The sequence below is a fragment of the Anoxybacillus sp. FSL W8-1294 genome, assembly GCF_037965005.1.
Classification (GTDB): Bacteria; Bacillota; Bacilli; order Bacillales; family Anoxybacillaceae; genus Anoxybacillus; species Anoxybacillus flavithermus_G.
This window is the reverse complement of record NZ_CP150179.1, coordinates 32501-85000: the sequence shown is the minus strand read 5'-3', so window position 1 is coordinate 85000 and position 52500 is coordinate 32501. Positions and strand designations below refer to the sequence as shown.

The 52500-nt window shown below is 40.9% G+C and carries 51 protein-coding genes, 2 tRNA genes, 2 rRNA genes and 1 pseudogene (2 of these 56 only partly in view); 1 reads left to right on the top strand and 55 read right to left on the bottom strand.

From position 1 onward, the window contains the following. From lysS to metG, 45 genes and pseudogenes are all read right to left on the bottom strand, one after another. Positions 1-1039, bottom strand: partial view of a lysine--tRNA ligase gene (gene lysS, locus NSQ23_RS00435; protein ID WP_004888614.1) — the 5' portion only. It extends 446 nt beyond the left edge of the window; the window shows 1039 of its 1485 coding nt (coding positions 1-1039); its start codon is at positions 1037-1039; its stop codon lies beyond the left edge, outside the window. 66 nt (positions 1040-1105) lie between these two features. After that, complete coding sequence (gene dusB, locus NSQ23_RS00430; protein WP_004888612.1) at positions 1106-2107, bottom strand: tRNA dihydrouridine synthase DusB; 1002 nt, start codon at positions 2105-2107, stop codon at positions 1106-1108. Beyond that, on the bottom strand, positions 2107-2637 hold the full coding sequence (gene folK / locus NSQ23_RS00425; protein WP_004888610.1) for a 2-amino-4-hydroxy-6-hydroxymethyldihydropteridine diphosphokinase: 531 nt from the start codon (positions 2635-2637) through the stop codon (positions 2107-2109). The genes dusB and folK overlap by 1 nt, the downstream gene beginning before the upstream one ends. A 2-nt stretch (positions 2638-2639) precedes the next feature. Beyond that, positions 2640-3002 carry a dihydroneopterin aldolase gene (gene folB / locus NSQ23_RS00420; RefSeq protein ID WP_339172214.1) on the bottom strand — a complete coding sequence of 121 codons (363 nt, stop codon included), beginning with the start codon at positions 3000-3002 and terminating at the stop codon, positions 2640-2642. Next, a complete protein-coding gene (gene folP, locus NSQ23_RS00415) occupies positions 2992-3825 on the bottom strand; it encodes a dihydropteroate synthase (RefSeq protein WP_339172211.1) in 834 nt (277 codons plus the stop codon). The genes folB and folP overlap by 11 nt, the downstream gene beginning before the upstream one ends. Next, the gene (gene pabC / locus NSQ23_RS00410; protein ID WP_004888601.1) at positions 3825-4694 is read right to left on the bottom strand and encodes an aminodeoxychorismate lyase; all 870 of its coding nucleotides are present in this window, start codon (positions 4692-4694) and stop codon (positions 3825-3827) included. Before pabC ends, folP begins: the two co-directional genes overlap by 1 nt. Positions 4695-4700: 6 nt before the next feature. Continuing rightward, the gene (pabA, locus tag NSQ23_RS00405; protein ID WP_064214527.1) at positions 4701-5276 is read right to left on the bottom strand and encodes an aminodeoxychorismate/anthranilate synthase component II; all 576 of its coding nucleotides are present in this window, start codon (positions 5274-5276) and stop codon (positions 4701-4703) included. A 5-nt stretch (positions 5277-5281) separates the two neighbouring features. Then, positions 5282-6682: an anthranilate synthase component I gene (gene trpE, locus NSQ23_RS00400; RefSeq protein ID WP_339174200.1), complete on the bottom strand. Its 1401-nt coding sequence runs from the start codon at positions 6680-6682 to the stop codon at positions 5282-5284. Positions 6683-6802: 120 nt separating this feature from the next. Then, positions 6803-7729 (bottom strand): cysteine synthase A, encoded by a 927-nt coding sequence (gene cysK / locus NSQ23_RS00395; protein WP_339172207.1) that lies wholly within the window; start codon positions 7727-7729, stop codon positions 6803-6805. Between the two features lie 69 nt (positions 7730-7798). Next, entirely contained in the window at positions 7799-8689 is an 891-nt protein-coding gene (hslO, locus tag NSQ23_RS00390) for an Hsp33 family molecular chaperone HslO (RefSeq protein ID WP_004888596.1), read from the bottom strand. A gap of 60 nt (positions 8690-8749) precedes the next feature. Next, on the bottom strand, positions 8750-10030 hold the full coding sequence (gene iscB, locus NSQ23_RS00385) for an RNA-guided endonuclease IscB (protein ID WP_339174197.1): 1281 nt from the start codon (positions 10028-10030) through the stop codon (positions 8750-8752). A 221-nt stretch (positions 10031-10251) separates the two neighbouring features. Beyond that, positions 10252-11037 (bottom strand): type III pantothenate kinase, encoded by a 786-nt coding sequence (locus NSQ23_RS00380; RefSeq protein ID WP_004888593.1) that lies wholly within the window; start codon positions 11035-11037, stop codon positions 10252-10254. Positions 11038-11136: 99 nt separating this feature from the next. Continuing rightward, positions 11137-13020, bottom strand: coding sequence for an ATP-dependent zinc metalloprotease FtsH (gene ftsH, locus NSQ23_RS00375; RefSeq protein WP_064213884.1), 1884 nt, complete (start codon positions 13018-13020; stop codon positions 11137-11139). Positions 13021-13106: 86 nt separating this feature from the next. Beyond that, positions 13107-13652 carry a hypoxanthine phosphoribosyltransferase gene (gene hpt, locus NSQ23_RS00370; RefSeq protein WP_064213885.1) on the bottom strand — a complete coding sequence of 182 codons (546 nt, stop codon included), beginning with the start codon at positions 13650-13652 and terminating at the stop codon, positions 13107-13109. 21 nt (positions 13653-13673) lie between these two features. Next, a complete protein-coding gene (gene tilS, locus NSQ23_RS00365) occupies positions 13674-15056 on the bottom strand; it encodes a tRNA lysidine(34) synthetase TilS (protein WP_064220681.1) in 1383 nt (460 codons plus the stop codon). Between the two features lie 81 nt (positions 15057-15137). Continuing rightward, complete coding sequence (locus tag NSQ23_RS00360) at positions 15138-16091, bottom strand: protein kinase (RefSeq protein ID WP_064220683.1); 954 nt, start codon at positions 16089-16091, stop codon at positions 15138-15140. Continuing rightward, positions 16054-16809 (bottom strand): annotated as a pseudogene (locus NSQ23_RS00355) (VWA domain-containing protein); the annotation flags it as partial. The gene NSQ23_RS00360 and the pseudogene NSQ23_RS00355, both read right to left, overlap by 38 nt. Positions 16810-16863: 54 nt before the next feature. Further along, positions 16864-19329 carry a stage II sporulation protein E gene (gene spoIIE, locus NSQ23_RS00350; protein WP_004888574.1) on the bottom strand — a complete coding sequence of 822 codons (2466 nt, stop codon included), beginning with the start codon at positions 19327-19329 and terminating at the stop codon, positions 16864-16866. A gap of 179 nt (positions 19330-19508) precedes the next feature. Next, positions 19509-19580: transfer RNA gene (locus NSQ23_RS00345), tRNA-Glu, on the bottom strand. A gap of 11 nt (positions 19581-19591) precedes the next feature. Next, positions 19592-19668 (bottom strand) — tRNA-Met (locus tag NSQ23_RS00340). Positions 19669-19802: 134 nt separating this feature from the next. Further along, entirely contained in the window at positions 19803-20195 is a 393-nt protein-coding gene (locus NSQ23_RS00335; RefSeq protein ID WP_004888572.1) for a S1 domain-containing RNA-binding protein, read from the bottom strand. Positions 20196-20289: 94 nt separating this feature from the next. After that, positions 20290-20661, bottom strand: a complete 372-nt coding sequence (locus NSQ23_RS00330; protein ID WP_004888569.1) for a septum formation initiator family protein — start codon at positions 20659-20661, stop codon at positions 20290-20292. Positions 20662-20683: 22 nt separating this feature from the next. Beyond that, entirely contained in the window at positions 20684-21280 is a 597-nt protein-coding gene (gene yabQ / locus NSQ23_RS00325; RefSeq protein WP_339172197.1) for a spore cortex biosynthesis protein YabQ, read from the bottom strand. A gap of 8 nt (positions 21281-21288) precedes the next feature. After that, positions 21289-21582, bottom strand: coding sequence for a sporulation protein YabP (gene yabP, locus NSQ23_RS00320; protein WP_004888559.1), 294 nt, complete (start codon positions 21580-21582; stop codon positions 21289-21291). A gap of 65 nt (positions 21583-21647) precedes the next feature. Next, positions 21648-21905 carry an RNA-binding S4 domain-containing protein gene (locus NSQ23_RS00315; RefSeq protein WP_004888556.1) on the bottom strand — a complete coding sequence of 86 codons (258 nt, stop codon included), beginning with the start codon at positions 21903-21905 and terminating at the stop codon, positions 21648-21650. 1 nt (position 21906) lies between these two features. Then, positions 21907-23358: a nucleoside triphosphate pyrophosphohydrolase gene (gene mazG / locus NSQ23_RS00310; RefSeq protein ID WP_339172194.1), complete on the bottom strand. Its 1452-nt coding sequence runs from the start codon at positions 23356-23358 to the stop codon at positions 21907-21909. Positions 23359-23360: 2 nt separating this feature from the next. After that, on the bottom strand, positions 23361-24917 hold the full coding sequence (locus tag NSQ23_RS00305; protein ID WP_004888551.1) for a polysaccharide biosynthesis protein: 1557 nt from the start codon (positions 24915-24917) through the stop codon (positions 23361-23363). Between the two features lie 56 nt (positions 24918-24973). After that, positions 24974-25510, bottom strand: coding sequence for a stage V sporulation protein T (gene spoVT / locus NSQ23_RS00300; protein WP_192948713.1), 537 nt, complete (start codon positions 25508-25510; stop codon positions 24974-24976). Between the two features lie 194 nt (positions 25511-25704). Beyond that, the gene (gene mfd, locus NSQ23_RS00295; RefSeq protein WP_339172192.1) at positions 25705-29217 is read right to left on the bottom strand and encodes a transcription-repair coupling factor; all 3513 of its coding nucleotides are present in this window, start codon (positions 29215-29217) and stop codon (positions 25705-25707) included. A 57-nt stretch (positions 29218-29274) separates the two neighbouring features. Further along, positions 29275-29505, bottom strand: a complete 231-nt coding sequence (locus NSQ23_RS00290; RefSeq protein ID WP_004888543.1) for an anti-sigma-F factor Fin family protein — start codon at positions 29503-29505, stop codon at positions 29275-29277. 66 nt (positions 29506-29571) lie between these two features. Further along, positions 29572-30135 (bottom strand): aminoacyl-tRNA hydrolase, encoded by a 564-nt coding sequence (pth, locus tag NSQ23_RS00285; protein WP_192948711.1) that lies wholly within the window; start codon positions 30133-30135, stop codon positions 29572-29574. 56 nt (positions 30136-30191) lie between these two features. Next, positions 30192-30818 carry a 50S ribosomal protein L25/general stress protein Ctc gene (locus tag NSQ23_RS00280; protein ID WP_339172189.1) on the bottom strand — a complete coding sequence of 209 codons (627 nt, stop codon included), beginning with the start codon at positions 30816-30818 and terminating at the stop codon, positions 30192-30194. Between the two features lie 56 nt (positions 30819-30874). Continuing rightward, positions 30875-31825, bottom strand: a complete 951-nt coding sequence (locus tag NSQ23_RS00275) for a ribose-phosphate diphosphokinase (protein WP_004888535.1) — start codon at positions 31823-31825, stop codon at positions 30875-30877. A gap of 17 nt (positions 31826-31842) precedes the next feature. After that, on the bottom strand, positions 31843-33219 hold the full coding sequence (glmU, locus tag NSQ23_RS00270) for a bifunctional UDP-N-acetylglucosamine diphosphorylase/glucosamine-1-phosphate N-acetyltransferase GlmU (protein ID WP_004888534.1): 1377 nt from the start codon (positions 33217-33219) through the stop codon (positions 31843-31845). Positions 33220-33406: 187 nt separating this feature from the next. After that, positions 33407-33697 carry a septation regulator SpoVG gene (gene spoVG, locus NSQ23_RS00265; protein WP_003398210.1) on the bottom strand — a complete coding sequence of 97 codons (291 nt, stop codon included), beginning with the start codon at positions 33695-33697 and terminating at the stop codon, positions 33407-33409. An 89-nt stretch (positions 33698-33786) separates the two neighbouring features. Continuing rightward, positions 33787-34167: a RidA family protein gene (locus NSQ23_RS00260; RefSeq protein ID WP_004888532.1), complete on the bottom strand. Its 381-nt coding sequence runs from the start codon at positions 34165-34167 to the stop codon at positions 33787-33789. 435 nt (positions 34168-34602) lie between these two features. Continuing rightward, positions 34603-35427 carry a pur operon repressor gene (gene purR, locus NSQ23_RS00255; RefSeq protein WP_004888529.1) on the bottom strand — a complete coding sequence of 275 codons (825 nt, stop codon included), beginning with the start codon at positions 35425-35427 and terminating at the stop codon, positions 34603-34605. Positions 35428-35442: 15 nt separating this feature from the next. Continuing rightward, positions 35443-36309, bottom strand: a complete 867-nt coding sequence (gene ispE / locus NSQ23_RS00250; protein ID WP_064220568.1) for a 4-(cytidine 5'-diphospho)-2-C-methyl-D-erythritol kinase — start codon at positions 36307-36309, stop codon at positions 35443-35445. 127 nt (positions 36310-36436) lie between these two features. Beyond that, positions 36437-36706, bottom strand: a complete 270-nt coding sequence (locus NSQ23_RS00245) for a Veg family protein (RefSeq protein WP_004888526.1) — start codon at positions 36704-36706, stop codon at positions 36437-36439. A gap of 199 nt (positions 36707-36905) precedes the next feature. Then, positions 36906-37820 carry a sporulation peptidase YabG gene (gene yabG / locus NSQ23_RS00240; RefSeq protein ID WP_051035123.1) on the bottom strand — a complete coding sequence of 305 codons (915 nt, stop codon included), beginning with the start codon at positions 37818-37820 and terminating at the stop codon, positions 36906-36908. Positions 37821-37858: 38 nt separating this feature from the next. Continuing rightward, complete coding sequence (gene rsmA, locus NSQ23_RS00235) at positions 37859-38746, bottom strand: 16S rRNA (adenine(1518)-N(6)/adenine(1519)-N(6))-dimethyltransferase RsmA (protein WP_004888522.1); 888 nt, start codon at positions 38744-38746, stop codon at positions 37859-37861. Beyond that, on the bottom strand, positions 38739-39311 hold the full coding sequence (gene rnmV, locus NSQ23_RS00230) for a ribonuclease M5 (RefSeq protein WP_004888520.1): 573 nt from the start codon (positions 39309-39311) through the stop codon (positions 38739-38741). The genes rsmA and rnmV overlap by 8 nt, the downstream gene beginning before the upstream one ends. Positions 39312-39371: 60 nt before the next feature. Continuing rightward, positions 39372-40565, bottom strand: a complete 1194-nt coding sequence (locus NSQ23_RS00225) for a G5 and 3D domain-containing protein (RefSeq protein WP_128356685.1) — start codon at positions 40563-40565, stop codon at positions 39372-39374. A gap of 204 nt (positions 40566-40769) precedes the next feature. Further along, positions 40770-41537, bottom strand: coding sequence for a TatD family hydrolase (locus NSQ23_RS00220; RefSeq protein WP_128356687.1), 768 nt, complete (start codon positions 41535-41537; stop codon positions 40770-40772). A gap of 116 nt (positions 41538-41653) precedes the next feature. Continuing rightward, complete coding sequence (gene metG / locus NSQ23_RS00215) at positions 41654-43603, bottom strand: methionine--tRNA ligase (RefSeq protein ID WP_004888515.1); 1950 nt, start codon at positions 43601-43603, stop codon at positions 41654-41656. Between the two features lie 493 nt (positions 43604-44096). Between metG and NSQ23_RS00210 the strand changes: the two genes are divergently transcribed. After that, a complete protein-coding gene (locus NSQ23_RS00210; RefSeq protein ID WP_004888514.1) occupies positions 44097-44381 on the top strand; it encodes an AbrB/MazE/SpoVT family DNA-binding domain-containing protein in 285 nt (94 codons plus the stop codon). A gap of 36 nt (positions 44382-44417) precedes the next feature. On the opposite strand, the gene rsmI is transcribed toward NSQ23_RS00210, so the two are convergent. The 10 genes from rsmI to NSQ23_RS00160 form a co-directional block, all read right to left on the bottom strand. Beyond that, positions 44418-45284: a 16S rRNA (cytidine(1402)-2'-O)-methyltransferase gene (gene rsmI / locus NSQ23_RS00205; protein ID WP_004888513.1), complete on the bottom strand. Its 867-nt coding sequence runs from the start codon at positions 45282-45284 to the stop codon at positions 44418-44420. A gap of 6 nt (positions 45285-45290) precedes the next feature. Further along, positions 45291-46025: a tRNA1(Val) (adenine(37)-N6)-methyltransferase gene (locus NSQ23_RS00200; protein WP_004888511.1), complete on the bottom strand. Its 735-nt coding sequence runs from the start codon at positions 46023-46025 to the stop codon at positions 45291-45293. Positions 46026-46079: 54 nt separating this feature from the next. Further along, complete coding sequence (gene yabA / locus NSQ23_RS00195) at positions 46080-46427, bottom strand: DNA replication initiation control protein YabA (protein WP_004888509.1); 348 nt, start codon at positions 46425-46427, stop codon at positions 46080-46082. A gap of 15 nt (positions 46428-46442) precedes the next feature. Then, entirely contained in the window at positions 46443-47270 is an 828-nt protein-coding gene (locus tag NSQ23_RS00190; protein ID WP_004888508.1) for a stage 0 sporulation family protein, read from the bottom strand. Further along, positions 47263-48261, bottom strand: coding sequence for a DNA polymerase III subunit delta' (gene holB, locus NSQ23_RS00185; protein WP_004888505.1), 999 nt, complete (start codon positions 48259-48261; stop codon positions 47263-47265). The genes NSQ23_RS00190 and holB overlap by 8 nt, the downstream gene beginning before the upstream one ends. 10 nt (positions 48262-48271) lie before the next feature. Beyond that, entirely contained in the window at positions 48272-48901 is a 630-nt protein-coding gene (gene tmk / locus NSQ23_RS00180) for a dTMP kinase (RefSeq protein ID WP_004888504.1), read from the bottom strand. 1 nt (position 48902) lies between these two features. After that, complete coding sequence (locus NSQ23_RS00175; protein ID WP_192954181.1) at positions 48903-50327, bottom strand: aminotransferase class I/II-fold pyridoxal phosphate-dependent enzyme; 1425 nt, start codon at positions 50325-50327, stop codon at positions 48903-48905. An 82-nt stretch (positions 50328-50409) separates the two neighbouring features. Beyond that, the gene (locus tag NSQ23_RS00170) at positions 50410-50592 is read right to left on the bottom strand and encodes a sigma factor G inhibitor Gin (RefSeq protein WP_004888500.1); all 183 of its coding nucleotides are present in this window, start codon (positions 50590-50592) and stop codon (positions 50410-50412) included. Positions 50593-50709: 117 nt separating this feature from the next. Beyond that, positions 50710-50826 (bottom strand): 5S ribosomal RNA (gene rrf, locus NSQ23_RS00165). Positions 50827-51029: 203 nt separating this feature from the next. Beyond that, a 23S ribosomal RNA gene (locus NSQ23_RS00160) occupies positions 51030-52500 on the bottom strand (it continues 1455 nt past the right edge of the window).

Here is a 52500-nt window from a genome sequence, read left to right as displayed (position 1 = left end):
CTTTCGCCAATTGACGCGCTTCTTCGTCGCTCATGTGCTTCCAGAAGTCAACGCCCACATACTCTTTAATCGCATCAACCATATGAAGTCGTTTCCATGATGGCGTCAAATCTACTTCATGTTCTCCATATTGGATTTTTGTCGTTCCAAGCACTTCTTGAGCAATATGCGCAATCATATCTTCTGTTAATTTCATAATATCAGTGTAATCAGCATAAGCCTCGTAAAGCTCAAGCATCGTAAACTCTGGATTATGACGTGTTGAAATACCTTCGTTTCGGAATACACGACCGATTTCATATACTTTCTCTAATCCACCCACAATTAAACGTTTTAAATGTAATTCGATCGCAATACGCATATACAATGTCATATCTAAAGCGTTATGGTGCGTAATAAACGGACGGGCTGCAGCTCCTCCGGCAATTGAGTGCATCATCGGCGTCTCTACTTCTAAATACCCTTTTTGATCTAAATAGCGACGCATTGATTGAATAATTAAACTGCGTGTAATAAACGTTTTTTTACTTTCTGGATTCATAATTAAATCGAGATAACGTTGGCGGTAGCGTTGCTCGATATCTTTGAGCCCATGATATTTCTCAGGGAGCGGGCGCAACGATTTCGTCAACATTTCATACGAGTGTACCTTGATAGACAATTCTCCCACTTTTGTTTTGAATACTGTTCCTTGTACACCGACAATATCTCCTAAATCTGACGTATCAAAAATTTCATACTGCTCTTCACCAACATCATCTTTACGCACATAAATTTGAATTTGTCCCGTCAAATCTTGAATATGCGCAAATCCCGCTTTCCCTTTGCCTCGTTTCGTCATAATTCGACCGGCAATAGAAACTTGAACTTGTTTCTCTTCAAGTTCTTCTTTTGATAAATGACCGTATAACGCAAATAGTTCTTCTGCTTTATGTGTGCGTTCGAACCGTTTTCCAAATGGATCGATCCCTTTTTCACGCAACTTATGTAACTTTTCACGACGAACTAATAGCTGATCATTTAATTCCTCATGCGACATAACGAATTCACTCCAATAACCGTTTATTTTTTAAGAAATACTGCCAGCATGAGCTGACAGTATGTTTTACGATTCTATGACAACATGTTGTTCTTTTGCTTCAACTTCCTCCACAAAACTCATAAGCAACGTCACGAGTTCATCACGCGTCTGACATTCATTTATCGCATTGCGAACTTTGGCATTTCCACGAATACCTTTTAAATACCAAGCGGCATGTTTACGCATCTCTTTTACAGCGATATATTCATTTTTCAAAGCGATTAAACGATCCAAATGTAAAATACACACTTCGATTTTTTCACGTACAGACGGTTCCGGGATAAGTTCACCCGTTTCTAAATAACGAACGGTACGATAAATCATCCATGGGTTACCGAGAGCAGCACGCCCAATCATGACGCCATCGACGCCTGTTTGTTCTAACATTCGTTTAGCATCTTGAGGGGTCTGGACATCACCGTTACCGATAACGGGGATACGAACCGCTTCTTTCACTTGCTTAATGACGTTCCAATCCGCTTTTCCTTCATACATTTGTACGCGCGTTCGGCCATGAACAGCAACCGCTTGTCCACCTGCCCGTTCTACCGCCTGAGCGTTTTCGACAGCATAAATATGATTTTCATCCCAACCGATTCGCATTTTTACTGTGACAGGCTTCTCCACCGCATCGACGACGGCGGCTACCATGTCGTAAATTTTATTTGGATCTAACAACCACTTTGCTCCCGCGTCACACTTCGTAATTTTCGGAACAGGGCATCCCATGTTAATATCGATAATATCGGCGTTCGTATGTTGATCTACATATTTAGCGGCTTGTACAAGCGTCTCTTTTTCCCCACCAAAAATTTGCAAGCTCAATGGTTTTTCACGCTCGTCAATATAAAGCATGCCCATTGTTTTTGGGTTATTAAATAAAATCGCTTTATCGCTAACCATCTCTGCACAAACAAGTCCTGCGCCAAACTCCTTTACAGTTAGACGAAATGCTGAATTACATACCCCTGCCATCGGTGCAAGTACAACAGGGTTATTAATTTGTACATTTCCGATTTTAAACATCAAATCCCCTCCTTTCCCAATAATTGTTCTTCCACTTCTTCGCGGCTTTTCCATATACGAACACCCTTGTCCGATAACTGCTCCACATACGAACGTAAAGGACGTTGAACAGATGGAATAATTAAAGATTCATCTATTTCAAACAACGGGATTAATACAAACGCCCGTTCAAACATACGCGGATGCGGAATAATAAGTTGTTCTGTCTCAATATTTTCATGATTATATAGCAAAATGTCAAGGTCTAACGTCCGCGGCCCCCAACGAACTTTCCGCTTACGGCCAAACATTTTCTCGATGTTCATTGTCGCTGTTAATAAAGCTAGCGGGGATAGTGATGTACTGACTTTCACAACCATATTTAAAAAACACGCCTGATCAACGTATCCAATAGGATCTGTTTCATAAACGGAAGATGTCGCTAAAACAGAAATACATTCATGGTCATGTAACGCTTTCACTGCTTGAAGCAAATATGCAAAGCGATCCCCTATGTTTGATCCTAACGCAATATAAGAAATATGTTCCATTTCTAACGTCCTCTCGTAATTTCAACCGCCACATAAGCATAATGACCTTTAATTGGTGGATTAGGCTTTGTCACCTTCACTGTACACGATGACGCTGTTTCATACGCGGATAAAATTTGCTCAGCAATCTGCTCTGCTACCGCTTCAATAAGTCTAAAAGGCTTGCCTTCAACGATGCTTTGACATATGTCGTATATATGCGCGTAATTAATCGTTTCGCTCAAATCATCAGTAATGCCAGCTCTTTGTAAGTTCGTTTCGATTGTGACGTCAACATAAAAACGTTGGCCAAGTTTATTCTCCTCCGGAAACACCCCATGATAACCGTAAAATTCCATTTGACTAATGTGAATTTTATCCCGCATTTTCTTCACCTTTTCCAAGCATCGCATCCATCATTTTAGCCATTCGAGCAATCGGTAAAACATCGTGCACACGAACAATGTGCACTCCTTTTGCAATGCCGAGGCAAACTGTTGCTCCTGTCCCTTCTACTCGTTCATGAACGGGTAAATCAAGCACATGTCCGATAAATGATTTTCGCGATGTTCCTAACAAGATCGGATACCCGAGAACCGAAAATTCATCCAACCGACGCATCACTTCCAAGTTATGCTCTACTGTTTTAGCAAACCCGATCCCTGGATCGATAATAATTTGTTCGTCTTTCACACCAGCTTGTTTGACTATATCAATACTTTCTTTTAAATCGTTCATCATATCCGAAATGAGATCTTTATAATGGCGATCGCAACGATTATGCATTAATACAATAGGTACACCATAGTAAGCGGCTACTTGAGCCATATTGGAATCTGCCTTTGCTCCCCAAACGTCGTTAATCACTGTCGCGCCCGCTTCAATGGCTTGTTTAGCTACTTCTGCTTTATACGTATCAATCGAAATGGGTACATTCACCGCTTTAGCAACCGCTTCTACAATCGGGATGACGCGACGCAATTCTTCTTCAAGTGATACTTTTTCGGCTCCAGGGCGGGTGGATTCTCCCCCAATATCAATGATATGTGCTCCTTCAGCGACAAGTTGCTTCGCACGCTCAACAGCCTGCTCTACATGATTATATTTTCCGCCATCAGAAAAGGAGTCAGGAGTGGCATTTAAAATGCCCATAATAATCGTATTCTTTCGCAAGTCTAACTTATATGTTCCACAATATATAACATCCATCAATGAACGTACCCGTCCTTTCTTTCATACCTTGTCCATAAATGTGTAGTAAAAAAGGCGTACGCACGTTGGAGACGGCTCGTCATTTCCCCACATTTCCCGGGATATATATCACCATCCAATCGACAAACCGGCACGATTTCTTGAATGGAGTTTGTTAAAAATATTTCATCTGCTTCTTTCAGTTGTTGTAGCGAGTAAAATCCTTCTCTCACACGAACACCCCACGAGCGCAACAAATCGATCACAAACAATCGCGTTATACCGTTTAAAATACCGGTTTCTACTGAAGGAGTATACACGATGCCATCTTTCACCCAAAAAACGTTAGAAACAATTCCCTCTGCGACAAATCCGTCTTGTGTAAGGAAAATACCTTCCACGTGTGCATCTTTGCCGATTTCCCACTTACCTAAAATATTGTTCAAATAATGGTGTGACTTCAAACGGATATACCCTTCTGGTGTATTTCTTCTTATTCGTAACGTTTGGCAAACTTTTTCCTCTGCAAACGTCGGAACAGGTTTCATGTACATAATAACCGTTGGCGCTGTGTATTTATCCACTTGTAACCCCACATCACCAACACCAGCCGATATATTTAAACGCACATATGCATCGCGATAACCGTTTGCCTCCAACAGTCGGGAGAGAATATGCATCACTTCGTCCCGCGTTATAAAAAACGAGATGTTTAACATATTTAACCCATCGTGAAGGCGCGTTAAGTGATCATCAAGCAAAAAAGGATGTCCATCATATACGCGAAACGTTTCAAATAAACCGAGTCCATACATAAACCCGTGGTCAAACGCGGAAATGCGTGCCTCTTCCTTTTTTACGATTTGCCCATTGATATAAATAAACATGCAACATCACTTTCGTTTGTATAATGTAATAAAATTTTTAAGCATGTCTAAACCATATTCCGTCATGATCGACTCAGGATGAAATTGAACCCCCTCAATCGGCAGCGTTTTATGGCGAATGGCCATAATTTCTCCTTCATCTGTCCACGCAGAGATATCAAAACAATCGGGCAATGTTTCCCTTTTTACAATTAATGAATGATAACGCGTGGCTGTAAAGGGGTTGGGAATTTGAGTAAAAATCGTCTTGCCATCATGAAAAATCGACGATGTTTTGCCATGCATTAAACGTTCGGCCTGAACAACTTCTCCACCAAACACTTGGGCAATCGACTGATGGCCAAGACATACACCAAAAATCGGGATTTTCCCTGCGAAATATTCAATGGCTGCCATGCTAATACCCGCTTCATTCGGACTGCAAGGACCAGGTGAAATCATCAAAAAGTGGGGGTGAAGTTGTTCAATTTGAGCAATCGTTATCTCATCGTTTCGTTTAACAATTAATTCTTCCCCTAATTGCCCTAAATATTGAACGAGGTTATACGTAAATGAATCATAGTTATCAATCATTAAAATCATTTGGCTCACCTCATGCTTAATTGTACATACTCTTCTTCACTCAACTCTTTTGCTTTCCATAACGCAAATGCTTTCTTTAAACATTCTTTATACTCATGTTCCGGTTGTGAATCAATGACAATCCCTGCTCCTGCTTGCACATACGCAAGACCATCTTTTGCAATCATTGTCCGAATTGCAATGTTCAACTCCATATCACCATCAAATCCAATCCACCCGATTGAACCAGTGTAGATGCCACGTCGAACAGGCTCTAGCTCTTCAATTATTTCCATCGTTCGTACTTTTGGTGCCCCTGTGATTGTTCCACCTGGAAAAACGGCTGATATAACATCAAATGCATCTTTTCCTTCCGCGAGCTGCCCAGAAACATGGGAGACAAGATGCATGACATGAGAATATTTTTCAATGACCATAAACTCATCCACTTTTACCGTTCCATATGCACATACACGTCCAAGGTCATTCCGCTCTAGATCGACGAGCATTAAATGTTCGGCACGTTCTTTTTCATTTGCTAATAATGATTGGGCAATTTGATCATCTTCTTGAATCGTTTTGCCACGTGAGCGTGTTCCTGCGATCGGACGCGTACTTACATACTTTCCTTTCTTTTTCACAAGTAGCTCCGGAGAACCGCTTACGATTTGAAATTCAGGGAAATGCATATACGCCATATACGGTGATGGATTTAATGTGCGCAATTTTTCATAAATCGTAAACGGATGTGTAAGTAACCGTTTCGATTGTCGTACAGACAAGTTCACTTGAAAGACATCGCCTTGCGCAATATACGTGCGCACCTTTTTGACAGCTTCCATAAACTGTTCTTCACTCATTGACACCGCTTCTTCTTTTTCGTAGTTCGGAATAAACGGGCGGGAAACGTCGGAAAAATCAGTTGTCCATAGTTGTTCGTATCGCTCGAGACGTTCGTTCGCTTGTTGCTCTTCTCCTTCTACATAATGAGTGATGAAATAAAGAAAAGATGCATGATGATCATATACGAACACATCATCAAATACTAAAAAATATAAATCAGGCATATTTAAGTCATCACATGCAATCGAAGGAAGCTTTTCAATATAGCGAACGCAATCGTAACTGATATAGCCAATTGCTCCACCTTGAAAATCTGGCCCTTCTTCTAATTTTTCTATTTCCCACTGACGGAACCATTTCTTTAGCGATTGCAATATATTCCCTTCAAACGTTTCTGTACGATGCTTCTGCCAAACCGTCAATTTATCATCTTTACCAATAACGACTGCAAATGGTTGTAAACCGATTATGCTATACCGGCCGTCTCGCCCACTTTCAAGCAAAACATGGTGCAACTGTTTTCGCGATAATGCTTTATATTGCGAAAACCAATCACGTTGTGCGTATGTGATCTTTTTGATCATTGTTCGTCGCCTTTGTTTGTTCAAAGATGTCCCCCCTCTTCATCAATCCATACGCTTATTGTACAACGAACATGTAGAAACAATCACGAAAAAAAATTCGGCAAGAATGTCCTTGCCGAATTATTCTTCAAATTGATATAACGGTGTGCTCAAGTAACGTTCACCGTTACTTGGAATAATCGCTAACACTTTCTTTCCTTTTCCTAATTTTTTCGCTACTTGTAACGCGACATGAATGGCTGCACCTGATGAAATACCACCTAAAATCCCTTCTTGACGAGCAGCTAGACGAGCAGCTGCAAACGCTTCTTCTGTCTTTACAGTAACGACTTCATCATAAATGGATGTATTTAAAATATCAGGAACGAAGCCGGCTCCAATTCCTTGAATTTTATGTGGACCTGGTTTTCCGCCGGAAAGCACTGGAGAGTCTGCTGGTTCAACAGCATAAATTTTAATGTTTGGATACGCTTGACGCAACACTTCTCCTGCTCCTGTAATCGTTCCACCTGTTCCAATTCCGGCCACAAATGCATCGAGTTGATCGCCCATTTGCTCAACAATTTCTTTTCCTGTTGTTAAACGATGTACTTCTGGGTTCGCTTCGTTTTTAAATTGTTGCGGCATAAAATAGCCGTGCTCTTGTGCGAGCTGCTCTGCTTTTTGAATCGCACCTCGCATTCCTTCACTTCCTGGCGTCAGCACAAGCTCTGCCCCGTAAGCGCGAAGCAAGTTGCGGCGCTCTAAACTCATCGTATCAGGCATAACAAAAATCGCTTTATATCCTTTCGCAGCAGCAACCATCGCTAAACCAATTCCCGTATTTCCGCTTGTCGGTTCAATGATCGTGTCACCAGGCTGAATTTTCCCTGCTTTCTCGGCTGCTTCAATCATCGCTAGCGCAATACGATCTTTCACGCTGCTTCCTGGGTTCATAAACTCTAGCTTCAAGTATACATCTGCGCTATCGTGATCAACAATGCGGTTTAATTTAACTACCGGTGTTTGACCAATTAACTCTGTAATAGATTGTACTACACGTGCCATTTCATCCACCTCTAATCCCGAGTATTTTTATAGAATTTGTAACCAATTTATCAGTTATTTTCGAAATTGTCAATCATTTTGTTTTGCTAATTTTTTTAATTCCTCAAGATCTTCGGCTGAAAACGTATACGTTTCATTACAAAAATGACAAGATGCTTCCGCTTTTCCTTCTTCATCAATCATTTGCTGAATTTCTTCCACCCCTAAGCTAATAATCGCATCTGCTACCCGCTCACGTGAACAACGACAAACGAATGATACAGGCATCGTTTCAAGAATTTTTACATTTTGTTCTCCGCCGAGTAGCGCATGTAAAATTTGTTCTGGTGTTAAACCACTTTCAATCATTTTTGAAATCGGTGGAATGGTAGTTAAATTTTTTTCAATGTCTGCAATGGTTTGTTCTTCTGTACCCGGCATCAGTTGCAAAATAAAACCACCAGCCGCCAATATCGTATAATCCGGATTGACTAGCACACCAACTCCAACGGATGATGGCGTCTGTTCAGAGGAAACGAAATAGTATGTAAAATCCTCACCAAGCTCCCCAGACACGAGCGGAACTTGTCCTGTAAAATAATCGCGTAATCCTAAGTCTTTCACAACAGTTAATGTTCCATTCGTTCCAACAGCTCTAGCAACATCGAGCTTCCCGTTTGCATTTAGTTCAAAGTGAACATGCGGATTGGATACATAACCACGTACATGCCCTTTGGCATTGCTATCGACAAGAATATGACCAATAGGGCCACCACCTTCAATTTTAATTGTAATTTGACTATCTCCTTTTAACATCGCTCCCATCATCACACCCGCTGTCATCGCACGACCTAGTGCTGCGGATGCTGTTGGCCACGTTTGATGTCTTCGCTGCGCCTCCCGTACTGTTTCTGTTGTGCGCACCGCATACGCTCGCACTTGACCATCGTATGCTAGCGCTTTTACTAAATAATCTGCCATAGTTGTCACGAAACTTACGCAAGGAAGCCCCTGCCTTTAGGCACGGGGAGGAATTGCACCTTACGCAAGTTCCGCCACCCCCTTTCCATAAGCATATCCGTCAAATCGCTGAATGACTTGGACATATCTATAATTTATTCCTTGTGCGATACGCTTTCCGTCCTTGCCTTTAATATCGAAACTTCCAGTCTTTCTACATGCGACTTCGCCAAACCAAACGCCTTGATATTTCCCTCTTGGGACAACAGCCTTAACCATGTCCCCTGTTTGAAAACCAAAGAAGAATTTTTGTCTTGCAAGATAACCTCTTGGGAAGCCATATCTATCTAGGTTTGTACGAGAGCGACTACCACGCCCTTTTGCCTTGATAAATAACACTTCTTTTGTTTTGAAATATAAGTGATTTGTTGTGCTTTCGCCTACACAACAAGCGTCAAAATAATGTGTTTTCGGCAAGTCTAAACGAATACGATTCATTTTTGTTCGTGCACCTGTTCCACACTCGACATCTAATCCTGTCTGCTTTAACACTTCATACACTTTCCATCTTGTCGAGTTGATAGCACTTGTATCCTTTAATGTTTCTTTGACTTGCTTTTGAATGTGCGGATACCCGAATTCTTCTGCTGTCTTACTTCCTTTGCGCTGATTACAGTCATGACAGGCAAGACATAGGTTATCCACTCGGTCTGTTCCACCTCTCGATTTTGGAATGATATGCTCCACTTCAAGTGGAACATTTTCTTTTCCGCAATAACAACACTTCCGCCCAAACTTTTCAAGCAAGTATTCTCTTACTTCGTATCCTTGAAGCGTGCCTTGTTGATACTCTACACCATTGATTTCAGGATTTCGCATGAGTTGCGTGTCGAATTTGGCATTTTCGTATGATATATACCCAATGGGGCATAACTTCTTTAGGCGGTTAACCCATGTTTGGATATTTTGCACACGACTCTCTAGTGATGACGGCAACCACCCCTCCTTTCGCTTGCGGTTCAGAAAGCGTGGTTTTCTGTATCTTGTTTTTCGATTTCGTCTTGCTCGACGAAAAGCACGCCTTTTATCTATTCTTTCCTTGATGTCTGTGCGATGGTCAAGTTGCCCTAACCATACCACTTCTTGTCCTCGCAAAATCGCTAATCCTGTATGTCTACTTCCATAGTCGATTTTTAGCCGATATGTTGTTTCATTTTCTGATTCGTCCACTGATTTTTTCAAGATAATGGTAAATGGGAATCGTTTGTAAATCGCCGCCTTCCCTTGTTTCAACAGCTTTCTCGCAACTGCTTCGTGACAAGGTGCAAGCGGACGTTTGTTTGTGTCTAACACAAAAACCATAGGGTATTCCCCTTTCCTCTGCATAAAGCAGGTCATATTCTCCTCGACCATGTTATAGATGCTTGTTATGTGCAAGACACTAGCGCTACCCACCACGCTTGTTTAACCTTGCACGACAGAGGAACGGGCTGGAGAAGCACCCGAACGTGTCATGACATCTATAACGTAGGCTCTGTTTCAAGCCTTGGTCTGGTCAACATGGGGCTTACAAGCCCATGACTTTAGTCATTGGGTTGTTGACCTTTCTTGTTTCGTTCATATAACAATTGTAATCCTTTTAATGTTAAAAACGGATCAACAATATCAATGATATTCGATTCATGGGCAATTAAAGATGCTAACCCACCTGTTGCAATGACTTTTGGAGGAACGGCACTTTTTTCTTTCATTCGTGACACAATGCCCTCCACTTGTCCGACATATCCGTATAAAATTCCTGCTTGCATCGCACTTACCGTATTTTTTCCAATAATGTCATCCGGACGAGCAATTTCAATACGCGGAAGTTTAGCTGCTCGAGAATAAAGCGCTTCCGTGGAAATTGTAATCCCTGGGGCAATAGCCCCTCCCATATATTGCTTATGCTCATTAATATAGCAGTATGTTGTCGCTGTACCGAAATCGACAATAATAAGCGGTGCGCCGTACAAGTGGATACCTGCCACAGCGTTGACAATCCGGTCCGCTCCGACTTCTTTTGGGTTGTCATACTTAATATTCAATCCCGTTTTAATGCCCGGACCTACAATGAGCGGTTTAATATGAAAATATTTTGTACACATGCGCTCTAATGCAAACATAATCGGTGGCACAACGGAAGAAATAATAATGCCGTCAATGTCAGAAAAACGCAATCCGACATCTTGTAATAACATTTTTACGATCATTCCGTATTCATCTTCCGTTTTGCTTCGGCTCGTTTCAATGCGCCAATGAAACTTCAACTCGTCTCCGTCATACACACCTAATACAGTATTCGTATTTCCAACGTCTAATACAAAAATCATCACTCATCCCCACTTTTTCACCATTTGTTCCTTCTTCATCATATCACACTCGGTTAAGCGGACGGTAAAAAAAGATGCCTCTTATGAAAAGAGACACCTTTATTCTTCTTTTTTCGTTTGGATATTTACTTTTACTTCCTCTTGTTTATTGTCATTGCGGTTTGGTAACGTACCATGTTCGAACAAATGTTTAATTTGCTCTGCATCAAGTGTTTCCACTTCAAGCAACGTATTGGCAATCAGATCCAACTTGTCGCGGTTTTCCGTTAGTAAGCGTTTCGCTTTTTCGTAACATTCTTTAATAATGCGTTGCATCTCAAGGTCAATTTCATATGCAATTTGGTCGCTATAATTTTGCTCATTATGCAAATCACGACCTAGGAACACTTGAGCATGAGACTGACCAAACTGCATTGGTCCAAGCTTATCGCTCATTCCAAACTCCGTAACCATGCGACGAGCAATGCTTGTTGCGCGCTGGAAGTCATTATGCGCTCCTGTACTTACTTCGCCAAATACGATTTCCTCAGCCACACGTCCGCCAAGAAGCCCTGTAATTTTATCAAGCAGCTCTGGTTTCGTCATAAAATAACGGTCTTCTTTCGGTAACATGACTGCATATCCACCAGCTTGGCCACGTGGCACAATCGTTACTTTGTGGACCATTTCCGCATCCGCAAGCACCATGCCAATGACTGTATGACCTGCTTCGTGATAAGCAACAATTTTTCGCTCTTTTTCAGAAATGACGCGACTTTTCTTAGCAGGACCAGCAATGACACGATCCGTTGCTTCATCAATATCGCTCATATCAATTTTTTTCTTGTTCCGTCGAGCAGCAACAAGGGCAGCCTCATTTAATAAGTTTTCTAAATCAGCACCAGAAAAACCAGGCGTACGCATCGCAATCGTCTTTAAATCAACTGACTCATCGAGCGGTTTGTTGCGTGCATGCACACGAAGAACAGCTTCACGTCCTTTCACATCTGGACGGTCAACCGTAATTTGACGATCGAAACGACCAGGACGTAAAAGGGCAGGGTCTAAAATGTCCGGACGGTTTGTCGCAGCGATAATAATAATTCCTTCATTTCCGCCGAATCCATCCATTTCAACGAGCAATTGGTTTAATGTTTGCTCCCGTTCATCGTGACCTCCACCTAAACCAGCACCACGTTGACGTCCCACTGCATCAATTTCATCAATAAAAATAATACAAGGGGCGTTTTTCTTCGCAGTTTCAAACAAATCACGTACACGCGAAGCACCAACACCGACAAACATTTCAACGAAATCTGAACCACTAATAGAGAAAAACGGTACACCAGCTTCTCCAGCAACCGCTCTCGCTAATAACGTTTTTCCTGTTCCAGGTGGTCCGACGAGAAGAACACCTTTTGGAATGCGAGCTCCGAGTTCCACAAACTTACGAGGATCTTTTAAAAACTCGACAATTTCAACAAGTTCTTGCTTTTCTTCATCCGCACCGGCAACGTCTTTAAAACGAACACGCTTCTTATCTTCATTATACAGTTTCGCACGGCTTTTGCCGAAATTCATCACTCGGCTGCCGCCACCTTGTGCTTGATTTAATAAAAAGAAGAACAAAATAAAAATGATGATAAACGGAATAATGGACGTGAAAAACGTCACCCATCCGCTCGTTTCATCCGCAGGCAACACTTCTACTTTCGCCTGTTGTGCGGCTTCGTCAATGCGCTGAAGAATTTGCGGACTGTTCGCTACGTACGTCGTAAAAAATTGTCCTTCAGCATACGTTTTTAATTGTCCGCGAATTTCATAAACGCCTCGCTCTGGCTTCAACGAGACGTACTTTACATCACCGTTTTCTAGATGGGTAATGAACGCATCGTACGTCATCCGCTCTGCACGTTGATTGCCGCCATTTAAAAAGCTCACAACACCAATGACGACAAGAAAAATGAGTAAGTAAAAAATTGTATTACGGAAAATGCGGTTCATCTCCTACCTCCTCCCACACTTAAAACACGCTATAGTCAATAGTATCATAGAAAAACGTTCCAAAACAAACGATGTGCATGAAAAAATTATTTACTGTATACTTCTGGTTTTAACACACCGATGTACGGAAGGTTTCGGTATTTCTCACAATAGTCTAACCCATAACCGACAACGAATTCATCTGGAACGATGAAACCGACATAATCAGCTTCAATATTTGCTTTTCGACCAGACGGTTTATCAAGCAAAGTCACGATTTTAATCGATTCTGCTTTGCGATAACGGAATAAATCTGCTAAATAACTTAACGTTAACCCGCTATCAATAATATCTTCAATGATGAGAACATCACGACCTTCAATCGATGTGTTTAAGTCTTTTAAAATTTTCACCTCACCCGATGACACCGTTGCATGACCGTAACTTGATACGTCCATAAAATCGATTTCTAAATATGTATCGATATGCTTAATCAAGTCTGCCATAAACGGCATCGCGCCTTTTAGTACACCAACCAAAAGCGGAAAGCGTCCTTCATATTCTTTCGTCAATAATGCTCCTAGTTCTTTTACTTTTTGTTGAATTTGTTCTTCTGTAATTAAAATTTTTTCCATATCTTGATGCATGCCCATATTCTTTCCTCCTACTATCATTCATTGCTTTTTATAGTGTAATACAATATAGCGATTTTTTGTAATATTTGTTGCTGTGTAAACAGATTTCTTTACACCAGGAATCCATATGATGTTCCCGCTCGCATCTTCGACAACTGGCCACTGCGCTCGTTCGTTCGCTGGAATTTTTTCATCAATAAAAATACGAGATATTTTTTTCGCATGTTTCATTCCTTTGACTTTCATGCGATCTCCACACTTTCTTGTTCGCACACGAAGAGGCAACATTAATTGATCAGCCTCAATGACTATATGATCATCGTCTTCAATGAAAGGATAGCGATCAACAAACTGACTGATAAGTTGACATCCGTTTGGTAATACGATCGTATCGGGAACATGGAAAAGAAACTCATATTCGCTCGTCTGTCTCTGCTGAAACGTAAATATACACACCTCATATTGACGAATAACTTTTAATCCGTTCGGAAAATGAAGCATACCTGAAGGATGTTGCCGTTTTAAAAATTGTAACGCTTGGTTGATATGTATAGAAGACAATGACGATGGGACGTTCCCATAAAGATAGTTTAATATTAGTTGAATCCCTCGTCTTTGTAAAGGTTTTGGCATGCGTATGAACGGAGGAATATCGACATGAATCCCTTCTTCTTGTTGATGAACAACGCGTTTCAACTCCTCTTTTGTCAGTTGCTCTAAAAATGCTTCATCTTCGCTCATCATCTCACTAAACTGTTGAATATGCTCATGAACGCGAATATTTTCCCGCTTGAAAAAAGGCAAGACGAAATGACGGAAACGGTTGCGCGTGTAATCATCCTTTTCGTTGCTCGGATCGTGCCGAGCATGCAATCCATTTTGTCGACAATACTGTTCAATTTGCCTTCGATCGATGCATAAAAACGGTCGAACGATATAGCCACTGCCAAATGGGCGCTTTACGGGTATCCCTGCGTACCCTCTTGTCGTACTTCCGCGTACTAATCGCATAAGCACCGTTTCAATTTGGTCATCGCCGTGGTGAGCTAAAGCGACACAATGTGCGTGATGTTTGTACATAACTTGCTCAAAAAAGGTGTATCGACAATCACGGGCTGCTTCTTGCACACCCTTTCCTGTTCGTTCCATATATGCAGGAACGTCTAATTGTGTCGCCTCACATATAATACTATGTTGTTCGCAAAAATGTTTCACAAAATGCATATCTTCTTCTGATTGTTTTCCCCGCAACATATGATCGACATGTGCAGCAACAAGTTGAATATCGTAACGCTCTCTTTCACTCCATAAGAAATGAAGCAACGCTAATGAGTCCGGACCGCCTGACACGCCAACAACAACAGTTGTACCACGCTCAAGCAATTGATGCTTTTCGATAAACTCATGCACAACTTCTAGCATATTCTCCCTCTCGGTTAGTAGTGTCGTTTTTTACAATCGTATCATATTTTATTGCCCGTACTCAAAACGAATGCGGAAAAATTAAAGAATTTGAACATACAAATAAACAACATACATAAATAAAAGGCACACAAACAAAAGCATCGTCTCTAATACATGAAATTTTTTCTTCCTTTTTACACGCACCGTTCTCTCTTCGCGCTTTTCTTTCTTTGCAGACGGTCGTTGCATACATTGTAGCAAATCTTTCCTCATTTCATGAGCGCTAGTGTACTTTCCATCCAGTGCACACCATAATATTTCCGCATATTTTTTCAAATAGGGGTGAGAGGAGATCATAAGACGTAGCTGCTCTCGGCCATTTTCCTTTCTTTCAAATCGTTTTGGATAGCACATATTAATCATAATCATCGCCACCGCAAATAAATCATACGACGGCTCGGCTTTTCTTGTTCCCATACCCCAATAGCCACGATCAAAAAACTCTGTAAACTCTTTAATGGCTCGTCCGCGAATGGTTGTGCCACCCACATCAATTAATCGCACTTTCGGGACCGTCCCGGAAACAATTAAATTGTCTGGTTTTAAATCACCGAATACCCACCCTTTTTCGTGCAACTTATGCAAATCGCCTAACAACTGCAATATAATGACGATGATCCAATCTTTCCCCCGTTTTTGAATAAAAGTTAACAAATCATCCCCTTCAATATATTCCATTACATAAAATGAATAAATTCTTTTTTCTTGCGGATGAAACCAATCGTCTACGTCTAATAAACAAGGTCCGAGGGCAACTCCCTGGACCTCTGAAAATCGTTTCAACACATTTACTTCTGACATCATCGCTGTTGATTGATTGCTTATTTTTAGCGCCACAAACGTCCGTCCTTCTCTAGCCAAATAAACAACCCCATTTGCTCCTTTACCGAGTTGCTTTATCATTTCATAACGACGTTTATGCCACTTCCCTTGTATAACTGTTCCCGTTGGAATGTTACATAGATTGTTCGATGTATACATCGTCATCACCATCATGCGTAAACAAACTTTTTAATGAGCGTCTTTTTTGGAATTGTTGTAGCGCCTCGCGAATAGCTGGACCGGTCGGTGTAATTCCCCCGGATGTTAGTTTTGGAAACACACTTGAAATGGACTCCATTTTCGGCGTCCAATCTAGAATACGATCTACCTCTCCTTTTTTCCCGGGAAATACAAAAACAGAAAACTCATTATTTCCCAAACGAGCATTCAAACTGATCGATAAGTCTAATAACGCTTCTTTTACCGTTTGCAACTTTGTCTTCATACTTCCACTTGTGTCTACTAATATTAAAACTTGCAAGTTAACAGTTTCCCCTAACTCCTCAACAACTTCCATCACTTCTCCCCTTTTTTCTGGCGGAAGCTGTTCAATGGAAGCCTGGGATCCTAAAATTTGTTTTAACTCCCGATTAATGACGCCTTGCAACGTCTGTGTCATTGCTTTTCTTGTGACCATTTGTACCGTTTGTGATAACTGTTTAGCGTATACGACTTGACTAATTCCTCCACCTGATTGTGCGATTCCTTCAATTTCCCGTAATCCTTGCTCATCAATGATGTCTTGATCAAGAACACCGATTACATTAACCGTAATCCCTTGTTCTTTCGCTAATGCCGCCATAGCAATTGGATCTTCACCATGATTAGAACAACCGTCTGTGATTAATAAAATTTGACGCAACGTTCCTTTTCGCATACGTTCATCCCCTCCGAAAAAAGTAGTATACTCCCATCATCGACGTTCAGAGGGGATTTTATACCTTTATTTCATATATTGATATGCCGGAATGACTGCCCATTTCGGTGTATTATGTTTAATTCTCGCCACAACAATCGTCATATCATCTTCGATTTCTCCACCGTTGACACGAATGACTTCTTCTAAAAGCAATTCAGATACTTCTTGCGGATCATTCGTTTTTAATTCTTTAATTTTTCGTTTTAGCCATACATCATGATTTTCGATATGCGAAACCCCATCAAAAATGCCGTCACTCATCATAATGAGTAAATCTCCTGCCTTTAATTGCTCTTCAATCATTTCAAACTCTACCCCAGTAATAATTCCTATCGGCAAATTGCTCGATTCGATTTTCATCACGTTATTTCCACGTTTAATAAAGCTTGGAGATGAGCCAACTTTTAAAAATTTTGTTGTTGCATTTTGCAAATCAACAATGGCTAAATCGAGCGTTGAAAAAATTTCTTCTGTCGTTCGCAACGCCAAAATAGAGTTGATCGATTTAATCGCAATTCGTTCCTCAATTCCCGATTGTAAAATTTTTTGTAATAGTTTGAGCGTTTCTTTACTTTCATAATGCGCTCGTTCCCCATTCCCCATCCCGTCACTAATAGCTAACGCATATTTTCCACCACCAATTTCCATCATCGCATAGCTGTCACCTGAAATAAATCCGCCCCCCTTCGCAACGTACGCAACGCCTGTATCAATAACAAACGCTTTTGAAGAACTGAAAGCAACCCGACAGTCCCCGTTCGGATAGACAGAGCACTCTTCTTTTTTTACAATAATCGTCTCACCTAAAATATCAGACAGCATTGGTGCAATCAGTTTTTCACATTCCCCCCTTCCGTCGCAATATGGAACAACCATCTCAATATCAACACTTCCTTTGTCTAAACTATAAATTTCAACATCGTTCACATCGACACCGAACTGTTGAAGGGCGTGCAAAATTTGTTCTTCTTGCACATAATAATTTTCACGCTCTTTTTGAATTTCTTTCGCAAAATCTTCCATCACTTGTGATACACCTAATAACTGTTCTGCCACAAGTCTTCTACTTTCTTTCATTTGTTGCTTTAATTTTTTATTCGCTTTATAAAACGACACATCTTTCTCGATAATTTGAACAACTTTATTTGCTTTCACACAATGTTTATCCCATTCTCGCAACAATTTTGCATTCGTTATTTGATCATTTTCGCTTGCCTCTTGCATAATTTTTTTCATGTAGTCATATGTTTTATCGAAGTGGTTAATCCAACATTGATCTTTCTTAAAACACGTTTGGCACGTTTTAGCAGCTACATCACTTAAAAAGTAATCAATTTCACGTTCTTCCTCCTCTTCGTGCGTAAGTACACCATAGGAAGAGAAACTTTTTGATAACGCTTGAAACACATGAGAAAATTGTTCCACTCGCTGAGCGGTAACATCGCGGATTTTTCGCACATATTGTTGTTGCTCATTCGTATGTTCAACCGTCCCTGGCACATATTTCGCCATTTTACTCGTCAACGCTTGTGGGGTTATAAGAAAAAGTAAAACGGCTAATAGCGACTCCACGATATTCGGGACAATATCTGCGATCCCTTGACTATAAAGGGCAATTAACAATGTCGCGACAACAAGACCAAGAGAAACGCCTATTTTTTTCCCTTCCTTCAAAAGCCCTCCAAGCAACCCAGAAAAAGCTAGTAAGCTCATTTGATATAAATTCGAGACGCTCGCTAAGCTTAAAATAAGTCCTGTAACAACGCCGACTGTTGAACCAACGGTCGCACCAGCTACAAAAGCAAACAACAACAATACATAGCGCGATGCAACATGTTCTAACGAAAGATCATAAATTGACCAACCAACCATTCCCGTCAGCATAGAAGAAATAAGAATGACGAAAGAAATGACTTCTTCTGGTTTTAACGTTTGCTTATATTTTTGATGATCAAACAATGGCACGCTTTGTAAAAAAATGAGCGTTAAAATTGAGCCAAGTCCCGCTTCAATAAGCATCGTCATTCCCTCGTATATCGTCCATTCATGCCCCCACGTATAAATCATGCCTGTTTTCGCGAAAATGGAGGCAAAAAACACGACAACGGGCAATCTTTTCGGCAGAGCATCAATCCAGAAAAATAGACGATAAAAGATGAGAAACATCACGATCGAAGCAACGATAAATATAGAAGTGTAAAAAGAGACGGTCAACGATCCTGCAAATAAAGCAATAAATACAAAACCTAACTTATCGCGTCGAAGTAAATAAATTGCTGCAAAAAAAGGCAAAGCAAACGGTGTCATCTTTGTTAAAATGAAAGCTCGTCCAAGCAAAAAACCGATAACTAGAAATAAAAACCCTTGTTGAAATAATAAATGACTGAATCGAACTGTAAACCGCTGAAGCCATTGTGACGCCGTCGTTTTCGTCCCACTTAAAGGTACTTCCGCCATTTGATTGATTAACTTCCGTTCCACTCGCTCCATGTTCATCCTCTCCCCTTTTCCATATATCAGTCTATTACTTCGTATTATACAGACTGAATTATCAAAATTTTGTCAAAAAAAGAAGATGAATCACATAAATTTTTCGACGGAATATCACAAAAAACGGCTTATATAAACAAAAAGACACCAATTTCGTGGCGAAATTGGTGTCTTTTTGATGACCCGTACGGGATTCGAACCCGTGTTACCGCCGTGAAAGGGCGGTGTCTTAACCACTTGACCAACGGGCCATTATGCAATTTGGTAGCGGCGGAGGGAATCGAACCCCCGACCTCACGGGTATGAACCGTACGCTCTAGCCAGCTGAGCTACGCCGCCATGCAACGACATTTGTAATTCTACTATGTTCCTCCGATAAAGTCAATAGTTTTTTCATAAAATCCAAACGAAAAAGCATCCACTTACGAAATGGATGCTTATATAAACTGCCTCATGTCCCATTCGGCAGCAAGTTAACCACGTCGAGCACCACGACCTCCTCGTTTTGATTCGGTATGGCGTTTAAGGGATGCTAAGCGATCTTCACTTTCTTTTAAGAAACGGCTAATTTTCTGCTCAAAGCTTTCTTTTGAAGCGCGATCGTTTCCTTTGTTGCGCGGACGTGAAGCTTGTTCCTTTGCCTTTTTGATCGATAAGCCAATTTTCCCATCCTTCTCAACATTAATAACACGAACTTCGACAACATCGCCTACTTTGAGATGTTCATTAATGTCCTTTACATAGCTGTCAGCTACTTCACTAATGTGCACTAAGCCTGTCGCGCCTTCTGGTAACTCAACAAACGCTCCGAATTTTGTAATGCCCGTTACTTTTCCATGTAACTTGCTGCCTACTTCAATTGACATAAAAAAAGTGCTCCTCCTTAAAATCTGAAAAATCGTTTCTTTCATTATACATAATGAAAAAAACAAGTGTCAATAAGCCTTCTGCCTATCTTACTTACTCATCCGGAGTGATAAAAATAATTTCTCCCTCTTTCGACAAAAAATATTGCTTTCGAGCCAATTCGGCAATATATTGATCATCGTTTAATTTTTTGATTTCCTCTTTCAATCTTTGTTCGTCTTGTTGCAACGTGCGTAACTTTTCTTCTAGCTGTTCTTTCGTTTTTAATTGCTCATCAATCGCAGAAGATTGTGCCGTCATCGTATATAAAAATAGCGAAGAAGCGGCTAACGCCATCGTTGCCACAATGCTAAAACGAATCACCTTCTTTTTACGACGTCGCGCCTTCTTATGTTCTTGTTTTTCTTGTTGAATGACATACGATGTTTGTATTTTTTTCACTTTACTTCTCTGTGGGGCGCCCATGTTTTTCACCGCTCCTTCTTCACTACCCTTTTTTTCTAAACATATTCGCTATTTTTGCAAGAAACCCTTTTCCGATATGAAAAATACGACCAACCGTTGCTTGAAAACGAAGTGGGGTTTGGCGCCAAATGAAACGCCCAATCCATATAAATGGTTGCAATAAAAAGCGTATACATACATATATCACTTTATATAAAATTTTACCAATGGATAAAACAAAATGGCAAGTAGTGATGAATAAAAAAACAAAAAAACGGTAAAGAAGTCGGAGCGGAAGTATGACAGCATAATGAAACATTCGGATGATTAGACGATATAACATTACAAAAGCACGAATAATTTTTTGTAACAAACGAACGTACATACGTTGAAATAAAGCTTGATAGGCAGCATATCCGCATAATATGGCCAAAAAAATATACAAACGAACTTGCCCATTGTTAATAACCAATAATGTGTAAAAGACATATAGTGCTTGCGTGATCCAAAAAAGAATGTCTGCAACCCATACGATAAGTCGATGACGCTTGGAACGATTGAATATGTGTGCATATGTGTCAAAAGATGACCCAATGATCATTCCGATTCCGATCATCGCAAGCAAAGTCGTAAATTGCACGTGCAAACTCATTTAAACAACTTGCTAAAGAACCCTTTAGCCTTCTCCGTGTGATGCTCGTCTAAATAAATGATTTCGAAAATTTTACCTTTAATCGAGACAATCCCTTTATCTACATCTAAGTTTTTCATTTGTAAATTTTGTCCTTTCACAGACAAAAACCCCATAACAGTTTCCAGTAAAAATTCTTCATTATCAAAACTTTCTACTTGTTTTACACCGGTAATTTCTAACGTGCGCCGACTGCGCATAACAATGTCATGTTCTTGAATAGGACCTTTATTTCCAATGTTTTGTGTCATCAACGTTCCCCCTCACAACGATCGTTTGTACAAGTGTATGAGGGAGGAAAATAGTTTAGAACAAGCTACTCCACTCGCTCTTCTTTTACAATTTCATATAACGCACTCGCATCTTCTTTTTTCGCATGTTCTTGTAATTCGACCACTTTCACTGTCACATGTTTTTGGCCAAATTGAATCATAATTTCATCACCTATTTTTACGGTTGAACTCGCTTTCGCCTGCTGACCGTTAATAAATACACGCCCCTGCTCCGCTACTTCTTTCGCTAAAGTTCTTCTTTTAATGAGCCGTGAAACTTTTAAAAACTTATCGAGTCGCATATTATAACCCCTCCCTTTTCGCTTCTTCCCATATTTCATCTAATTGCTCTAAAGAATACGCACGCCAAGCTTTCCCTTGTTGTTTTACTTTTTGTTCAATGTATTGAAAACGATGGTAAAATTTTTCGTTCGCCATGGCTAACGCCTCTTCAGGATTGACTTTATAATATCGGCATACGTTAATAAGCGCAAATAGTAAATCTCCAAACTCTTCTTTTAGTTTTTGTTCATCCATACGATCAGCTTCTTGCTGTACCTCATTCATTTCTTCTTCAACTTTACGCCACATCGGCTCTACGTCCGACCAGTCAAATCCAACTTTTGCTGCTCTTTTTTGATATTCATATGCGCGCAGCGTACTCGGTAACGCTTTGGCAACATCGTCAAGTAATGAATGAAGTTCGGTTTCTTTTTCCGCCTGCTTGATTGCTTCCCAGTTGCGTACAACCTGTTCCGCATGCTCAACATGAACGTCCCCGAATACATGAGGATGGCGCCGAATCATTTTTTCTGTAATGGCTCGAATGACATCGTCAATCGAAAACATTCCTTCGTCTTCGCCAATTTGGGCATGAAGCATAACTTGTAATAATACATCGCCAAGCTCTTCAATTATATTTTCATCATCTTGCCGATCAATCGCATCAAGAAGCTCATACGTTTCTTCAAGCAAATACTTTTTCAATGACTGGTGCGTCTGTTTCCGATCCCAAGGGCAACCGTTAGGCCCACGCAACGTCGCAATCACACGTCGTAAAGTAGTAAAATCATGATATAACAGCTCCTCATTTTCTACTTTTGGTACGTAAACGCTCGTTAAATTGCTCACCGTTATGACCCGATCTAGCTCATATAGCGGGACTTTTTCGATTCGTTGTTGTTTACTTCCTGCTGCATAAACGATAAAAATAGGATAATCATATGGTAATTTTTCCAACAAAGCTAGTTTCACATCGGATGCAATGAACGAGTCATATACTTGACAAAAAATAATATGATTCCGCAACTGAATTTCGTCCGGTTGAAATGAGGTAGCATCAATCAATTGAAAACCTTCGATTGGATCGAGCTCAACGGCAGTAAATAACGCATCAAGAAAACTTTGTCCCCCTTCTACACGAACAGAAATGTGATCTTTTTTTTCGAGCAATAGCTTTACTGTACGCTCAGCGACAAGTGGATGGCCCGGAACAGCGTATACGACATCCCCTTTTTTCACTTCTTCACATAAATGTTCAACAATATGTTCGTATACTTGTTCAAATTGATCATATTTTTCGTATATGTCGTCAAACGATTGAATGTGTATCCCTTCTGCTTCCAACTGTGAGACAACAGGATGATCTTTCGTTCGTAAAAAGAGGCGATTCGCCTGTTTTAACGTACGGTACACACCGAAAGACAACTGATCGATGTCTCCTGCCCCAAGACCGACAATTGTAATTGTACCCATGACTATCCAGCCTTTCTTTGCTTTATTTTTATTAAATAACGTCCAAACGGAAAAGCTAACAAGTCTTTTTCCGCCAAAACCTCTTTTTTAACGATCATTATAATATAAACAAACGCCCCAATAAAAACACCAATGATCGCTTGAAGCGATGAAAACAGACGTCCATGATGAATTGGTAACTCGTTTATCAATATGATATATCCAACTAAAATGATCGCCATCATCGCTGCGGCTTTTATCGTTTGAATGATTATAGAGAGCGAAAGCAAAGGACGAGACATTCGTTTTTGCACATAAAAAAAGGCGATGACGCACATGACGGCATAGGCAATGAGTGTCGCTACAGCTGCCCCTACTGTATGCCATAAAGGAACGAGCAACACATTCAACCCCCATTTTGATATCATGCCGACACAAACGATGAAAAATGGACGAAATACATTCCCAAGCCCTTGCAAAATGGCGATGAACGTTAATGTTAAAGAAGTAAAAAGAATAGAAACGGCTAAAATCGTCAACTCCATCGCACCAACATGGTCTTTAAACAACATGATATTCGCTTGTTTTAATATGCAAACTAAACCAACGACTGCCCCCATTCCAATGATAAACGCTACGCGAACAGCTGTATATATTTCGTTGCGTTCTGTTTGTTCATGCGATAACATCGGCACAAGCGCTAATGAAAAAGAAGTAGCTACTACTGTCCCAAGCTGAATAAACGGTTGACCACGGTCATAAATTCCCTTTGCTGTTTTAGCTAGTTCATGCAATCCTGCTTGTTGTAACAAAGGGAGAAGGGTAAATGAATCAACAAGCTGTATTAAAACAAGGAGCATGTTAGCTAAACAAATCGTTACGCCATGAACAGCTAAAAATAAAAGCACTTTTCTTTTTTCTTTTGTTGGAATCCATGGCTCGGTATGAACATTCGTCCGCTTTCGCAACATATATACGACGAGTACTGCAACAGCAGCAAAACTTCCCATAAGTGAACCAATCATCGCACCAGCTCCTGCCTCATAAACGGTAAATCCGCGATGAAGCAAAAAAGAAGAAAGAAATAAAATCGCTCCGACACGTACAAGTTGTTCAACTACTTGCGAAACAGCGGTCGGATTCATCTCTCCTCCCCCTTGAAAATATCCGCGAGAAACAGAAGTAAACGGAAGAAGCAAAAAAGCAAACGAAACGGCGCGAATCAACAGAGCTAGTTGATGATCTCCCATGAGCGCCGCGAGTGACGAAGCGCCAAAATAAAGAACGGAAAACATGACGATACTAAGGCATGATAAAAAATAAAAAGAAAGCCGAACAACAGCAAACTTATATGTTGATTGTTTATTTTCGGCAATAAGTTTTGAAATCGCAATCGGATAGCCATACGTTGACAAAGCGAGAAAAATACCGTAAAAAGGATAAACTTGTTGATAAATATAAAATCCGACATCGCCTACAATATTTTGATACGGAATTCGGTAAAAAGCGCTTAATATTTTTGTAAATAAGGCGGCGACCGTCAACACAAACGCACCACGCAACCAGTCTTTTTTTTCCATACACTTCACCTTTTTTACTATTACATACATCAAAAAAAGGTAGCGAGATGCTACCTTTATTGTTCCATTTGTCGAGCAAGGAAGCTCGCCGCAGTTTCCGCTGCTTTATGTTCTACTTCGCCAAGCGTTTTATCTTTCGAGAAAATAATGACTGCCCCGATTGGATCTCCTCCAGCAATAATCGGTGCAATCACGTATGATTGCATATGTTCTTCATGACCTTGCGTGAATGATACGCTTGTTTCTTCTGTGTACAAAACGGACTGGCGATCTTCCATCACTTTTTCAACAAGTTCGCTTACGCTCTTGTTTAAATACTCCTTTTTCGATCCGCCTGCTACTGCAATAAATACATCGCGATCACAAATAAGCACTGGTTGTTCTAAACTGTCGAAAAGAGCTTCAGCGTACTCTTTTGCAAAGTCACCTAATTCACTAATTGGTGAATACTTTTTTAAAATGACCTCACCATCGCGGTCAACAAATATTTCAAGTGGGTCTCCTTCGCGAATACGAAGTGTTCTGCGAATTTCTTTTGGAATTACTACTCGTCCTAAATCATCGATTCGTCGAACAATACCTGTTGCTTTCATCTATCGATGCCTCGCTTTCATCTAGTGATTAAAAATGGCACTGGTGAAACAGTTGAATAATTCACCATTGTTGTGATTAGTATCCGTCACAAACAAAGTTATATACACAAAGGAGGGGGATTTTTTTTAAAAAGTGAAAATCCCCCATCTTCATCATTGCCATTTACTTATAAACAATAAACATGAACAACCAATTATTTTTTAGCATATTTTAACCCTTTTAGCAACTCATAAATGATCATTAACCACTGTTGCGGCTTCATTCCTTTTACATGAACGACAATTTTAAAGCGATCCCCATCCATGCCGAAACCAACATCCCTGCCATACGGTTCACCGAGCTTAAACAATTTGCTAACATCAATTTGCTTTGTCGTTTCTTGTGAGAATAAAATGGTGACTTCTTGCTTCGTTTGCTTAATGGATTTAACGAGATGCTGTTTTGCATATATTTTCATTTCGGCAATTTGGAATAAGTACGCTACTTCATCTGGATACTCGCCGAAACGATCTAACATTTCTTCTCGTAATTGCTCGAGTTCTTCTAACGAATCAAGCCCACGGAATCGTTTATACATCTCAATTTTTTGCTGTTCATTTGAAATGTAGTGCTCTGGAATATACGCATCCACTTCTAAATCAATTTCCACTTCAAACGGTTTTTCTTGTTTTGTTCCTCGTTTTTCTTCAATCGCTTCTTTCAACATTTGAGAATAAAGCTCAAAGCCGACGGAATCAATAAAACCGTGTTGTTGTGCTCCTAATAAGTTGCCAGCTCCTCGGATAGATAAATCACGCATCGCAATTTTGAAGCCAGATCCAAGCTCGGTAAACTCTTTAATGGCTTGTAATCGTTTTTCTGCTATTTCATTTAGCACCTTATCTTTTCGGTACGTAAAATACGCATACGCAATGCGATTGGAGCGTCCTACGCGCCCGCGCAACTGATATAGTTGTGAAAGACCCATCTTATCCGCATCATAAACGATTAACGTATTCACATTTGGAATGTCAACACCTGTTTCGATGATCGTCGTACTCACTAGTACATCATATTGACCTTCTAGAAACGCAAGCATGACCGCTTCAAGTTCATGTTCGGACATTCTTCCGTGTGCATATGCCACACGAGCATCAGGTACGAGCGCCGAAATTTCTTCTGCCTTTCGATCAATATCTTCAACGCGATTATAAAGAAAAAACACTTGTCCTCCGCGCGCCATTTCGCGTTCAATCGCCTCTCGCACAATGATTGGGCTGTATTCCATCACATACGTTTGTACAGGGAAACGATTTTCCGGAGGTGTTTCGATGACGGACAAATCGCGGACACCGATAAGCGACATATGTAACGTGCGCGGGATCGGTGTAGCGGTTAACGTTAATACATCGATATTTGTTTTTAGTTGTTTAATTTTTTCTTTATGAGCAACACCGAACCGTTGCTCCTCGTCAATAATTAATAAACCTAGATCTTTAAACGATACGTCTTTTGATAAAAGCCGATGTGTTCCAATAACCATATCAATCGTACCATCTTTTAAGCCTTGGATTGTTTCGGTTTGTTGCTTTTTCGTGCGAAAACGACTCAATAAACCGACGTTAATCGGATACCCTTGGAAACGTTCACGAACTGTTTCGTAATGTTGTTGCGCTAAAATCGTCGTCGGTACGAGAAAGGCAACTTGTTTTCCGTCCATGATCGCTTTAAAAGCGGCCCGCAACGCTACTTCTGTCTTTCCGTAACCAACATCCCCACATAGCAATCGATCCATCGGCCGTTCGCTTTCCATATCGCGTTTAATTTCACGAATGGAACGAAGCTGATCTTCCGTCTCTTGATATGGGAACGCCGCTTCAAATTCCCTTTGCATCTCGTTATCCGGTGAAAAAGCGTACCCTTTGCTCGCTTCGCGCTCTGCATATAATTTCATCAAGTCCTCAGCAATATCTTGAACAGAAGACTCTACTTTCTTCTTTACTTTCTTCCACTCTGTTCCACCTAATTTATAAATTTTCGGCTCTTTTCCTTCTGAACCGACATATTTTTGGACGAGATCCATTTGATCAACAGGAACGTATAACGTATCATTCCCTTGATATTGAATATGAATGTAATCTTTATGAACACCGTTAATTTCTAACGTTTCGATCCCTAAATATTTTCCGATTCCATGGTTGACGTGGACGACATAGTCGCCGACTTTTAAATCTGTATAACTTTTAATCCGTTCCGCGTTCGACAATTTTTGGCGTCGCACAGGACGTTTCATTCGCTTTTTAAATAGCTCTTCTTCTGTAATGACGGCGAGTTTTTGCATCGGCAATTCAAAACCTGCAACTAACCCAGACGGGACAATTTGACATTTCCCATGCAATAATGCATCATCTCTCCCGATTTGGACAGCATCAATCTCATAATCTTCTAACGTCTGTTTCAGTTTTTTCGCTCGCTCTTCATTTCCTGCTAACAAAACGACAGCATAATTCCCCTTTTTCCACCGCTCAACTTCTCCCTTTAACAACTGCATTTGACTATAAAACACTTGCATTTGCTTACAAGATACATTAACAATGTTTTGAGGATGCGTGTATGGAATATGACGTAAAAATAAAGACAAGTAAATCGTTGATCTCGTCCGTTTTTGCAATACTTCTGGAAACGAATAAGAAACCGGGACACTTTGCACAATCTTTCCTTCTTCTAACAAGTTTGTGTACCATTCTGCTTCTTCCTGTTCCAGTTTTTCTGCTACTTCTTGAATACGACTCATTTCATCGATGATGACGACACCGTGCTCTGGAATGTAATCTAGCAAACTTGCAGCAGAAGGATAGAAAAGCGAGAAATATTTGTACATTTCTTCGATTGTTTTTCCGTTTTTTAACTGCTCCAATTCAAATGATACATGTTCACATAAACGATTTTTCGTTTTTTCATCATGAATATGTTGCAACGTATCATGAAGTTGTGCTTCTAGCCGTTGAATCGCTTCGTTTATATGTTGTTGTTCAACGATCAATTCCGTTGCCGGTCCAATTAACACCTCATCTATCTCAGCCACCGAACGTTGATCATCGACTGAAAACGTCCGAATTGACTCGATCTCCACGTCGAATAGCTCAATACGATAAGGAAGCTCAGCTGTAAGCGGATAAATATCAATAATACCTCCTCGGACGCTAAATTCCCCCGGAGTTGAAACAACAGACACACGTTCATATCCCATCGCAATAAATTGCTTCAAACAATGTTCCACATCCATTTGCTCACCGACGCGAAAACGAAGTTGATAACGTTGCCATACATCTTTCGGTGGCAATAGTCGTCGAAGTGCAGCAATGGGAGCGATAACAATTCCTTTTTTCCGCCCACACCAATAGTTTAACACTTCTAATCGTTGTGCTCGCAATTCCGGACTAGCTACAGCTAATTCAGCTGCAATTAATTCATTGACAGGATAAAGAAACACTTCTTCCTCATCAATTAATTGAATGAGATCATCATATATTTTTTGCGCTTGAAATAAATTGTGCGTCACAATGCATAAAGGTCGCTCAGTATCCTCATATAAAGAAGAAATGAAAACAGAACGGGCAGAACCAGACAAACCGGTCACAAGCTGTTCCTTTAAACCATTGCGAACCCCTTCTGCAACCGATTGCATGTCCGCGTGATGAATAAAATATTGTCGTAATCCGCGCAAAAAAACCCCTCCTCTCCAAACATAAATACAAAAACGCTTTGGGTAACCCAAAGCCAATCATTGAATAAATTTTTCATATTGGTGAAGATCAGGATTTCGATCCAACGCCTCCTGGCAATCTTCACAAATCGCCTTGACGCAAATTTCCCCTGTCGGAAGATATTGAATCATATCTAACCTTTCTTCTTCTGTTAATCGATGAAACCCTAATTGCTCACTCTCTAACTCAAGTGCATCGATCGTCCCGATTTTTACGCCACAATGGCGACAATAGTAATGCAATGCCATATGTGTCCCTCCCAAATGGTTGTTTTAATCGAATACATTTTGAACCATTTAGTCGGGAATTATTCATTACTTATTAAATTCGTTCATCACTTGAGCAAACGGAACGTGTAACGATCGCTCGCATGCATCTGCTGCCTTTTTAATCGCTTGCTCGATTTGTATTTTCTCTTCCGCTGTCCATCGCCCTAATACGTAGTCACTCACTCTCATTCCGTTTTTCGGCCGATCAATGCCGATGCGAATGCGTTTAAATTGCTCTGTTTTCAAATGATGAATAAGCGATTTCATTCCGTTATGACCGCCAGCGCTTCCCTTTGGACGCAAGCGGACCGTTCCGGTTGACAAATCTAGGTCGTCGTAAATGACAATGAGATCGTCGACATCAATATTATAATAGTCCATCAACGGTCTAACGCATTCACCCGATAGGTTCATATATGTAAGCGGTTTGCATAATATGACTTTTTCACCTGAAATGATGCCACTTGCAAATATACCTTGGAACTTCGTTTGATTGAACGTAAATCCCCAGCGACGAGCAAGCTCATCGATCACCATAAACCCTACATTATGCCTCGTTTGTTCATATTCTTTTCCAGGATTCCCTAAACCAACAAACAGCTTTACCATTTCCCTGCTCCTTCTCTCTATACCGCAAAAGACGTAACCAATGATGGCTACGTCCGTCACGGTGTTGTTTCGCGTCCTTCTTCCGATTCCGGTCTCCCCGGTTCTTGTTCTTCACCGCTATGAATTTCTTCTTCTTGTTTTGGTGGCAAAATCGAAGCGATCACTTCTGTTGGATCGTGATTGATTTCATAAGCACCGTTTGTTTGAATATGTGAAACTGTAATAACATCGCCTACTTGCAAATTCGTTATGTCGACATCAATGGATGGAGGGATGTTTGACGGCAGCGCCCGAATGGACAATTGATGCATTGCTTGTTGCAATACACCCCCATCTTTCACGCCAGCTGCTTCACCAACGAGATGAATCGGAACGTGAACATCGATTTCTGTTTTTGCATCAACAGCTAAAAAGTCAATATGAATAATATCATGGCGAATCGGGTGTTTTTGCATATCGCGAGCGATGATACGAATATGATTGTCGTTCATCTTTGCGTCTAAAAGACCTATACCACCTGTAGCCCGCAACTGCTTTAAAAACTCAGCCGCATCAACAAAAACTGATTGGCTATTCATCGTTTTCCCGTACAACACAGCCGGGATGTGACCTTGTTTCCGCATTTGTTTGACGTAAGAACGTCGATGATCTGTACGCAATTGAAGTTGTAACAATGAAATCACCTTCCTATTTTAGCATCGCTCATAGCTTCCCCTAAAATAGGAAGGTCTAAACGTCATTAGTCAAACAACGCGCTAATCGACTGCTCTTCGTGTACGCGAATAATTGCTTCACCAATCAGAGGAGCAACAGATAACTCGACAATTTTATTCGTTTTCTTTTCTTCAGGAATCGCAATTGTATTCGTGACAACAAGCTCTTTAATTTTCGAATTTTGAATTCGTTCAATCGCTGGACCTGATAAAACTGGGTGCGTACAACATGCATACACTTCTTTTGCCCCATACTCAGCTAACGCATTTGCTGCTAAAGTGATTGTTCCAGCTGTATCAATAATATCATCCACTAAAATCGTCGTTTTTCCTTGTACATTACCAATAATGTTCATCACTTCTGCTACATTTGGTTTCGGACGACGCTTGTCAATGATCGCAATTGGCGCTTTTAAACGATCTGCCATTTTCCGTGCACGCGTCACGCCACCATGATCTGGAGAAACGATGACAATATCATCAAGTTGCTTTTCCTTAAAGTAATCCGCTAAAATCGGAACTCCCATTAAATGATCGATTGGAATATCGAAAAATCCTTGAATTTGCGGTGCGTGTAAATCAAGCGTAATCACGCGAGTAGCACCAGCTGTCTCTAATAAATTAGCAACCAATTTCGCAGTAATCGGTTCACGAGAACGCGCTTTGCGATCTTGACGAGCATATCCGTAGTATGGCATAACGATATTAATTGTTTTTGCAGACGCTCGCTTTAATGCGTCAATCATAATAAGTAACTCCATTAAATGCTCATTCACGGGCGCGCTCGTTGATTGAATAACATAAACATCGCATCCACGAATACTTTCTTCAATGTTAATTTGAATTTCCCCATCACTAAAACGAGAAACGGAACACTTTCCTAATTCAACACCAATCACTTTTGCGATTTCTTGGGCTAAGATTGGATTAGAGTTTAACGAAAATAACTTTAAATTAGAATTTAAATACTGAGACATGGGTCAATGAACCTCCATTAGGATTTTTTCTTCGCTTGTAGACGTTCAACATAATTTTCTTTATTTGTTTGTCGAGCACGAGCGATAGCTAAAGCTTCACTAGGTACATCATCGGTAATCGTGGAACCAGCCGCTACATACGCTCCACTTCCGACCGTAACAGGAGCAATTAAGTTCGAATTACAACCAATAAACGCACCATCTTCAATTTTTGTCACGTATTTATTGGCACCGTCATAATTTACTGTAATGGTTCCGCAACCAATATTGACATGTGCGCCTACTTCAGCGTCCCCAATATAACTTAAGTGCGATGCTTTACTGCCGTCTCCAAACGTCGCTTTTTTGATTTCGACGAAGTTTCCGATTCTCACATCATCACCAATTTTACATAGCGGACGAATATGCGCAAATGGACCAATGGTTACGTCTGATCCTATTTCACTATCATGTACAACCGAATGACGAATCGATGTGTCGTTGCCAATACGGCTATTTTTCACTTCACTATTCGGTCCGATGATACAGTTTTCACCGATCACCGTATGTCCCTCAATCCATGTCCCGGGATAGATGACGGTATCCTGTCCAATGTGCACATCTGGTCCTATATACGTATGCTCAGGATCGATGATTGTCACACCATTTGCCATATGTTTACGATGAATGCGTGCACGCATAATTTTTTCTGCTTGTGCAAGCGCAATGCGGTCATTTACACCTAACGTTTCTTCAAACACCGGTGTTTCATATGCTGAAATGATTTCGCCTTGTTTTTTCAAAATTTCGATGACATCTGGTAAATAATATTCACCTTGTGCATTGTCGTTTGACACTTTCGTAAGCGCTTCAAATAATGCACGATTATCGAAACAATACGTCCCTGTATTAATTTCTCGAATGTTCCGTTCTTCTTCGGTTGCGTCTTTATGTTCTACAATTTTTTCGACATGTCCATCTTTATTTCGGACAATGCGACCGTATCCTGTTGGATCTTCTGCAAGGGCGGTTAAAATCGTTGCTTTCGCTTTTGTTTGTAAATGATGTTGTAAAAGCGCTTCCATCGTTTCTGAGGTGATCAATGGCGTATCTCCACAAACAACGAGAGTCACACCATCTTTATCAGCTAAATGAGGTGCTGCTTGCAAAACAGCATGTGCCGTCCCAAGCTGTTGTTCTTGAATGACGTACTCACTTTGACTGCCGAGTTGTTCTTTTACTCGTTCTGCTCCAAAACCAACAACTGTAATTAGTCGATCTACATGTAACATAGAAATTGCATCCACTACATGTTGTACCATCGGCTTTCCACAGACAGGGTGCAACACTTTATACAGCTTTGAACGCATGCGCGTCCCCTGTCCAGCCGCTAAAATGATCGCATATCGTCTCATCGTAAGGCCTCCATACCTCTCTTTATCCATATTGAATATATATCAATTATGTATGTATTTCAAGGAAACATTGTCATCTACCAAAAAAATTCATCATTTTCATCATATATTCTTTACGAATAGGATAAACATCATTTTCCATATAAAAAGGACCCTTTTTAAGCGAAAGGGTCCTCTTTCTTATTTATTACGAAGCGCCTGCTTCTTCAAGCTCTTTTTCCAACTCACCAGCACGGTGATATTCAGCTAAAACAGCTTCTTGGATTTTCCCGCGGGTTGTTGAGTTAATTGGATGAGCGATGTCACGGAATTCCCCGTCAGGAGTACGCTTGCTTGGCATAGCGACAAACAAGCCGTTATTGCCTTCAATGACACGAATATCATGAACAACAAATTCATGATCCAACGTGATCGAGGCAATCGCTCTCATACGTCCTTCGGTATTCACGCGGCGTAATCTCACGTCAGTTACTTCCATTCTGTTCACCACCTTTTCCCTATATAAGAACTTAATCGAATTTATTCCACGTCGTTTTTTATTTTCCTGCTAACTTTAGAAAATTTTTTTTACGATTGTTTAACAAGGGCAACGACTTCAATTTCAATTAACGCATCTTTTGGCAAACGAGCCACTTCAACAGCGGAACGCGCTGGTTTATGATCGCGGAAATATTGACCATATACTTCATTCATCGCCGCAAAATCGTTCATGTCTTTTAAAAACACCGTTGTTTTTACAACAGTTTCTAAAGACGCTCCTGCTGCTTCAAGCACCGCTTGCAAATTTTTGAATACTTGATGCGTTTGTGCTTGAATATCCCCTTGCACCATTTCTCCTTCAGGAGTTAAAGCAATTTGTCCAGAACTGTAAAACATGTTGTTCACAATAATGCCTTGAGAGTACGGTCCAATCGCTTGTGGAGCTTGATTTGTGTGTACAACTTTCATCCTATTTCGCGCAGGAGACTCCCACTTCAACGACCAAAGGGAGTAAGTGGGAGAGGAATGCGCGTTCCCCCTTTCTTTTGTGTATGATATAATAAAGGCGTGGAGAAAACCGTTCAATAAAGGCACTCCAATAACTGCTACTCGATGTATGGAGTTGGTTACAGGAAACGTTGTAACCGTAAAACATCGAGCGTAGGTCCGTCTGTTGTGTGTGGAAGCCAAGTACTGCCAACAGACACACCGAGAGAATCGGTAACGATGCAGGCATGACCTGCGTCGTTGGGTAGTCGTCAACCTGCCCCTGATGCAACCCCAAGTCAAGGAAGGAGGAAGAAGTCCGTTTGCACTTCTGGGGAGTTGCAAGCCCTCACTTCAAGCGTTAGCTAAGTGGGGGTGGTTGACGTCTATTCCCCCTGCATGTAAAAATCATTTTACTTATTTGACAAAATGAAAGTAATTTCCTTCTTCTACTGTAATTTGTTTTTCTTTTACATTGACAGATGTTAGTTTAACGAGTGAAACATATTCATCAACGAGTCGTTCTTCTGCTTCTTCCGACTCGACAAGCACACCAATCCCAACAACGTTTGCACGGAATTCTGCAAGCAAACTAATCATGCCGTTGATTGTTCCGCCCGCTTTCATAAAATCATCGATAATTAAGACATTCGCTCCTTCTGTTAAACTTCGCTTCGATAGCACCATCGTTTGAATACGTTTTGAAGAGCCTGATACGTAATTGATGCTGACCATCGAACCTTCTGTCACTTTGCTGTCGCGGCGAATAATGACGACAGGTACATTTAAAAAGCTTGCAACAGCGTAGGCTAAAGGAATTCCTTTTGTTGCAACTGTCACAACAAAATCAATATGTTCATGGGCAAACGCAGAAGCATATAAGCGACCAATTTGGTTAACGATACGTGTATCGCCAAGCAAATCTGTCATATACAAATAGCCCCCTGGCAATAGCCGATCGGGATCCGCCAAGCTTGTACATAGTTGCTGAATAAATTGTTTCGCTTCCGTTTCTGACATTTTCGGTACGTATTGCACCCCACCGGCCGCCCCAGGAAGCGTACGCAACAAACCGATTCCTTGCTGTTCAAACGTTTGCTTAATAATAGCCAAATCTTCGCTAATCGACGATTTCGCTGATCCGTATCGTTCCGCAAAAAAAGTAAGCGGAACAAGCTGGTGTGGATGATAAAGCAAATAGTGTGTCATATCGACAAGCCGACTACTTCGCCTTAATTTCATACAATAACTCCTCCTTTATTGTTCATGTCTTTCTCCAATTAATCGAACAGCATATACGTGCTCGCAAAAACCTCGCAAACCATTATATACACGTTGTAACCGCGAATCATGTTGAACAAGACCAAACACGGTCGGTCCACTTCCGCTCATTAATGATACATCTGCACCAAAACGTCTCATTTGTTCCTTAATTTGCGCGACTTCAGGATACATGTTTAGCGTGACACTTTCTAATACGTTTCCAGCGAGCGCACAAATTTTTTCATAATCTTTTTCTCTAATCGCAGCAACCATTCCATCTACGTCTGGATGATCGACGGATTGCAAGTTTAAATTCCGATACACATCCGCAGTTGACACACCGATCGTTGGCTTCGCTAAAATGACCCAACTTGGTGGAGGAGCAGGAATATGCTCAATTTTCTCTCCCCGTCCCGTTGCGATCGCTGTTCCTCCATATACGCAAAACGGAACGTCCGAGCCAATCTCCGCCCCAATTTCAGCAAGTTCGTCTAAACTCAACCCTAACCCCCACAGCCTATTTAATCCTCGCAACGTTGCAGCGGCATCGCTGCTTCCACCTGCAAGACCCGCCGCAACGGGAATATACTTCGTAATAGAAATCGCTACCCCTCGACGAACACCCACTTTCTCCTTCAACAATTTAGCAGCTTGATATGCTAAATTGCGTTCATCATCCGGCACGAAGCGATTGTGCGAAATAATTTGGATCGTATCGCTATACAAATCCATTAACTCGACACGATCAGCTAAATCAATCGTCGTCATCACCATTTTTACTTCATGGTAGCCGTCTGGGCGCTTATGTAATACGTCGAGTGATAAATTAATTTTCGCTGGTGCTTTCACTAACAACCTCAAACTGTTCACCTACTTTTCCGACTTCAAACTCCTATCGACATTTTACCACAAAAAATAGTGAACAAATACGGACCTTTTCAATGGCCACAAAAAAAGAGACCACCGATATTGGTCGCCTCCTTAGCCGTCATGAATGTGAGCTGCTCATCGCCACTTGTTCGTCATCTAAAAATGTAAGTTGTACTGTTTCCGTCAACACGTCTGCATAACTATATGATACACGTTCAAAAGCGTTTTCTTCTTGATCAAGTTCAACAACAAATACGGACGGATATGTTTGCGCTAACACGCCGCAACGCTCGATTGTCTTTCGACGCCCACCGTTCGCTTTTAACGTCAATCTTTTACCGAGATTCGAATCCAACACTTTTTTAATTTCCGACAATGTTTTTCCCATCGTATCCACCTCACTATTACATAGTATAACAAATGAAAAAAGATAAGTCAAAAAACAAGAATTATATCAACAAAAAATATTAAATGTCAATACTTTTGTTTTTATTATGAACAAATAAAGAAAAAACTATGTACAAAAAGTGTTAAAAAACAAAACTTGTCTTTTTACCACTACGGCAAAAAGACAAGAGATTTTTTGTTTATGTTTGCTCATCCATCGTCCGAAAAGGCATCCCTGTCCGCAAAACACCGCGCGTCTCAACACCACCGAGCCCCTTCTCCCCTGTCAATGTATTTCTTAATACGTCCCATACGTTAATGCGGTCCATAAAAGGAGTGAAACTAACGCGTGAGACAATATATACAGGATCGAGAGCATGAATATTGACGCGTGCAGGAGAGCTTGCGAAGTTCGCACCTGCTCGAATAAGCGATTCAAAATGAGATTGACACGCCCCAGCAAAAATGACAAGTTGATCGAGATTCGGAATTTTTTTGCGTGCCTGCTTCACTGTTTGGACAAAATATTTCGAATGACGATACGCCCTTAAATCATCTACCGATCCTTTCGATTTCGAATATGCATCATGTCCCGTTACAACTAAAATATCTGGACGCACTTGTTCAAGTAGTGGAATAATACGATCGGGCATATCTGTTTCGTGACAATGAACACCATATACCGGGACCCCGATTCGTTCATACAGTTGCATGCATTTACGTAAATAAAGCGGGTCGCCATCTATATGAAGCACACGTCCCGGTAATTGGAAAAAATCCATTTTCACTTCATATCCGCCTGTCGCATCATATTCACTTTTTTCCCGTAGCGCCCGATAATCTTGACGCAACAATTTATAGCACTGCTCAATATGCCGCTTTTCTTCTTCTTTTCTTCTCTTTTTTTCCCGCTCGTCAATAACAACTAAATCAGAAAACGGAGCATCGGCTATAAGACGAACATCCTCCCCATATAAAATGGCTTCTTTTTCCCCTTCTTTTTCTTTTATATCAATAACCCGAAACAAAATATCACATTCATACGATTTTCGTGCAACAATATCTCCCACTTGAATCACACACACTCGCCCTTTCGTTTGTTTTGTTTGTAACATATGCGACGAAAGGATAGAACGTGTAAAAAAAAGAGGCATTAAGCCTCTTGATAAAAAATGGGATATAATTGTTCGCTTAATGTAGCGAACTCAGCAATGGCGAGCGTCTCTCCTCTACGTTTCGGATCAATACCAGCATTCGCGAGCGCATTTTCAATCTGTTCTTTTTTCTCCTTGCCGTTTGGCAATTGGTTCAGTAAATTATTTAAAATCGTTTTCCGCCGCTGTCCAAAACTCGCACGAACGACAGCAAAGAAAAAATCTTCATTCGAGACAGAAACGGCAGGTTGCTCTCGTTTCAATAAGCGAATAACGGCAGAATCGACATTTGGCTTTGGCACAAATACCGTTCTCGGCACATGCATCACCGTTTCAGCATGCGTATAATATTGCACAGCAATCGTCAAGGAGCCGTAATCTTTTGTCCCTGGTTTCGCAGCCATACGATCAGCTACCTCTTTTTGTAACATAACGACCATACCGCGAATAGGTAAACGACCAGTCAACAACTTCATAATAATTGGGGTCGTGACGTAATACGGCAAGTTGGCAACAACCATAATATCATCAACATCTGTGAACTGTTCCGCTATCACTTGTTGTACGTCTGCTTTTAATATATCTTCGTGAATGATTGATACATTCGTATATGGGGAAAGCGTATCTGCTAAAATGGGAAGAAGCCGTTGATCAATTTCAAATGCGACCACTTTTTTTGCTCGCCGCGCTAGTTGCTCCGTAAGCGCCCCGATTCCCGGTCCAATTTCAATAACACCTGTTCGTTCAGAAAGTTGGGCGAAATCAACAATGCGGTGTAAAACATTCGGCTCAATTAAAAAATTTTGACCTAAACTTTTTTTGAACGAAAAACCATACTTCTCTAAAATTTCTTTTGTACGGGTCGGTGTAGCAATATCTTTATACATGTTCTTCCTCCTGCATTACTTGCTTCATCGCTTCTATAAATTGTTCTTTTGAAATTTGAAACATTTGTAACCGTTTATGCAGCTGTTTTCCGTTTGTATAACCAATTTTTAATAATTGACCTAACCGCTCACGGCGAGCTCGTGCGAATGGACCACCGATTAATCCGGCATCGACAAGCTGTTGAAATGAAATTTCTTCTTTCGGATCAATCATTTCTTCGTACACACTTAATAGCGCTGTGCGAATCGCTTCAATCGAAGCGTGCTCAACACCGAGACCTTTTCCGTGCTTTCCCCGCGCTTCTTCACGCGTTAAAAAGGCATGTTTGCATCCCGGCACACGTTCAGCAATTGTTTTACGAATTTTTTCACCCGGATAATCCGGATCGGTAAAAATAATGACTCCACGCTGTTGTTGAGCTAAACGAATGCGTTCGATTGTTTCATCATTAATGGCTGCACCGTTCGTTTCAATCGTATCAGCATCTACCGCCCGACGAATCGCTACGGTATCATCGCGCCCTTCAACCACGATAATTTCCTTAATTTTCATAAAATCCTCCATCTCTCATGTGTTCTTCACCCATTATAACGAAAAAAACAGAGGATCGTGAAATCCTCTGTGTTATTTTATAATTTTTATTTTCACACGTTTCGTGCCCCAGCGATATGCAGTTGATTTATCAGGGAAAAATAAATCGATTTTATATCCCTTTACATTTTTCCCTGTGTCGGCCGCAACTGCATATCCGTACCCCTCTACGTATACTTTCGTTCCGAGCGGAATAACGCGTGGATCAACAGCAATTACTTTTGCGTTTGGATTGGCACGCAAATTAATTCCCGTTGCTGTCGTTCCAGAACATCCTGTGCAATATGCTGTATACGCTGTAGCGATCACGTAAAGTTCTTCGGACACTTCCCCACTTCCACGCGAGGCTAATATTTTGGCAACTGGCTTTGTTCCAATCGCAACAATACGATTTTTGCTCGGTTTAATTGTCTCTGTTTTAATTAATTTACGCGATACTTCTTTTCCGTTTTCCAAGATGACTTCGTACTGCTTGGCGACAAGCCCTTTTTCGCCTTCGCTAATTACCTTTTGCTTGCCTTTTTCCAATTGTGCGTCTTTCTTTTTCACAACTGTATAATTTACTGGTTCTTCCACTACATCGGTGACTTTTTCAACTCGAACAATGTTTATTTTTGTGTTTGGTTGAATCATTTCATTCAATTTTGGTTGAACGCGATCCAGCTCCCGCAATGTAATGTGTTGTTTAGCTAAAAAGTCAGCGACCGTAGTCGAAGTAGACCAAACTTGTTGCTGTTTGCCGCCGTCATTTAATGTGATTGGAAATGCCTTACTTATCACAATTTTCATATTTTCTTTCACTACTTCGTCAACGTTTGGCGATACTTGATCGTGCTCACGAAGCTCGATTTGTTGAATATGTAATACATCCTTGACAGTTTTAGCCGTCGTCCTTAACTTCTTTTCTACCCCATCAACAATGAGCACAATCGGTTTACTCGCTTCCCATTTCACTGTTAAGTGATCAACAACTTTTTCTTCAGGTGAAGGCGATATAAAATCTCCTTGTTTCAACTCGATGTTTTGTTCTTTTAATAACTCAGCAACTGTATTGGCATGTGTACGTACTTTTTCTTCCTTGCCATTGACATGTAATGTCACCGTTTCTTTCGTCCATTCATAGCTAGCATATCCTGTCATGCTACATAAAGCTAAAAATCCCCCAGTAGCAAATGCAATCTTTTTCTTTGATACGGATTGCACTAAATGCTTTACATACGTAATCAAAATAAAAACGCCTCCTTTTCCGATAGATGACCGTGACGACCCTCCCTCTCTATGAAACTTATTATCTATTATTCAAAATATTCTTTCATAAAGGAAGAAAGACTTGTCGACAAGCTTATTGTATGCTTGTGAAAAAAGATGTAGAACGATCACGTTTCATCTTTTCTTTAGACAAGTCTTCCAATCAATCGACACGTTTCTCTATCAAATGATGCCGAATAATCGCTTGGCGTTGTCGGACGTTTTTTGAGCAACTTCTTCAAAAGATAACCCTTTTAACTCAGCGATCGCTTCGGCAACATACTTTACATAGCTTGGTTCGTTTCGTTTTCCGCGAAACGGATGCGGCGTTAAATACGGACAGTCCGTTTCAATAAGTAGCCGATCAAGCGGAATTTCTTTTGCTACTTCTTTCGGTTTTTTTGCATTTTTAAACGTAACAGGACCACCAAACGAAATATAAAAATTCATATCCATACATTGCCGAGCTACTTCTATACTTCCGCTAAAACAATGCATCACGCCTCCAACTTCTCCTGCATTCTCTTCTCGTAAAATATCAACAATGTCCGCTGTTGCATCGCGATTGTGTATAATAATCGGCAACTTCACCTTTTTTGCTAAACGAATTTGTTTACGAAACACTTCTTTTTGTATGTCTTTCGGCGACTGATCCCAATAATAGTCAAGCCCCATTTCACCGAGCGCAACAACTTTCGGATGTGCTGCTAAGCGTTCAATCATGCTGAGGTCTTCATCAGTCATATGAACCGCATCAACAGGATGCCATCCGACAGCTGCATAAATAAACGAATATTGCTCAGCTAACTCCATTGCTCGCTCGATAGTTGGACGATCAAATCCGACAACAACAATATGTGACACACCTTCTGCACGTGCTCGTTCGATAACTTGTTCAACATCTTCGTTAAATTGTGTAGCATTTAAATGTGCATGTGTATCAAATAACATATAACCCCTCTTTTCTTCCGATGTTCAGTTTACCACACAATCTCGTTACATAAATCACAGCCATATAACAATTACGTTACAAAATAGAAACAAAGAGGTGTTTTCGCAACACCTCTTTACTTCACTTTTGCACCATTTGGAAGCGACTCGTCTACTGTCGCCAACGATAATACACCATCTTTTTCTCCTGCTAAAATCATACCCTGTGATAATTCTCCACGCAGTTTGACAGGTTTTAAATTCGTCACACAAATCACTTTTTTCCCAATTAAGTCCTCTGGTTTGTAATATTTCGCAATACCTGATACAACTTGACGTTTTTCATATCCTAAATCAAGTTGCAGTTTAAGTAAGCGATCGGCTTTTGGAATTGGTTCAGCGTGAATCACTTGTGCGACACGCAAATCAACTTTCATAAAATCGTCAATTGTAATTTCTTCACTTGTTTCCTCGTTTTGTTCTTGTTTTTCTTCTGTATTTGCTACTGTCCCCTTCATCTGTGATTGAATGTATTGCACTTCCTCTTGAACGTCTAAACGAGGAAACAGCGGTGCTCCTTTTTCAACCATTCGCTCATGTTGTGAAGCACCAAACGTTTGTAAGCTGTCCCAGCCCATCAGCTTTTCATCTTGAATGCCTAGTTGAGCAAACATCCGTTTTGGCGTTGTGGTCAAAAACGGCTGCAATAAAACAGCTACATAACGAAGCGACTCCGCTAAATGTGACATGACAGAAGCTAACTGTTCACGCGCTGTTTCGTCTTTCGCTAGTACCCATGGTTGTGTTTCATCAATATATTTGTTCGTGCGACTAATGAGTTGCCAAACGGCAGCTAGAGCTTGCGAAAATTGCATTTGCTCCATCGCCTCTTCATATTGTGTCACCGTATCATATGCCATTTGCACAAGCTGTTCATCAAACGATGTGTGCGTTCCGCTATATACAGGAACACGACCAGCAAAATATTTTTCGATCATCGCTACCGTCCGATTTAATAAGTTCCCTAAATCATTCGCTAAATCGTAGTTAATGCGTTCAACAAAACCTTCTGGTGTAAACACACCATCTGAGCCAAACGGCACTTCACGAAGCAAATAGTAACGTAACGCATCCAACCCATATCGGTCAATTAACGTAACGGGATCGACAACATTTCCTTTCGATTTCGACATTTTTCCGTCTTTCATAAGCAACCAGCCATGTGCAAACACTTTTTTCGGAAGCGGAAGATCTAGCGCCATCAACATAATTGGCCAATAAATCGTATGGAAACGAACAATTTCCTTTCCAACAAGATGGACATCGGCCGGCCAATACGTTTTGTATTTTTCGTCATTTTCCGTTCCATATCCTAGCGCAGTAATGTAGTTGGACAACGCATCAATCCATACATAAATGACATGTTTCGGATCTCCAGGAACAGGAATACCCCAGTCGAACGTCGTCCGTGATACGGCTAAGTCTTCTAATCCTGGCTTGATGAAATTGTTGATCATTTCGTTTTTACGCGATTCTGGCTGAATAAATTGCGGATTTTCTTCATAAAACGCCAATAAACGATCAACATATTTGCTCATACGGAAAAAGTACGATTGTTCTTTTACTTTTTCTACAGAACGCCCACAGTCTGGACAATTTCCTTCAACTAGCTGTCGTTCCGTGTAAAACGATTCACAAGGGGTGCAATACCATCCTTCATATTCATCCAAATAAATATCTCCTTGTTCTAAAAGGCGAGCAAAAATTTTTTCAACCACTTGTTTATGACGCTGCTCCGTCGTACGAATAAAATCGTCATAAGAAATATCAAGCTTCTTCCATAATTCTTTAATGCCTGCAACAATTTCGTCGACATACTGTTGTGGAGTAACTCCTTTTTCTTCCGCTTTTCGCTGAATTTTTTGGCCATGTTCATCCGTTCCTGTTAAATACATGACGTCGTAGCCACGCATCCGTTTATATCTCGCCATTGCATCGCCAGCTACCGTCGTATACGCATGACCGATATGTAATTTATCACTCGGATAATAAATAGGTGTAGTAATATAAAACGTCTTTTTCGTCACTTGTACCCCTCCTTGTCGCACGTGTAGTAGAAACGCTCTCGCCCAAAGGACGAGAGCGATTGCATACTTGTATTCTCGATCAATACATCTATTCCTCTTATCTCAAAAAAATATACATAAAAATAGAGAGCGCTGTCAACTATTCGACATCGTCTTGTCGACAACCAATACACATTTGTCGAATTTTGTCGAAAAAATAGCGATATTTTTGTCGAATTCATGTTGAATTTTGTCGAATAATATTTATAATAATGTTTGTATCGTCTTGAAAAGTAGTTAAAAACTGTTATGCATCTATTGTCAAATCGTTTGGTTTTTGTCATTTCAACTATCATTTTGTCGAATTTTATATGCAACGACATGTAAATCATACATTTTTTTTTATTGTTGCATATAAAAGGATTGACGCATAATGGAAAAGTTGTTATGATAAATCCATAGAGATTTTGTCGAATATTGACGAAAAAAGATGAAAGAAGGAGAGGAGAACAGTATGAAATCAACAGGTATTGTTCGTAAAGTAGATGAATTAGGTCGTGTAGTTATTCCAATTGAATTGCGCCGTACATTAGGTATCGCGGAAAAAGATGCGTTAGAAATTTATGTAGACGATGAGCGCATCATTTTGAAAAAATACAAGCCAAATATGACTTGTGTAGTAACTGGGGAAGTATCTGACGACAACTTCAAACTTGCAGACGGAAAAATCATTTTAAGCAAAGAAGGCGCAGAAGTATTATTACAAGAAATTCAAAGCCTTCTTCAACAATCAAAATAAAAAGTTTCTCTAGTTTTTTCTAGAGAAACTTTTTTCTTACTTATGGTACGCGTCGTACACATCCCGTTTCGGCAATTGTCGATCTTTTGCTACTTGTTTAATCGCTTCTTTCGAAGTGTATTGCTTTGCCTCTATGTAATAGTTGACATGTTCCACAATCGTTAAATCATCCCACCATACTGATTGTTCATCTGGCATATGATTCCCTTCCACAAGAAGGCAAAACTCTCCGCGCACTTCATGATGTTCTGCCCAATGCATCACTTCTTCAATCGTTCCACGAATAAACTGTTCGAATTTTTTTGTTAATTCACGTGCTAGAGCCATTTTTCGATTTCCGAATATATGATGCATGATCGTTAACGTTTCTTGGAGACGATGCGGTGCCTCATAAAAAATAAGCGTATCTTTTATATGTTTTAATCGTTCGAGTTCTTTCTTCTTTTCTTTTTTATGTCGTGATAAAAATCCGTAAAAATAAAAATGATTCGTCGGTAGTCCAGAAGCTGTTAACGCCGTAACCGCCGCATTTGCACCAGGAAGAGGGACAACTTTACATTGTGCATGTAGCGCTTCAACAACGAGCTCGTGGCCAGGATCGGAAATCGTTGGCGTCCCTGCATCGCTCACTAAAGCAACATGCTTACCTTCCAGTAGAGAAGCAATAATATGCTCTCCTCGTGCTTGTTTATTATGCTCATGGTAACTCACAAGCGGCGTATGAATGTCGAAATGATTCAGTAACTTTTTCGTTTGGCGTGTATCTTCAGCCGCGATGAAATCGACCGTTCGTAACGTTTCAATCGCACGCAACGTCATATCTTCTAAATTTCCAATTGGTGTTGGAACAATGTACAAAATCCCTTTTCCATCTTCTTCAATAAAACTTTTTTGCTCGTTCATCCCATCTCATTCCCCGTATAAAATATGTTTTAACTCGCCTGTATACTCGCCATTTTGTTCATATACAAAGAGCGGCGGTAATATTTTTAATCCTTTATTTCCGTCTTTCATTCCTTCAATTAAAATGGTATTCGCTTCTTTCCCTTCCTTCGGATAAACAAAACGTAAACGCTTCGGCTCTAAACGGTATTGTCTCATTAATGTCACGATATCTAATAACCGCTCCGGTCGATGAACAAAAGCAGCTTTTCCACCTTGTTTGAGCAATTGACTGCTAACGCGGATAACATCCTCTAGCGTGCAATAAATTTCGTGACGCGCAATCGCAAAATGTTCATTTTTATTGATTTCTTCTTCGTTTGGCGTTGGAAAATAAGGAGGGTTGCACGTCACAACGTCAAATTTACTATGTCCAAGATAAGCAGGCATATGTTTAATATCCCCATGAATGATTTCAATTTGCTTTTCTAATTCGTTATATTGCACGCTTCGTTTCGCCATATCATAAATCTTCTCTTGAATTTCTACACCAACAATTTTTCCTTTTGTTCGTTTACTTAATAATAACGGGATGACACCATTTCCCGTACATAAGTCAACTAAATTCCCTTTTTGAATCGGGACATATACGAAATTTGCTAACAACACCGCATCTAGTGAAAATGCAAATACAGATGGACTTTGGATAATTTTCATATCTTCTGCTAACAAATAGTCAAGCCGTTCATCTTCACGCAACATGTTTCATCCCTCTTTCTACAACAAAATAGCCTTCCAGACCATTTGTCAGAAAGGCTATTTTTTATTTAAAAATGACAAACAAAACAAACAATCACCATCGGTTCGCAAACTACCGTAATGTACATTACAAATGTGAAAACCCTCTTGATACAAACGAGCTAAGTTGTCGTATCCTTCCCCAATATCAACTAATTTCGCTTTCGTCTGTTTTTTGCCCTGTTCAACTTTTCGCTCAGACAGCTGCTCGAGCCGTCTACGCAAATGGTCATTTTCAACTTGGAGGCGATGATTTTCTTCGATTAACTCTCCAAGATAACTTTTTAACTCACCGAGCTGCTTGTATAAATGAGCAATTTGCTCCTCGATACTCGTTACAGATTGGAAAATCTCTTTTTTATTCACGCGCCATCCACCCCATCACTCTGTGGCTTGAGTAGGAAGAACTTTTTCTTTTATTAATTCATCAATCGTATACTCAACTACCCGATCTTTTTCCACTAACTCCACTTGTAACACTCGTTCTAAAATGTTCAAACCAACAACTTTCCCTAGTCCAAGAGGCGTTTCGATCATTTCCCCTAAATCCGGCAACTGTTCTTTCGCTGTTTCGTATTCGTCGTTTTCATATTTTAAACAACACATTAATCGACCACATAATCCTGATATTTTTGTCGGATTTAATGATAAATTTTGATCTTTTGCCATTTTTATAGAAACAGGATCGAAGTCACCTAAAAACGTCGAACAACAAAGCATACGTCCACATGGACCGATTCCACCTAACATTTTCGCTTCATCTCGTACGCCGATTTGTCTTAACTCAATTCTAGTGCGGAAAATAGCAGCTAAATCTTTAACAAGTTCACGGAAATCAACTCGTCCATCAGCAGTAAAATAAAAAACGATTTTATTACGATCAAATGTATACTCCACATCGACGAGCTTCATTTCTAATCCATGCTCTTCTACTTTTTTCAAGCAAATATCGTATGCTTCTTCCGCTGCCTTTTTATTTTCTTCTACAACAAGCTTATCTTTTTGATCAGCTAGGCGAATTACTTTTTTCAACGGCAAAACAATGTCTTTTTCGTCGACTTGCTTTTTAGCTACAACAACCTTCCCAAATTCAACACCGCGAACCGTTTCAACAATAACATAATCACCATTTGAAATGGGTAAATCCCCCGGGTCGAAATAATAAATCTTTCCCGCTTTTTTAAAACGAACACCTACAACTTCATACAAACGCAGATCCCTCCCGCAACTGCAATACTAACTGTTCCATTAAAAGCTGCGGATTCATATTCGTATGCAACCGCGCTTTTGCTTGTAAAATTGCTTTCATATGTTGAGCAATTTGCTTTTCAGAATAGAGAAAACGCGACCGCTGGAATTCGCTTATGCAATCATCGTATGCAATTTGTTGTTTTTCACCGAGTATGACATATAGTAAGTCTTTATATAAATATAATAACAAGTCCAATCCTATATTCATTTGCTCTTTATTCGTAAAATGAGTAAGCCAATGTTGCTGAATGACAAGCAATGCTTGGACATATTGCTTGTTTAATGCTTCATATAATTGTATCACTATTTTTCGTGCTTGTGCAAACCAATCATCTTGACTTAATTGATATGCTTCTTCCACATTGTTCGTTACTCTTGCAGCTAATATCGCTAACTCCCGCGCTACACCTTGTTGTTGTAAATACGCGTATATTCGCTCCGTTGACAACGGATGGAATGAAACAACTTGGCAACGCGAAACAATGGTCGGAAGTATGCGATGAAATTGCTCCGTTAACAAAATTGCCACCGTTTTTGCTGATGGTTCCTCTAAAAATTTCAGCAAACTGTTGGCTGCTTGAACAGTCATTTGATCAGCATGTTCAATAATATATAATTTACGACTCGATTCGACAGCTGTTTTTGTAAACTCCTCTTGCAATTGCTCAATTTGTTGCTTTTTAATGGAGTTTCCATCTGGGATAACGAGATGAACATCCGGATGATTACCAGATTCAATTCGTCGACAGTTGACACATATTTCACAAGGCTCATCGTGCACATGTGTCAAACAAAACAGACGCTTCGCAAATAAAAGAGCTGCTTCCTTCTTCCCCGTCCCTTTTTGTCCTTTAAACAAATAGGCATGGGCCACTCTTCCTTTTCTTATGCTATTGGCGATCGTTTTCGCTACATGCGGTTGATTCATTTCAAGCGTTTTCCAAGACATAAAAATCCTCTCACTTTCTTATTAAAGGCTCAATTAGTGCCCATACGTCCTCAAACACTTTTGTTATCGGTTGAGTAGCGTCCACTTTTTTTATCCGATTTGGAAAACGGTCTAATAGCACCATATACCCTTTGCGCACTTGTTCATGAAACGATAATTCCTCTAAATCAAGTCGATTCACTTCCCGCAATCCATTTTCGCGAATGCGCGCTAATCCAAGCGATGGATCAATATCAAAATAAATTGTTAATGTAGGCATCCAATTCTCAATAGCGAATGCATTAATAGCTAGTATCTCATCTATCCCTAAACCGCGCGCTACACCTTGATAAGCTAAAGAACTGTCAATAAAGCGATCACAAAGAACGACTTTCCCATCTTTCAACGCAGGAATCACTTTTTCAACTAAATGCTGTCGCCTTGCCGCTGCATAAAGCAAAGCTTCTGTCCGCGCATCCATTCGTTCGTTATTAGGATGCAAAATAACTGCACGAATTTGCTCGGCAATGTCGATTCCACCTGGCTCACGTGTCGCTACAACATCAACATGTTGTTCGCTCAAATAATCCTTTAACATGCGCACGATCGTTGTTTTCCCTGCTCCCTCTGGACCTTCAAATGAAAAAAATAAATAGCTCATCTCATACCTCCTGAAACACTTCGATGTAATCTCCGTCTATATCTGTTTGAAAATAGGCATTCGTTTTCTTCAAATACTGAATGATCTCAATATGTTGCCTTGTCACAATTTCTCCGATAAGTAAAATAGGAATCCCAGGTGGATAAGGGACAACCATTTGAGCACAAACACATCCGATTGCATCGTGAAGCAAAATTTTTTTTGTTTGGCGACCTTTCGTCCATTCATAACTTACTGCTTGACAATGTTTCGGTAACTGAATTTGTACTCGTTCATTTTGCGGCTCACGACGAATGGATTGCAACGCGCGTTTTATACGCTCCGTAACGTCTGGGAGTTGTTTCATTTTCGCAAGCGGATAGACAAGTAATACGTTATACGGATCAGCCATCTCCGTGAATATCCCATTCATTTCTAATAACTGTTGTAACTCATATCCTGAATGTGCGCTACGTGTTTGCAACGTAATTTTTAATAAGTCTGTTCGGATAAGCGGATGTCGTGATTCCACAACATGAATCGCCTCAATAGTTTGCAGTTCATGTTTAAATAACTGAATTTGTTCGCTCATTTCATGAATGCTTTCACGCGTTTGTTGCGCTAAATAAGCACGAGCCAAATCAAGCGAAGCCATAATTGGATAAGATGGACTACTCGTTTGAAACACTTGTAAAAAGTATTTCAACATACGTTCGTCTATGAGCTCACTATTAAAGTGTAGAAACGATCCCATTGTCATCGCTGGTAGCGTTTTATGAGCCGACTGCACGACAATATCTGCCCCACATGCGACAGCTGACTTTGGAAAAGGTTCTCCTAAAACAAAATGAGCACCATGTGCCTCATCAACTAAAACAGGGATTCGATAAGAATGTGCCAAATGAATGATTGGTGTTAAATCAATAGCCATGCCGTAATAGTTTGGATTTGTTAAAATAAGTGCAGCCGCATCTGGATGCTTGCGCAACATATGAGAAATTGTTTCAAAAGACACGAAAGACATGACTTGAACATCTTCATCAAATTCTGGAGAGATAAAAATCGGTGTTGCCCCAACAAGATGTAGCGCATGTAAAATGGATTTATGACAATTACGTTGCACAATCACTTTTTTATTTTGTACACATGCTGCCGCAATCATTGCCAAGTTGCCAGCGGTAGAACCGTTCACTAAAAAATATGTACGTTTTGCACCATACAACTTTGCTGCTAACTGTTGTGCTTGTTCAATTGCCCCTGCTGGATGATGTAAATCGTCTAGATGGGAAAGCTCTGTTACATCTAAATGTAACAATGATAAAAAGGAAGAAAGAGCCTCCTCGTAAAAAACAGCTCCGTATTTATGTCCTGGCACATGAAAAGAGATTGGTTTTTTAGAGGCATGTTCACATAAAAGCGTATATAGAGGTGTCTTCGTCTGATCCATCTTTCTTCGCATCCTCACAAGTTTAATTTATATATCTATATATTAAAATAAAACAGGCCCTAATCATAGTAGGGGCCTTTCGTTATGAATATATTTTATTCTCTCTAATTTTTCTTAGACGATCGACATAAAATTTGTATTTCTCCTCATTTGTTTCTGTTTGAACGAGATCGTTGTGACAATCCATACATATGAAATGATGAAAAACATGCATTCCTTTTTTATTTTGCTCATCACATATAATACAAGCTTTTTGATAAGACATTTATTCTCCACCTCCCGCTAACAGTTTTCCCAGTTTCATATAACAATATACTCAGAAAAAAGCATTTGGTGCGGGAGTAAAAAAAGACCAAGACAAATTTTGTCTTGGTCTTTTCTTGCCCGGCAACGTCCTACTCTCGCAGGCGGTGTCCCGCCAACTACCATCGGCGCTGGAGAGCTTAACTTCCGTGTTCGGGATGGGAACGGGTGTGACCTCTCCGCCATCGTCACCGAGCAATATATTGAAGGATAATTCCTTCAAAACTAGATAACAGAACAGTCGCCTTCGCTTTTCTTACTGTCTAGCTTCGAACTAACATCCTCCTACGCCTTCGCTTTTTCCGTTCGACGTGCAAGCACGTCTTCGTCAAAAGCTCTCGGCTCCGTCGGACGTTTCCTTGGCTTCGCCAAGGACCGTTCTCAGCTTTTCTTGTGTGCTTAGTTAAGTCCTCGATCGATTAGTATCCGTCAGCTGCACGTGTCGCCACGCTTCCACCTCGGACCTATCTACCTTGTCATCTTCAAGGGATCTTACTCGCTTGACGCGATGGGAAATCTCATCTTGAGGGGGGCTTCACGCTTAGATGCTTTCAGCGCTTATCCCTTCCGCACATAGCTACCCAGCTGTGCCCCTGGCGGGACAACTGGTACACCAGCGGTGCGTCCATCCCGGTCCTCTCGTACTAAGGACAGCTCCTCTCAAATTTCCTACGCCCGCGACGGATAGGGACCGAACTGTCTCACGACGTTCTGAACCCAGCTCGCGTACCGCTTTAATGGGCGAACAGCCCAACCCTTGGGACCGACTACAGCCCCAGGATGCGATGAGCCGACATCGAGGTGCCAAACCTCCCCGTCGATGTGGACTCTTGGGGGAGATAAGCCTGTTATCCCCGGGGTAGCTTTTATCCGTTGAGCGATGGCCCTTCCATTCGGAACCACCGGATCACTAAGCCCGACTTTCGTCCCTGCTCGACTTGTAGGTCTCGCAGTCAAGCTCCCTTCTGCCTTTACACTCTTCGAATGATTTCCAACCATTCTGAGGGAACCTTTGGGCGCCTCCGTTACGCTTTGGGAGGCGACCGCCCCAGTCAAACTGCCCACCTGACACTGTCTCCCACCCCGATCAGGGGTGCGGGTTAGAATCTCAGTACGACAAGGGTGGTATCCCAACGGCGACTCCACCTAGACTGGCGTCCAGGCTTCTCAGTCTCCCACCTATGCTGTACATGTCGCACCAACATTCAATATCAGGCTGCAGTAAAGCTCCACGGGGTCTTTCCGTCCTGTCGCGGGTAACCTGCATCTTCACAGGTACTATGATTTCACCGGGTCTCTCGTTGAGACAGTGCCCAAGTCGTTACACCTTTCGTGCGGGTCGGAACTTACCCGACAAGGAATTTCGCTACCTTAGGACCGTTATAGTTACGGCCGCCGTTTACTGGGGCTTCGGTTCGCACCTTCGCTTGCGCTAAGCGCTCCCCTTAACCTTCCAGCACCGGGCAGGTGTCAGCCCCTATACTTCGCCTTACGGCTTCGCAGAGACCTGTGTTTTTGATAAACAGTCGCTTGGGCCTTTTCACTGCGGCTCCCCTGGGCTATTCACCCGAGGGAGCACCCCTTCTCCCGAAGTTACGGGGTCATTTTGCCGAGTTCCTTAACGAGAGTTCTCCCGCGCACCTTAGGATTCTCTCCTCGCCTACCTGTGTCGGTTTGCGGTACGGGCACCTCTCACCTCGCTAGAGGCTTTTCTTGGCAGTGTGGAATCAGGCACTTCGGTACTTTATTTCCCTCGCCATCACAGCTCAGCCTACTCAAGCGGATTTGCCTACTTGAGGCGCCTAACTGCTTGGACGCGCACAACCAGTCGCGCGCTGACCCTATCCTCCTGCGTCCCCCCATTGCTCAA

Bases quoted from the DNA above. Each gene is read 5' to 3' on its own strand.
- dusB (WP_004888612.1), bottom strand. From the start codon at position 2,107: ATGTTTAAAATCGGAAATGTACAAATTAATAACCCTGTTGTACTTGCA.
- folK (WP_004888610.1), bottom strand. From the start codon at position 2,637: ATGGAACATATTTCTTATATTGCGTTAGGATCAAACATAGGGGATCGC.
- folB (WP_339172214.1), bottom strand. From the start codon at position 3,002: ATGCGGGATAAAATTCACATTAGTCAAATGGAATTTTACGGTTATCAT.
- folP (WP_339172211.1), bottom strand. From the start codon at position 3,825: ATGGATGTTATATATTGTGGAACATATAAGTTAGACTTGCGAAAGAAT.
- pabC (WP_004888601.1), bottom strand. From the start codon at position 4,694: ATGTTTATTTATATCAATGGGCAAATCGTAAAAAAGGAAGAGGCACGC.
- pabA (WP_064214527.1), bottom strand. From the start codon at position 5,276: ATGATTTTAATGATTGATAACTATGATTCATTTACGTATAACCTCGTT.
- trpE (WP_339174200.1), bottom strand. From the start codon at position 6,682: ATGATCAAAAAGATCACATACGCACAACGTGATTGGTTTTCGCAATAT.
- cysK (WP_339172207.1), bottom strand. From the start codon at position 7,729: ATGGCACGTGTAGTACAATCTATTACAGAGTTAATTGGTCAAACACCG.
- hslO (WP_004888596.1), bottom strand. From the start codon at position 8,689: ATGGCAGATTATTTAGTAAAAGCGCTAGCATACGATGGTCAAGTGCGA.
- iscB (WP_339174197.1), bottom strand. From the start codon at position 10,030: ATGGTTTTTGTGTTAGACACAAACAAACGTCCGCTTGCACCTTGTCAC.
- NSQ23_RS00380 (WP_004888593.1), bottom strand. From the start codon at position 11,037: ATGATTTTTGTATTAGACGTTGGAAATACGAATACTGTATTAGGTGTG.
- ftsH (WP_064213884.1), bottom strand. From the start codon at position 13,020: ATGAACCGCATTTTCCGTAATACAATTTTTTACTTACTCATTTTTCTT.
- hpt (WP_064213885.1), bottom strand. From the start codon at position 13,652: ATGGGCATGCATCAAGATATGGAAAAAATTTTAATTACAGAAGAACAA.
- tilS (WP_064220681.1), bottom strand. From the start codon at position 15,056: ATGCTAGAAGTTGTGCATGAGTTTATCGAAAAGCATCAATTGCTTGAG.
- NSQ23_RS00360 (WP_064220683.1), bottom strand. From the start codon at position 16,091: ATGGTGATGACGATGTATACATCGAACAATCTATGTAACATTCCAACG.
- spoIIE (WP_004888574.1), bottom strand. From the start codon at position 19,329: ATGGAGCGAGTGGAACGGAAGTTAATCAATCAAATGGCGGAAGTACCT.
- NSQ23_RS00335 (WP_004888572.1), bottom strand. From the start codon at position 20,195: ATGTCAATTGAAGTAGGCAGCAAGTTACATGGAAAAGTAACGGGCATT.
- NSQ23_RS00330 (WP_004888569.1), bottom strand. From the start codon at position 20,661: ATGGGCGCCCCACAGAGAAGTAAAGTGAAAAAAATACAAACATCGTAT.
- yabP (WP_004888559.1), bottom strand. From the start codon at position 21,582: ATGACACAAAACATTGGAAATAAAGGTCCTATTCAAGAACATGACATT.
- NSQ23_RS00315 (WP_004888556.1), bottom strand. From the start codon at position 21,905: ATGCGACTCGATAAGTTTTTAAAAGTTTCACGGCTCATTAAAAGAAGA.
- mazG (WP_339172194.1), bottom strand. From the start codon at position 23,358: ATGGGTACAATTACAATTGTCGGTCTTGGGGCAGGAGACATCGATCAG.
- NSQ23_RS00305 (WP_004888551.1), bottom strand. From the start codon at position 24,917: ATGGAAAAAAAAGACTGGTTGCGTGGTGCGTTTGTGTTGACGGTCGCC.
- spoVT (WP_192948713.1), bottom strand. From the start codon at position 25,510: ATGAAAGCAACAGGTATTGTTCGACGAATCGATGATTTAGGACGAGTA.
- NSQ23_RS00290 (WP_004888543.1), bottom strand. From the start codon at position 29,505: ATGGCATTGCATTACTATTGTCGCCATTGTGGCGTAAAAATCGGGACG.
- pth (WP_192948711.1), bottom strand. From the start codon at position 30,135: ATGGTAAAGCTGTTTGTTGGTTTAGGGAATCCTGGAAAAGAATATGAA.
- NSQ23_RS00275 (WP_004888535.1), bottom strand. From the start codon at position 31,825: ATGTCTCAGTATTTAAATTCTAATTTAAAGTTATTTTCGTTAAACTCT.
- glmU (WP_004888534.1), bottom strand. From the start codon at position 33,219: ATGAGACGATATGCGATCATTTTAGCGGCTGGACAGGGGACGCGCATG.
- spoVG (WP_003398210.1), bottom strand. From the start codon at position 33,697: ATGGAAGTAACTGACGTGAGATTACGCCGCGTGAATACCGAAGGACGT.
- NSQ23_RS00260 (WP_004888532.1), bottom strand. From the start codon at position 34,167: ATGAAAGTTGTACACACAAATCAAGCTCCACAAGCGATTGGACCGTAC.
- purR (WP_004888529.1), bottom strand. From the start codon at position 35,427: ATGAAATTAAGGCGAAGTAGTCGGCTTGTCGATATGACACACTATTTG.
- NSQ23_RS00245 (WP_004888526.1), bottom strand. From the start codon at position 36,706: ATGGGAAAAACATTGTCGGAAATTAAAAAAGTGTTGGATTCGAATCTC.
- yabG (WP_051035123.1), bottom strand. From the start codon at position 37,820: ATGTTACAAACAAAACAAACGAAAGGGCGAGTGTGTGTGATTCAAGTG.
- rsmA (WP_004888522.1), bottom strand. From the start codon at position 38,746: ATGTATAAAGATATTGCTACACCGACCCGTACAAAAGAAATTTTAGAG.
- rnmV (WP_004888520.1), bottom strand. From the start codon at position 39,311: ATGGAGGATTTTATGAAAATTAAGGAAATTATCGTGGTTGAAGGGCGC.
- NSQ23_RS00220 (WP_128356687.1), bottom strand. From the start codon at position 41,537: ATGTTATTTGATACACATGCACATTTAAATGCTACACAATTTAACGAA.
- NSQ23_RS00210 (WP_004888514.1), top strand. From the start codon at position 44,097: ATGAAATCAACAGGTATTGTTCGTAAAGTAGATGAATTAGGTCGTGTA.
- rsmI (WP_004888513.1), bottom strand. From the start codon at position 45,284: ATGAACGAGCAAAAAAGTTTTATTGAAGAAGATGGAAAAGGGATTTTG.
- NSQ23_RS00200 (WP_004888511.1), bottom strand. From the start codon at position 46,025: ATGTTGCGTGAAGATGAACGGCTTGACTATTTGTTAGCAGAAGATATG.
- holB (WP_004888505.1), bottom strand. From the start codon at position 48,261: ATGTCTTGGAAAACGCTTGAAATGAATCAACCGCATGTAGCGAAAACG.
- tmk (WP_004888504.1), bottom strand. From the start codon at position 48,901: ATGAGCTATTTATTTTTTTCATTTGAAGGTCCAGAGGGAGCAGGGAAA.
- NSQ23_RS00175 (WP_192954181.1), bottom strand. From the start codon at position 50,327: ATGGATCAGACGAAGACACCTCTATATACGCTTTTATGTGAACATGCC.
- NSQ23_RS00170 (WP_004888500.1), bottom strand. From the start codon at position 50,592: ATGTCTTATCAAAAAGCTTGTATTATATGTGATGAGCAAAATAAAAAA.